Origin of the sequence: Nonomuraea sp. NPDC050328, assembly GCF_044459405.1 — a bacterium.
Taxonomy (GTDB): Bacteria; Actinomycetota; Actinomycetes; order Streptosporangiales; family Streptosporangiaceae; genus Nonomuraea.
This window is the reverse complement of the sequence record NZ_JBITIW010000007.1, coordinates 336969-393743: the sequence shown is the minus strand read 5'-3', so window position 1 is coordinate 393743 and position 56775 is coordinate 336969. Positions and strand designations below refer to the sequence as shown.

The following is a 56775-nucleotide window of genomic DNA, read 5'->3' as shown; positions in this document are numbered from 1 at the left end:
GTAGGAGTGCGGCGGTTAGTGCTGGACGCGCGAACGGAACCCATAGTCCGGTTCCGCTCACTATTCCAGCATTTGAGAAGTCCTTCCGAATCATCGGAAACCTCCGGAGGGTTGATAAATACACCTCCGAATTACCGTCGCACTACTCTAGCTACGCTCCGAAAAGAGAACGCGAATGATAAAACATCACCGCATGCATTTCCGTAGTGTGCGCACGATCAGCTGCTGTAGTGACCTGCTCCGCGTCCGTGCGTGCCGTGCACCGTCACTCCTAACAGGGTCTCGAACGTCCCGCCGTACAGCGCGTCCTCATGCGGCGGATAACCGTAGCTGGCTCGTCACCAGATCGACGTTCACCTTGGCCTCTCGAACAGGAAGGACACCTCCTGCGGCCACAGCCTGCCCGCTCGGTCGTGAACAGGATGATTTCTGGCGACACGGGGAACTGCGCGCGACGGACAGTCAATAACCATCGAAGCAATCCACGCCACCGAAACAGACTCGCGCGTGCGTCAGCCGCAACTCGTCCTTGGTCCCCGCCTCAAGCGTCGAGAGCCGCCAGCGCGGACGTGATCAACTCGCGAGCCCCCTTCCCGTACATAGCCAGCTCGGCCAGATCGGAGAACACCGCAGCGTACGCCCCGACCTCGTGCGCCTGGGTGAGGGTGAGATGCCCCGACACCAGTTCGACGGTGACCTCGCTGTCGTCGAACATCCAGAACCCTTCCATCGGCCAAGCCGACGTCCGGACCGCGCCCAGAGGGATGATCCCGAGCGACACGTTCGGCAGCACCCCCGTGGTCAGCAGATGGCCGAGCTGCCCAGCCATCGCCTCGGCCCCGCCGATCGGGTGACGCAGCACGTTCTCCTCCAGCAGGATCGCGAACCGGCGGTGAGGATCGTTGATCACGTGCTGCTTGCCCATCCGTACCCGGACTGCCTCATCGATGTCATCGGCCAGGCCGCGCCGGCGACGCAACGTCGTCAAGATCGCCTTCACGTAGGAGGCAGTCTGGAGCGGGCCGGGGATGAGCTTGCTGGAGTAGATCCGGAAATGGTTGGTCCGCTCCCAGCGCGGGATCACCGCCCGCTGGGACACCGCCAGCCCAGAGCGCTCCAGCTCGCGCCACGTCACGTAGGTGCCCTCGATCGCCTCCAGGGAGGACACGAGATCCGGCGCCTGGTCCGCCGCGCCGCACACCTCGCACCACACGCGGACGTCGTCCGCGCTGGGCGGCCGCCGCCCGCACTCGATCCGGGACACCTTGGACGCATCCCACCCGGCCCGCTCGGCGAGTTGCCTGCCGAGCAGGCCGGCGTCCTTACGGATGCTTCTCAACCGGCGCCCCAGGATCTGGAGCGCCTGCTGAGCGCTGGAGGACGAGGACGGCATGCCGCTGCTCACACCAGCCGGTAGTCCTGGTGGGGGACAGCGCGCTGCCACACGGCCTCGAACGCGTCCCGGTAGAAGGTGATCACCGAGTCGGTGTCGACGATCTCGGTGTCGACCTTGTCGCCGGCGCCGCTGAAGTGATGGACAAGAAGGAGCTGCCCGTCGAACAGCCAAAAGTCGTTCGCCGGGAGCGGCAGACTTGTCGCGTTCCGGCGAGAAAGCCACCGGACCTCCTCGCCGGCCCTGACGTTCGGAACCGTGCAGCCGTGCTCGAAACGGATGTAGTCACTCACCGGCTCGGACACAATCCGCGCCCGCCGTACCCGCACGCCTCGCGAGGTGGCGTCGACGATGTTCTGCAGCCAGGGGCGCCACCAGGAGCGGCGGTCGTTCAGGTCGATTCGGTGCCCGGCCTTCCATGCATGAAAGGCGGGGTCGTCCGCGGTGTAGCCGTCGCGCAGCTCAAGGTGGAGAGCGGATTCCTTGCAATCGGCGAGGAGTTGTTCAACGGGTGGGGGCGGCACCGTTGACCTCGGGGAAGAAGCTCATCAGGCGCTTAGGGAAGCGGATCACGTTCTCGCCGGGTGGCATTGGGTTCGCGCTGGCCAGTTCGGCGAGCTGCGTGAGGGCGGCGAGGTCGGAGACGGTGTAGCCCTGGATGAGGTAGTCGTCGCCGTCCTCCCACACCGTGGGGGAATCGCCGTCGTTGCTGTTGGGGTCTCTGCCGAGGAATCGAAGAGTCATGGCGGTCGGTCCCTTCTCACGATCGGACATGGCTCGCATGACAACCTTGCGTCCGCCAAGCATCGGCTGCAAGAGAAATGCCCGGACTTGCCAAACGATCACGGGCAGGGACTTCATGGCCGTCCCGCGGCGCCAAGTCCTGGCAAGACCGTTGAGCTCGCTCAACTCGCATTTCTACCGTCCGTAACAGAGCCCTTCCCGGCTGCTTCAAGCCTGGGCTGAGAAGCGAAGGCGGTGGATGGCATGTCCATAGGCTTCCGGGTCGAGCAGGAGTACCTGCGGCACAGGATGACGCCGGGCCAGCAAGGCAACGAGATCGCCCGTGCACGAGAGCAGGACCCGCCCCGGCAGATCCCGCCCCTCGTCCAGGAGCTCTTGCCGAAGCCGCCCGGTATGAAGCGCATGGCCGTGCGCCAGGACCGTCCGGCCGGGCACACCCCGCGCATCGACGCCACGGGCGGGGGCCAGTGACGTGGGCGGCCGGCCCCAGAACATGTTCCTGGAGACCGCGTTCGCGCGGGGGATCCGTGCCAAGGGTCTGGCCGAGCAGTTGTCGCTCCGGCAGATCGCCGACCAGATCTACCAGGGCGGACGTGAACGGTTCGGCACCACACAGATGAAGGCCGCCCGTCTGGCCCGCGGCATCAAGCTCCGGGATGTCGTGGAGCAGATCCGGGCGCACTTCGAGCTGGCGGGCCGCGATACGCCCGGCATCGGGGAGACGCTGCTGTCGGCGTACGAGTCGGGTCTGAAACGGCCCGGACCGGAGTACCTGCACTACCTGTGCACCGTGTACGAGGCCGATCCGGAACAGCTCGGATACTCCTCCGGCTGCGTGTGCGGCGCCCCCACGCACGCCCGCGTGGTCCGGCCCTCGGCCTTCGAGCCGCCTTCGGCCCGCCTGCTGCACGAGCCGCCGCCTGCGCCCTCCCTCCGCGGCGGCACCACGGCGGCCGGTAGCCGGTGGACGGCAGCGCTGCACGACATGCTGCTGCAGATCCTGTCTGGCGGGCACGCCGGGCCGGAGGAGGTGCAGCAGGTCGTTGCGGCCGCGGCAGGCATCCGGGACGAACTCGACGCCACACTCTCGGCCACCACCATCTCCTCGACGATGGTGGACCACTGGGAAGCCTCCCTCGGCTCCTATTCCCAGCAGTACCTGACCGAGCCGCCGCTGCGCGTGCTGCTGGACGCCGTCCTGGACTTCTCCCACCTCATCCCGCACCTGCGCAACCGGCAGCCGATCGACGTCCAGATACGGCTGTGCCGGGTCGCCGCTCACCTGGCCGGCCTGGTGGGGATGCTCTACATCAACGTCGGCGACCACCGCCAAGCCCGGACCTGGTTCCGGACGGCGCGGCTGGCCGCCGACGAAACCGGCGACCGGGCACTGCGCGGCTGGGTCCTGGCCCGCGAGGCGTTCCTGCCGCTGTACTACGGCACCCCACAGGAGGCGCTCTCGCTGGCCAAACAGGCGCTCAACGTCGCCGGCCAGACCGGGACCGCGAGCGTGCTGAGCGCTATCATCCAAGCCCGCGCCGGCGCTCTGCTGAGCACCGACCGGCAGACCGACCAGGCCGCAGCCGTCAGCCACGTCAAGCGGGCGATCACCCGCGCCCGCGCGGCCCTGGCCTGCCTAAGGGACAGCGAGCGCGGCGACCCAGTGTTCGGCTACAGCGAGGAGCAACTGCTGTGGCATCAGGGCGAGGCGATGGCACGCATGGGTCACGCGATGGAGGCCGAACTACTCCTCGAGAGAGCCCTGAAGCGGACCACCGGCCGCGTGCTTGATCTCGCGCTGACCAAGCTCAGCCTGGCCTGGTGCCGCATGCTGCAGGAGTCACCCGCTGACGCGCTGAGCCTGGTGATCAACGCGCTCAGCGACCTCCCCGAGCAGAACCGGCCCTATCTGGTGATGTTGCGCGGTCATGAACTGGAGCAGCAGCTCGTCCGGCGCGGCCATGGCGACCATCCCGACATGGCCACCCTGCGCCTCCTGCTGTGCTCGCCCGCCGAGACCCTCCACCACAGGAGGGACGACTGTTGGAGGCTGAGAATTGTGATTTAATAGACGCCAATTATTATGATAATAGCCATGCCGCCTGTAGTGGGCGCATGAATCGCTGCGCCTACTCAGAGTAATTCAGCCCCTGTTCTAGGATCAGCTCCCCAGGAGGGTGTAGGCGCTGATGAAGACTTCTCCGGTTCGGGCGGCGTGCTGCCGTTTGCGGCGGAGCAATTCCTGCAAGTCGATACGGCCGTCGATGACGGCGCTGAGGTCAGCGCCATCCATAAGGATCATTACTGGGCGCGCGTGCGAATAGACCTGGATAGCCGTGTCCTGGTACCCATTCATGGACAAGAAGAGTCCGAGGGTGTTGTCTAGCTTCCGGTCTATCTTGCCCTTGAAGGAGTCCAGCGCGGCGACTGCCGCCTTCTCCTCGTGCCACTTCGCTTCGAGCAGGAACTCGCTTTCAAAGGTGAAAGCACCATCGATCTGCTCGCCGCTGATCTTGAACGGCGCTTTCGCATCGATATCGAACAAGGCGAAGAGCCCGTTTAGGAATTTCTCCAAGGCGTACCCGCGGGGTTGCGGAGGTAGGCTGACGATCTCATGGAAGAGGTGCCTCAGCACGTCGAGCTTCTCCGCGAACGCCTGCTGCATTTCTGCCTGCGCTCGGTCCATGGTGCGTCGACGCTCCGCCTCTTCCTCTTCGCTGCGGAGCCGACGATACGGTCCTACTTGCTTTCGCAGCGTGTCCAACGCCTCCACGGCCTCGGCGTAGCGGACTTTGCCGTCCTCTAGTCGCTTGAGGTGCGCGGGATCTGTGATGTCGGCGGTAGCGAGGATGAGATTGAGCAGGTCGTCGAAGTGACGGTGCTGGTCGGCGGCCAGGCTATCTACGAGGCGGGCGACGATGGAACGCTTGTAATCGGTCCAGTCGAGGTGTGCGACCAGCTCACCTCGGTCGAGGCATGAGCTGAGAAATGCCCGAAGATCCTTCTTGTACCAGAATGCCAGCGCGAGCGCCTCCTTTAAGGGGTGGAGAATAGCAGGACTGACACGCTTCGTGCTCATACGGATCATTATAGCTAACTCTTGGCCCACTGCCAGGATCACAAGTGCCTGACAGGAGCAGGTTCTACGCAAATCGTCTCAAATGTGAGAGGAATTTCCCCTAATCTGTTTGGAACCGCCAGTTCCGGATGCCCACTATCTATGGCGAGACAGCAGGTCATCAAAGAACTGCCTCAACATAGCTTCGGCTCCCGACCGCTTGAGCTCATAGCCACCAAAGCGGTAGACCTCATAGCCCTTGAGTCTGAGCTTGCGATCCTCAGCCACCATCTCCGCGTAGAGGCGAGGCGACGCAATCTCCCCCTCGGCGTAGTGTTGCTGGCCGTCAAGCTCGATGACGATGCGCACGTCATGGGGAAGCAGGAGAAGAAAGTCCATACGCTCGCGCAGGAGTACGCCGGGCTGTCCCAGCCGCTCTCTGCGGGTGCGCGGGTCATAGTGCAGATATACCTGTGGCAGCAAGGGTGGCTGCTGGTGCCCAGCTTCACCGCCATAGCGTTCACAGTAGGCCCGGAAGATCATGCGCTCTGGCTTGAAGTCGGACGACTTGGGAAGGCCGGTGTCGAGTGATGCGGACAGGTGGTTGATGGCTCTCCACCAGTCCGTCAAGTCGGCCAGCGAAAGGCCGGTGTCGGACAACGGTCGATCATAGAACAGGCAGTGCTCAGCGTTCTTGGTGATCTCAACCAAGTTGTTTATCGCGTCTCGGAGCACGATCTCCGGCTTGGGGCCCTTGGAGGCGAAGATGATGTTCTTTAGCTCGCCGTCCACTCCGCAAATGGCTCCGTCGGCCTGGCGGTCTTCCAGCTCGCCAAGTTGACGAAAGATGGGCTCGAAGGCGCCTTGGAGATAGCCACGACGCGCCCCCCACCCTCCGGGGCCAGACATGTCATTGGCGCTCCAATAGCCGTGGAAGCCTTTGAAGTCTCGGAAGGGCAGATCGAGTGTAGTGCCGAGACGCCTCAGAACGGCGCGGAGCGAACGCAGGACCAGCGCGATGTCTTGGTCCTCCAAGTTTTGGTCACCGCTGGTGCCGAAGGCTACGAGCTCGTCATGAGCGAGGGTGGCCAGGCCAAAGGCGGCATCAAGGTCGCTCGTGCCATCAAGAGGCTTTTGCCGAAGCTGATCGACAAGGCGCGAATCGAGGAGGAGGCCCATACGCCGTTCTGGATCGAGCCCAATGAGATCCCAGGCGGGGTTCTCTTCGCTGACTAAGAAATCTCTGGGCTGCATGACCTGATTTTACGAGTGCATGGACAACATGTCTTGATCCACGGGACAAGATTGTCCCCGGCGATCCGCCTGTCACACATCCCGCTCACTGAGCACTAATTCTTAGCGGGGATCGAGCCCGCTGTCGGCCCGCCTAGGCCGGGTCGGCTATGTCAGGCGTTGAGCCATTTCTTGCACGAAGGCTGACGGCCCTCTCGATATCCAGTACCCGTTCTTTGTGTGGTACCCCTGGCCGGTGATCAGGTGCACGGTCGCTTCTGCACGGGTGAGAGCAACATAGAAGGCCCGTCGTTGTTCTGCGATTTCCGTCGCCGTTGGCCTGCGCCAACTACCCTGGTCAGCGATGTCGCGAGGGATGATGCCATTGAGCAATCCAGGCAGAATGACCGTGTTGAACTCCCGGCCCTTCGCTGCGTGATAGGTGGTGAGGAGGATCTTGCCGATCACCTGCTCACCTTGGGCAAGGTCTTGCAGCAGCAGGCTTCTTGAGCGACACAGGCCAGCGAGGACATCGAGGCCAGTGCTGTTGTCCTGGTCGGGATGCGCCGCCGCTACTGCGTCCAGGTCTAGGCTCTCGCGCAGTTGATTGAGCCATTCAATGGCGGACGCGTCGACTGGATAGGACGGCTGAGGGTCGAGACAAACTTGCAGCGCTCGCGGCAGTTGTAGTCGAGATGCAGGTGCGGGAAGGCCAGCCTCGGTACGCAAGGTGGCGAGGGTGCGAGCCAAAGCGGCGATCGTTGGTGCTTCCGACCGCCCGAGCATGTCGGCGCGGGCGGATTCGGGAGAGGCATGAATCTGGGAGTTGGCTACGGCACGGCTGGCGCAGCTTTGGACGAAGCGGGACAGACTCCCAGCGGGAAGCCGGTCGTCGCGCTCGTGGAGGAAGCTCAGATGACGCGCGGCCAGTTCGTCGAGGACGGCGTCAAGTACCGGACCTCGCTGCGGGTAGAGGATTGCTATCTGCTCAGCGGCAATATGCAGGTTCTGAGACTGCTGGACAAGGTCACACACAAGGTGCGCATGAGACTCAAGCCCTCCGTCGACCTGGGTCAGGTTGACTTCGCCGGGAGGAGCGTCGTCGCGTGCGCGGCGGCCCCGTTGCGCTCCTAGCGCGGCTTCGGCGGCCGTGATGATGTCTTGACCGCTGCGGAAATTGACGCTGAGCTCCAGGTTGCGGAAGTCATCCCGAGTGGCCAGCTCCATCAGGTATCGGGCATCGGCACCTGCGAATCCGTAGACAGACTGATCGGCGTCCCCCACGGCGAAGACAGTGATGCCAGCCAGATCGTGGAGAGCCACCACCAGGTCGTGGAGGACGCCCCCGAGGTCTTGGTACTCGTCGACGACGAGGTGCGGGAAGCGCGCGTGAAGCACGTCTCGAACGGGCTCGTAGGTACGCACGATGTGCACAGCTCGAATCACCATGGCTTCGAAGTCGACTACTCCCTGCGTGGCGAGTCGTTCTTCGTAGAGACGAGCCGCCTGCACCTCTCGCGCATCGAAGGAGTCCAGTGGTTCGGCGCAGGCCAACGCGCGGCGGATGCGGATGTTGTCGCTGGTGCGGTACTGGGCGAGCGTCTCGGCAATGCCGATCTCGTCGAAGCAGGACTGAAGCAACGTGGTGCCTGCTGTCGTACTCAGAACCTGTCCCGCTTGGGGGGCCGGTTGATTAGTGAGGGGGGCGAAGGCTCGCAAGATCTCGTTGAGGCAGAAGGCATGGACCGTGGAGCAGGTTAGCCGTCCCTCCGCGCGCACGCCCGCGCGGAGGACCCGGCGGCGGATCTCATCAGCGGCGGCGTTGGCGTAGGTGATGCAGGCTACGCCTCGGAACGGGGAGACCTGGGTCTGCAACAAGTAGCCGATGCGTGCGACAAGGGTGCGGGTCTTGCCACTGCCCGGCCCCGCCCGCAGGACGACATTGCCAGGCTGGAGGACCGCTGTGCGCTGCTCAGGGTGAAGGTCTTCGAGTTCCTTCAAGAGGGCGTTACTCAGCTGCATTGGTGTCCTGCTGCTTGCTGTCCAGGTGCCTCCGGGCTTTGGAAGAGCATGATTCCGCGGACTGTGGAAGAGACCTGGTTGAGGGCGAGGAAAAGGTAGGAGGCAGGGCCGAGCCGGCGCAGGGCCTTATCGTCCAGAGGTACGCAGTCATCGGTGATGCCTGCTGCCGCGCGGAGGCGAGCGGGTAGGTCGATCTGAGCGATGTGGGCGGCGAGCCGTTGCGCGAAGCGGCCCTTTCCTAGATCAGAGATGCGCTCGAGCATGGCCTTCCGAACGGCGTAGTCGATCGTGATGCTCTTTTCGTTAGCGACGCCGTTGCGGACGTCCGACCCCGCAGCTTTTCGGCCGTCCAGCTCTTCAAACGCTGTAATGATCTCGTTGCCGAAGAGGCCGCAAAGATCCGTTTCCAAGGTCTGGGCGCCTACGTAGACGCCGATGCCCTCCAGGTTGGCGGCGAGGGCGGCGCGGTCGTTGCGATAGGTGGCGGTGCCGAGTTCGGGCAGCTTGCCGATCTCGGTCACGAGCGTCTTGGTGCGGGTCTGGTCGGGGTGGAGGTTGGCGCCTCGCTTAAGCCCAGCTTCCCGCTGTCCATTCCTGGCTGGGGCGGCGTCGCCATCGGTGATGACCACATGCGGGGTGTTGAGGCCGTTAGGGCCGAGAAGGGCGCAGTAGGGTTTGAAGTCGGTTCCGTGGACGCTGGCAACGACGGCTCCGTAGGCGTCGAGATCCAATCCCGCAGCGATCGCAAGGGCGGGCAGGATGTAGAGCTCGGCCAGTCCCTCGGTCAGGATGACGGCGGAGGCGAACAGGACCTCAGCGCGACTGACGTCGAGGTAACGTTCCAAGTCGGCTGCTTGGTCAGCACTGACGGGCAGGGCGGCCGTGCTGGATCCAACGGTGCCGTTCTCGGTTGCGCGTAGGACGATGAACGAATGGATCGGGGTCACCGCAGCGATGTGTGGACTGTGGGTGGTGAGAATGAGAGACTGCCCGGTGCGCAGCAGGTAGCTAAAGAGATGGCGTTGCAGGCCGACGTGGAGATGTGCCTCGGGTTCCTCGACGGCTACCAGAGTGGCAACGAACTGCTCATCGAGGCGTTGTTGCGTGAGCGCTTCGAGTAGCAGGCCGAGGTAGATGACGTTGGCGCTGCCCAGGCTGGCATCGGAGATACCTCTTCGACCGGCCGCGTCGAAGAACAGCCGGATGGCGCGGATGAGCTCGTCCGGCTTGGAAGAGGCGAAGCCGAGCGTCGGTTGCACGGCCAGCCGGGGACCGAACATGTCCCCCAGCCGGTTAGTCAGATGCTGCTCCAGCTTCGCTACGTTGTCATCTGCGGTGAGCTGGTTGACTGCGGCCGTGACTGCGTCGGCCGTAGCTTTCAAGTTGGCTGGATCCAGAGGTAGACGCTCAAGGAGATCTCGTAGCGGACTGCGCCGCCAGTTATGGAGGTCGCCGGCGGCATCGCGCATAGCTGGTAGAACACGCAAGGCAACCTCGCGTCGAATGACGCGGATGTCTTTGGTCTCGTCGGTGCCTGGGAAAGTGACGAAGTCGTAGTCCTGCGGGGTCAGCGGCCGGACCGTGGGTTGCAGCGCAGCATTGATCTCAGCCTGAGGGGCGAAGCGGTAGGTCAGCCGGGCGGTGTATGGCGAGTAGCTCACCGCGGCGGCGGACAGAATGCTCTTGGCATCGTCGTCGGAGTCGAATCCCTGCAGCTCCACCACAACCGTTACTTCGGCTCCGCCGGACAGCCCCTTCGGATGTCCCTCCCAGATATCTTCCTCGCGGAGCATGCGTCGTGAGTCGGGTAGTGAAGGGTCGAGGACCAGGCGAATCGCTTCTAGCAGGTTGGACTTGCCGACACCGTTTTCGCCGACGATCACTGCGTGGGTGGGGACGTCCTCGATGACCAGGTGGTGGAAGTTCCGAAAATTGTGTACCTCAAGCCGGGAAATGTGAAGACCCATTCGCTCCTCGGTCCTCCTTCTCTTGCTGCTCTGACCCAATGAGCATTTCAGAACCCTCGGTGAACAGCTGTCCTGGAGCTCCGGGTTGCCCAGTGTGGCTGCGTAGCTCCGCTACCACCCAGATAAAGAAACCTCTCTCTCCGAGTGAAAGATGATCGTCTCGGAGGAAGGATCGACATCGAGGTGATGACAGAGAGCGATCCAGGCGCAGTAGGACTGACTCCAGCGAGCTTCGCCGCGAGCTGGTTAGTCGGGCTAGGCCGAGAAGATCGTGGTGTAGCCGGTGCGCACCAGCTCGTGGTCCTCGCAGATGAGCACCCGGATCGGCGTACTGGTCACGCAGCGCTCTTGGACGGGATGAGGGCCCGGACGGTGAACCCGCCCCCGGGCCGCGCACCGGCGGTCAGCTCGCCGTCCAGCAGGTCCAGGCGCCGGCGCAGCCCGTCCAGCCCCCGCCCTCCGGGCGGTACGGCGGGGCCTTCCGCGCGAGCGGACCCTTCGGTGGTCACCTCGATGTCGATGTGGCCGGCGCGGTGGTGGACCGTGACCCTGGTGGGCCGGCCCGGCGCGTGTTTGACGGCGTTCGTGAGGGCTTCCTGAACCACCCGGTAGGCCGCCAGCTCGACGTCGACGGCTCGGGGGAGCTGCTCGCCGTACTCGGTCAGTTCGACGGGCTGGCCGGACATGCGGGCCTGTTCGACCAGGCCGGCAACCCTGCCGAGGGTCGGCGGATGGTTCGTGAGCGCGGCGTCGCCGGTCGCCTCCAGCACACCGAGCAGGTGCCGGAGTTCCGTCAGCGCCTGCCGGCCGGTGTCGCCTATGGCGGACAGCCCCTGGCCCGCGCGTTCCGGCGCGGTGCCGACCAGGAACTGTGCCGCGTCGGCCTGCACGACCATGGCGGTCACGTGATGGGTGACCACGTCGTGCAGCTCGCGGGCGATGCGGGCCCGTTCGTCGGCGCCGGCCGCCAGCGCGGTGAGCCGCCGCCGTTCGGCCTCCTCGGCCCGCCGTCGGCGCATCGCCGCACCGGCCAGCCAGATCACCACCAGAACCAGAGAGAAGGCGAGGAAGTCGGTGATTCGGTTGGGGGATCCCAGCCGGCTCAGGACGATTGCCAGCGCGGCGTAGCCGGCGCTAATCGTCTCCGCGAGAGTACGACGATGCCTGCTCTGCTGGGCTCCGGCCGTGAGCAGGGCCACGTACAAGCCGATACTGGCGAACGTCTGCGGGTAGCCGAGCGCCTGATGAACGGCGAAAGCGGCACCGATGACGGCGAGACGGGCCGCCGGGTGACGGCTGCGAAACACCAGCGGCGCCGACTGCGCTACGGTCAGCACCACTGCCAAGGCGTCGGCCTGGCGCACCGGCAGGTCGCCGAGCTGCACCCCGATGACGGACAACGTCGGTACGAATGCCAGCGCCGTGAGCCCGCCGTCCTTGACCCAGGCCTGCCGGGCTCTCCACCAGACCGGCCATGAGCGGACGGCCAGGGGAAGCTCACGATCATCGATGTAGTCTAACGGCCCTCTCTGCGTGCACCTCGCGGGGCGCTCAGCCCTCGACGCGGGCGCCAGGAAGGATGACAGGGTTTAGAGTATTAGGTCGCCTTCGGGTCTTGGCGTGGGCTGTGGGCGTCGCGGGGCGGTAGGCTCACGCAGCACCGCGCCCTCGCCACTGTTCGGCGAGGGTCAGCGTGGATTAAGACCACCAATGACCCTTGGTGATCTTAATGCAGATCTCGCGGCCCTGCTGGTTGTCCTTGATGAACAGAGAAGCGCACACGAAGCTCGGCGTCGGGAAAGTCTCATCTACGGGGAATCTGAGCCAGGCGCGTCCCACGGAACAACTGGTGCCACCACTCTTTTCCCATCTTCTATATTGCTGGTCCCCGTTGGCGCTGACCCGGATGACCGCCCGATAGTCGCAGATAGTTGCTCTCCAGCTGGCGCCCCAACTGGCTTCGACCTCACGGACGTAGGCCTTTCTGCCCTTTACCCAGTTGCAGGCGTAGAAGACGTCCCTCCCGGCGACGCAGACTTGGCTCTCGGCCTTGGCGGGCGTTGAGATAGCCAGAAGGGGCAAGGCTACCGAAAAGGCGAGAGCTGATCGAACGATGGATCGGCGAGCGGAGTTGGTTTGCATGGCCCCTCCTGCGTGGGTTGAAACTCCATTTCAGAGTAGGGCTGAATGTGGTCGAGTCAATATTGTGAGCTATGAAATATCACCGCAGTCTTATTGTGGCGAGAATTGACTCTCGCAGTCAACAATAAAATAAGAGGGCTATGCATTTCATGGCGGGAAACGTCGCATTCTATACATGCGGGACAGAGGGTGATATGTCCGGTGATCTCACCCGCTAGGGGCGTCCGATATGCCTTCCGAAAAGTCGTCGCCGATGTTGCATGTGGCAGGAGCGAGTACCCGGTTGAGAAAGTCCTTGAGCGCGGCCTGCTCCAGGCCCTTCCGTCCGCTGAGTGCCTTGCGGATGGATCGTTCACTGACATGGCTGGGGACATCCGGTTGCCGCACGGCCCGGGCGGTGATGTCCCTGAGCAGCAACCAATCGGTCAATGGCGGGTAGCGGGCTGACGTCAGTGGGCCTACCGCCATCCCGCGAACAGATACTGGTGGCTGGGCTGCGAGCCCGGCCTACATGATGATCGCCGCGTCACGAACACGCCGCGGCGGGCGGCGGCGCGTTCGACAGCGCCGTGCTCGACTGCGGTGAGGGCGTCGGGCTCGCCCGGCTTGGGGACGGTGGCGCGTTTGACGTCGATGCGCAGCCCCATCTGGACGTACATGAGGGTGAGCGCGGCGACTCCCTGGTTGATGGTGTTGGGCGCGGCCCGGCCTTCGATCCGGCGGCGCCGCCAGGCGGTGACCGCGGCCTCGACGCCGACGACGCCGGCGAAGGCGTCGGCGGGCTCGACGCCGGAGCCGGTCAGCCACGTCACGTGGGCGGCGGCCTGCCGCTTGTATACCTTGACCGTGCTGGCCGACAGCTTGCACCGGTCGAGGTGGCGGTGCAGCGCAGTCAGCGCCCGGTAGGCGCCGGGACGACATCGCCGGCACCGGGGTGCAGCGCGGCAACCTCGGCGCTCAGCGGCCGCTCGCTTCCGGCCCGTGCCCTTCGTCATCGGGGGCGGTGTCGCCGCGGTCGACGTCGGCGTGCCCGTCGGCGAGGTAAGCCTCGCGGGCGGCCCAGTCATCGACTCCATCCACGAGCGGCGGCAACCCTTCGGCGATCCACTGCGCCGGGTAGGGCGGCGCGGGCTCATGGTCGATCGTCGCCGCCTGCAGGGGGCGCTCCGGAGAGCCTGACGGGCGGTGTCCTCGGCATGCCAGGCGGTGCGGATCTTCGCCAGCAGCTCGCCGGTACGCTCGAAGCCGGCTTCCGCCAGCCGCGCCATCTCCTCACGCTGCGCGTGGCTGACGCGATCGCAGGTGGCGCTCGCCTCGTCGCGAACATCGCGGGCCCTGGCCATGCGGACCTGGTCGCCGCTGGCGTTGCGGCGGCCAGCTCGGCTTCCGCCTGTTCGTAGCGCTCGTGCATCGTCTGGTGCTGGGCGAGGACGTCGACTCGCCGGGCGTGGGAGAAGATGCCCTCGGCGACGTTGACCGTCACGAGCTCGGCCACAGCGCGGCTCTCGGTATCGGCCCGGTCGAGCAGCCGATCGACCTCCGGTCGCCCGGTCCGGCCCACGGGGACTTCGTCGGAACCTGCCGTGGTCGACACCATCCTTGTTATCCGCTGAGTTCCGTCCCGGCTTCCGGTTCTCCAGCGACGTCGTTATCCACTGAGATCCTGCGCTAACTCAGCGGATATTTCTGGTTATCCGCTGAGCCTGATACCTCCCCCGGGAGTCCCAGCACCCTCGCTGTCCGGTCTCATCCGACCTAGGCACGTCGCACTGATCATGAGGTATTTGCTCGGATACCTCAGATGCGTGAGACGGCAGGCCCGTGGCCAGGTTCGGCCAGCGGGAGCCGGAAGCGAAACACCCCTCATGCCTCATGTCCAGCGGCAGGTCCGCATCACCGGTGCCGAGCGTCAGGCACTCGCCCAGCTCCTGCGTGAGCAGTACGAGGGCGGCGCGACCATCCGCGCCATCGCCACGGCGATCGGCCGCTCGGACGGGTTCGTCCACCAACTGCTGCGCGAGGCCGATGCCACCCTGCGCGCCCACGGCGGCTCCCGTGGCGAGGCTCAGGCCGCGTGAAGGTCCGGAAGAGGTCCGCCGAGGCCGACCCACCGGTGGAAGAGCGGCGACACCCGGACGATGGTCCTGCCGCCGTGGTCGGACCGAGGTAGATCAGCGAGCCTGTGTTCACGCAGCCCAACTGCCCAACGCGTACCCAACGCCGACCCAACACGGGCTCCTTAAGATCACGCAATGATCCGTAGATCGAAAGCCGCAATCGGCGCAGCCGTGCTCCTGGCCGGACTAACGTTCGCCATCACACCCCCCACTTCCGCAGCGTCCGTGAGCGGCCCCCACCGGTTCATCAACTACGTAGGCACGGGCGACTGCCTCGATGCCGGCGCCCTTTACGGCGACCCGAACGACGTCTACTCGGTCCGGTGCAACAGTTTCAGCGACCCGTACCTGTCGCATCAGCAATGGTTCATCGTGACCACGGCCACTCCCGGCCTGTACCTGATCAAGCACTCAGCTACAGGAAAGTGCCTGTACATGTCCGGAGGCGGCAAGAACGGGGTCTATCTCTCCAGCTGCAGCGAAAAGGTTGTTAACCAGAGATGGAAGATCGAGAACAACCACATCCGTAACGCTGCTTACGGGTACCTGCTCTATGACGAGGCCGGCACCACAGACATCCGCGGCGCCGCCAACCCCAACCCGTACAACAACTCGTACTGGAAGCAGACCGCACCAGGCCAGTAAGACCTCCTCGCCCGGCCGTGTGGGAGAGGGCTTCCAGCACGTACTCTGAGCCCGTGTATACCTCCCGCATCCGCTCAATTCACCCGATCGGGTGCGGCTGCACGACGTGCAGCTCCAGCGACGGCAGCAGCACGCCGCTCGAACAGGCCACCCCCGAGCAGGTGCTCAGCATGCTGATCGACGGGTTGCCCCAGGACCGCACGCGCGAGTCGTGGGACATCGCGGTGCACTGGGAGCTCGAGCCCGAACAGGGCATGTCGGAGGTACGGCCCCGCCGCGTCACCGCGACCAGCGGGAGCGGCCAATCCCGGACGCTGCCCGACATCGGCGCGCACGGCTGGGGCTGGGCCGTCCGATACCGGTAAGCACGACGCCCCGCCATCCAGGCGGGGCATCGTTGCGGGCGATGAGGTCTGAGAGGTCGTCGTCGGGGGCGGGCCCCTTGACGATGGCCCAGCCGTGGAGTTCGAGGACACTCGCACGGTGAGTGCTTGCGACGAGAGTGGGAAATGGCAGATCCCATAGTCGATTTCAGGCTCGCGGTGATCGAGGCGGGGCGCACCCCGCCCAAGCCGTCGTCTACCTGACCGACCGCACCCGTCTGGACGACCCAGCCGTCGTCTACTGAAGGTCATACACTCCCAGAACCGCAGCTGCTGGCGGCTTCGCGGACGGCGATCTCCCGGCCAAGAACGGCGAGCGAGGCGCGGATCTGCCCGGGGGTTCCGACGTCGACCCACCAGATCAGGTCCGTAGGCGCGCCGCGGCGGGCACCGGCGTAGTGCAAGACTCGCTAACGTCACTGGCCGTTCGGCTGCTGCTAAACCCCATGCACGGGCCGCCGCCCATCTCGCGTCAGAGCTGGGCGAGCGGTGGGCAATGCACGACCTGCTGCGTGCCTGCAGGCAAGAGAGCAGGTCATCGCGTACGCCGTCGGTATGACCGAGATCGGGCGCTAGCGCCCGGCACTTAGAGCGCCTAACAGAATGATCTTTGTTGTGCTTTGATCTCTCGCTGTAGCCGGGTGAGAGGAGCACGGGTGGCCAAGCTGAAGCCGTGGGAGGTCAGTGACGAGTTGTGGGCGGTGATCGAGCCGCTGTTGCCGCATCGTCAGCGCCGGTTCCGGCATCCGGGACGTAAGCGGCTGGATGACCGGCTGGCGCTGCAGGGCATCCTGTTCGTGCTGCACACGGGGATCGCCTGGGAGCACCTGCCGCAAGAGCTTGGCTACGGCTCGGGCATGACCTGCTGGCGGCGGCTGGCCGAGTGGAACTAGGCCGGCGTGTGGCAGCGGCTGCACGAGGTCCTGCTCGATCGGCTGCGGGCCGCCGACGCGCTCGACTTCTCCCGCGCCGTGGTGGACTCCTCACAGATCAGAGCGTTAAAAGGGGGCCGCAGACCGGCCCGTCCCCGGTCGATCGAGGGCGGGCCGGCAGCAAGCATCACCTGATCACCGAAGCCACCGGCATCCCTCTGGCCATCATCTTGACTGGTGCCAACCGCAACGACGTCACCCAGCTGCGCCCGCTGCTGGATGCCATTCCCCAGGTGCGTGGTAAGCGCGGCCGGCCCCGCCAGCGCCCCGACGTGGTACTCGCCGACCGCGGCTACGACCACGACAAGTACCGCAGCCTGGTCCGGGAACTGCGGGTCCGCCCGCTGATCGCCCGCCGCGGCACCGAACACGGCTCCGGCCTGGGCAAACAACGCTGGGTCGTCGAGCAGACCTTCGCCCTGTTGCATGCCTTCAGACGCCTGCGCATCCGCTGGGAAGTCCGCGCCGACATCCACGAGGCCTTCCTAAAGCTGGCGTGCGCGCTCATCTGCTGGCGGCGCCTCACTTCATTGCGTTAGCAGCTCTTAGACCACTACTGCCTGAGACCTGACGTTGCACAGTGTCCGTGCCTGTGACCGGGAATCCGGCAGGACGCTGGTCTCTTGTCAGGGTTCTTCGCTGGACCTCATACGATCAGCGCAAAGCAGCCGTGAGAGCCGGTGCGTGGCGGTAGGTAACACCTTGGTCACCCGCGTTCCGGGCGGGCCGCTGACCGGTCAGGCTTGACGGCATGCCAAGAGAGCGGGACGTGGCGGCGCGGGCGGGCAGCCGGTGGTGGTGGCGGGGGCTCGCGGTGGCAGCGGTAGTGGTGCTGGCGGGTTCGGTGAGGCTCGGGCTGGTGTGGCTGTTCTCCGATCCACAGCCCGACTCGCGCGAGTGGCTGGAGACGTTGAGCTGGCGGGCCGGCGTGGTGGGCATGTTCACCGGCGTCCTGATCGGCGTTGCGGCCCTGCTGGTCTCGGTGCTCGCATTGCGCTCCCAGAGACGAGCTGTAGGACCGTGGGCGGTGCCCGCCCGGACCAGCGGCGCGCCGGCACGGACGCCGGCGGCTGGAGCGACTGAGGGACCGTTGCACACCTCACAGCCGCAGCCGCCGAGTTCGGCGCAGCGCGCGACAGCTACGGCCGCAGACGAGCCGGGCGGGCAAGCCGGTGGCTCCCACCGCTCCTACGGCGGTGACCATGTCGAGTTCCGTGGCGGCACCTTCCATGGCCCGGTCGTCGGCAAGCAGGTCAATCCGCCCGAGCCGAAGAACCCGACCGCCGGCACCGGCGGGCAGCAGCCGTGAGCGACGACCGACCGCCCGAGCGGGACGGTGATGGTCCCCGGCGTTACGCCGGGGACCATGTCGAGTTCCGCGGCGGCGTCTTCCATGGCCCGGTCGTAGGCAAGCAGGAACACCACCATCACTATCCGCCAGCGACTCCGCTGGGGCAGATCGTCGAGGGACCCATCCCTCAGCGGCCGCGTGGATTCCAGCCGCGACCACAGTTGGTCGAACGGCTGGCCACAGCACTCGGTGATCCCGTCCCTGGGTCCGCACAAGCCGTCCCAGGCGCGCCTGGCAGTGGGGGCGGGGCGGCGGTGATCTCAGCGGTGACCGGCACCCCCGGGGTGGGCAAGACACTGCTGGCCGCCTCCTACGCCTGGGCCTGCCAGCAGGCGGGCTGGCCGATCGTGGCGTGGGTAGCCGCCGAGAGCTCAGATCAGATTGTGGCGGGGCTGGCCGCGCTGGCGGCCCGAGTGGGCCTGTACAGCGCCGAGGACGAGGCCGAGGGCGCGGCGGCCAAGGCCAAGAACTGGTTGTCAGCCCGCTCGGCGGCCGGGATGCCGGGCCTGCTGGTGTTCGACAACGCCACCCACGTGGCCGACATCGCTACCTGGTGCCCGGCCACCGGCGCGCTGCGGGTGCTGATCACCACCCGCAACCGGGCCTTTCACCAGCCGTACGCGGCGGTCGAGGTCGACACCTTCACCACCGCCCAAGCCGTCGCCTACTTGACCGAACGCACCGGCCTAGACGATGGGGCTGGAGCGGCGGAGCTGGCGGCCGAGCTGGGGTGCCTGCCGCTGGCTCTGGCGCAGGCCGGCGCCTACATCGCCCACAAGCGCCTGACTTACGCCACCTACCGGCGGCTGCTGTCCACCTTCCCAATGGAGGAATACCTGCCCGCGGGCGCCTACGACGCCTACCCGCATAGCACCGCCAAGGCGATCTTGCTGTCGGTCGTGGCCGCTGAGGAAGCCAGCCCTGAGGCCGCCGGGCTGCTGGCCCTGCTGGCGGTCTTGTCCCCAGCCGGCGTCCCGCTCACGTTGCTGACCGGCGGCGCCGACCTCGACGATCCCGACCTGCCGGCGGACGTGCTGGCCGCGCTGGCCGCGTTTCAGGGGGTGCTGGCCGGGCTGGCCGACACCTCGCTGATCACCTTCAGCGAGGACGGTGCGACTATCGTGATGCACCGGCTCATCCAGCGCGTCATCCGTGAACGCGCCACTCGCGACGGCGACCTGCCCCTGCTCATCCAACAGGCGCTGGAGGTGCTGGAGGCCTACGACGCCCAGATTCCCGGCGGCGTGCACACCTGGGCAGCGCGCGCTGCGGTCGAGGTGCTGCTGGAGCAGACTGACGCCTTGCACAACCTCAACACCCCAGATCTGCCCGCTGGCTTGCTCTATCTGCGCATCACGTGCGGCTGGTATCTGGTCGCCCTGGCCGAGTTGGCCCGCGCCATCCCCCTGTTGGAGCAGACATCCGCCGACTGCGAGCGGGTGCTCAGGGCAGACCACCCCCATACCCTGGCCTCCCGCGACGGCCTAGCCTACGCCTACCAGGAGGCGGGGGACCTAGCCCGCGCCATCCCTTTGTTCGAGCAGACTATGGCCGGTCGGGAGCGGGTGCTCGAGGCAGACCATCCCCGCACCCTGGCCTCCCGCAACACCCTGGCCTACGCCTACCAGAAGGTGGGGGACCTGCGCCGCGCTGTCCCTCTGTTCGAGCAGACACTCGCCGACAGCGAGCGGGTGCTCGGTGCAGACCACCCCGACACCCTGGTCTCCCGCAACCTCCTGGCCGGCGCCTACCAGGCGGCGGGGGACCTGCGCCGCGCCATCCCTTTGTTCGAGCAGACGCTGGCCGACCGGGAGCGGGTGCTCGGGGCAGACCACCCCGAGACCCTGGTCTCCCGCAACGACGTCGCCGGCGCCTACTGGGCGGCGGGGGACCCGGGCCGCGCCATCCCTTTGTTCGAGCAGACGCTGGCCGACCGGGAGCGGAAACTCGGGGCAGACCACCCCCACACCCTGATCTCCCGCAACAACCTGGCCGGCGCCTACCAGGCGGTGGGCGACTTGGGCCGCGCCATCCCCGTGTTCGAGCACACGCTGGCCGAGCGTGAGCGGCTACTGGGCGGCAACCACCCCGACACCCTGTTCTCCCGCCACGCCCTGGCCGGCGCTTACAAGGCGGCGGGGGACTTAGGCCGCGCTGTCCCCCTATTGGAGCAGACGCTGGCCGACCGGGAACGGGTACTCGGGGCAGACCACCCCCACACCCTGGCCTCCCGCAGCGCCCTGGCCAGCGCGAGGGCTTCGGGGCAGACGCCGGCGTAGCGGGCCAGGGAGACGACGGAGGGTGGCCGGAGGCGGCCAGCAGGGTGGAGATGTTCGCCCCGTCATCGGCCGCGTGGGTCAGGCGGAACGGCGGAGCTGATGGAGCGTCTTCGGCCCGCCGAGCAAGCCGGTGGTGGTGGTTTCGAAGAGTTCGGCGGCGCGCCGGTAGGACAGCCGGACTTGGCCGGTGGCGGGGTCGAGGTCGCCGGGCGGCAGCTCGAGGCGGGCGCGGCGGCCGGTCAGGAACAGCGGCCCGGTGCGGCGGCCGTCCAGCAGGGGGTGCCGTTAACGAACGTGTCGCCAGCCCCAAACGAGCGGCATCTCCCCAGGTCATAGCCTTTGCATTGCAGGTCTCCCGGCTGCTTCGTCGTGGTCGCGGAGCCTGCGCAGCACGGTGGCCGGTGAGGGGTGCTGCCCTTCTTCCTTCTTGCCCCGGATGATGACCAGGCGGGCAGCGATGTCGCGCAGGCTGAGGCTCCGGTCGCGCAGGTGCAGCAGCGCCATGGACAGCATGATTTCGTCGGTAACGGTGGCGCCGCCGATGTGCTTGCCCCGGGTGCGGGCCGACTCGTGGCCTTCCAGCGTGCGGTCACGGATGTACCGGCCCGCGAGGAGTCTGAGTGCAGAAATTTGCGTCGAGACGATCATGAGTGTTATCGCAGATAATGATTCATTATCTGCGATAGCTTGGTTGCCGTCCTGGGGAAACACCCCGCCGCAGGGGCGGCGACTCCGGGCGCTTATCTGCGATAGAGCCTCGAAGGGGTCGCCATGGCGAACGTGCACCGCCTCCGCCCGGCCGCCGGCGCTCCCGCGCTCGGCGCCGCCGCGGCCGCCTTCCTGGAGACCATCGCCGCCGCCAACACCGCCAAGGCCTACGCCATCGCGCTTCGCGCCCTGGCCGACCACCTCGGGGAGCACGCCCCGCTGACCGACCTGGAAGGCGAGAGCGGCGCCGACCGGCTCGCGGCCTGGTTCACCGGCCGGTGGGGCGACGCGGCCGCCGCGACGTTCAACGCCCGCCTGGACGCGCTCGGCTCGGCGTGCGGATGGTGGCGCGATCAAGACTGGCTGACCGCCGACCCCCTGCGCCGCATCCGCCGGCGCCCGCGCACCCCCGACCGCACCCGCGCCCTGGCCCGCGCCGAGGTCGAGGCCCTGCTCACCAGCCCGCGCCTGGCACTACGGGAGCGGACGCTGTTCCGGCTGCTGTATGAGAGCGCCGCCCGCGCCCAGGAGGTGCTCGCCCTCGACGCCTGCGACCTCGACCTGCGCAACCGCCGCGCCCGGGTACGGCGCAAGGGCGGCGCCGTCGACGTCATCGTCTGGCGCACCGCCACCGCCCGCCTGCTGCCCCGCCTGCTGGACGGCCGCCGCACCGGGCCGCTATTCCTGACCGGCCGCCGCGCCCGCCTCGAGCTGCCGCCCGGCGACCTCGACCCGGCCACCGGAGCGGCCCGGCTGTCCTACCGGCGCGCCGCCGAACTCTTCGAGGCCGCCACCACCGGCCTGCCCGGCGGGCCGTGGACGCTCCACCAGCTCCGCCACTCCGCGCTCACCCACGCCGCCGAAGACGGTGCGAACACCTCCACCCTGCTGGCCTACTCCGGCCACACCTCCGTGGCCTCTCTGGCCCGCTACGCCCGCGTCTCACCCGAAGCCCTGGCCCGCTGGCAGGAAGGCCGCGACCCGGCCGGCCGCCGCCCCTGACGGAACGAACGCCGAGCACCGCCAGCAGGCGACCGCCAGCAGGCGACGACAGCGCGGCAGGCCGCCCGCCGCACCTCAACCGGCGGACGGCGCGCCGTGACAGCGCTTGAACTTCTTGCCCGACCCGCACCCGCACACCCTGTTCCGTTCCACATCCCCAGGCACAACCCCGCCCCGCGCAGCGCTACCTGACGACGGGAGAGCAGGTCCATCGCCTCTCCGGACCCTCGACAGGTTGCCGCTCACGATCTGGGTCAGCGGGTGGTCTGGCCCAAGTACCCGCAGGCAGTCGGTCAGGGTCTGCTCGTACAGCGGGATGGCCCGGCGCAGGTCCCCCGCCGTCTGGTAGGCGTAGGCGAGGTTGTTGCGGGAGGTCAGGGTGTCGGGGTGGTCGCCGCCCAGCACCCGTTCCCGCTCGGCCAAGGTCTGCTCGTACAGCGGGATGGCCCGGCCCAGATCCCCCGCCGTATCGTAGGCGCCGGCGAGGTTGTTGCGGGAGCTCAGGGTGTCGGGGTGGTCGCTGCCCAGCACCCGTTCCCGCTCGGCCAGCGTCTGCTCGTACAGCGGGATGGCCCGGCCCAGGTCCCCCGCCGCTTGGTAGGCGCCGGAGAGGTTGTTGCGGGAGTTCAGTGTGGAAGGGTGGTCGCTGCCCAGCACCCGCTCCCGCTCGGCCAAGGTCTGCTCGAACCGGGGGATGGCCCGGCCCAGGTCCCCCGCCGTCTGGTAGGCGTAGGCGAGGTTGTTGCGGGAGGCCAGGGTGTCGGGGTGGTCGCCGCCCAGCACCCGTTCCCGCTCGGCCAGCGTCTGCTCGTGCAACGGGATGGCCCGGCCCAGGTCCCCCGCCGTCTGGTAGGCGGCGGCGAGGTTGTTGCGCGAGGCCAGGGTGTCGGGGTGGTCGTCGCCCAGCACCCGCTTCCGGTCGGCCAAGGTGGCCTCGTGCAGCGGGATGGCCCGGCCCAGGTCTCCCGCCGTCTCGTAGGCGGCGGCGAGGTTGTTGCGGGAGGTCAGGGTGTCGGGGTGGTCGTCGCCCAGCACCCGCTTCCGGTCGGCCAAGGTGGCCTCGTGCAGCGGGATGGCCCGGCCCAGGTCCCCCGCCGTCTCGTAGGCGTGGGCGAGGTTGTTGCGGGAGGTCAGGGTGTCGGGGTGGTCGCTGCCCAGCACCCGCTTCCGGTCGGCCAAGGTGGCCTCGTGCAGCGGGATGGCCCGGCCCAGGTCCCCCGCCGTCTGGTAGGCGGCGGCGAGGTTGTTGCGGGAGTTCAGGGTGAAAGGGTGGTCGCCGCCCAGTACCCGCACGCTGTCGAGCAAGGTCTGCTCGAACAGCGCGATGGCCCGGCCCAGATCCCCCGCCGCCTGGTAGGCGTGGGCGAGGTTGTTGCGGGAGGCCAGGGTGTCGGGGTGGTCGTCGCCCAGCACCCGCTTCCGGTCGGCCAAGGTCTGCTCGTACAGCGCGATGGCCCGGCCCAGGTCGGCCAGGTCGGTCAGATACCGGCCGCACCACAGACGCAGCGTGAGCAGGCGGGTCGGCGGGCCGGCGGGAGCGGTGAGGGCGCGCAGGGCCTCGGTCTGCTCCAGCAGGGTCTCCACCGCGGTGCGGGCGGCCCAGGTGGCCGCGCCGTCCGGGATACGCTCGTTGAAGGCTTCCAGCACGGTCAGCGCGTCGTCGACGGCGGTGCCCAGCAAGCCGTCGTGGACGGCGCGTTCGCGGATGGCCCGCTGCACCAGCCGGTGCATCACCACCGTGGCCCGGTCTTCGGTGAAGGTGATCAGTGAGGTGTCGGCCAGCCCGGCCAGCACCCCCTGGAACGCGGCCAGCGCGGCCAGCACGTCCGCCGGCAGGCCGGGGTCGTCCGGGTCGGCGCCGCCGGTCAGCAGCGTGAGCGGGACACCGGCGGGCGACAGCACCGCCAGCAAGCCCAGCAGCCCGGCAGCCTCCGAGCCGGCGTCCTCGGCGGCCACGACCGACAGCAGAATCGCCTTCGCGGTGCCATGCGGGTAGGCGTCGTGGGCGCCCGCGGGCAGGTAGTCCCGCAGGGGGAAGGCGGCCAGCAACCGCCGGTAGGCGGTATACGTCAGGCGCCGGTGGGCGATGTAGGAGCCGGCCTGCGCCAGAGCCAGCGGCAGGCACCCCAGCTCGGCCGCCAAGGCTTCGGCCCCCGCCTGGTCGTCCAGGCCGGTGCGTTCGCTCAGGTAGGCGACGGCCTGGCCGGTGGTGAAGGTGTCGACCTCGACCGCCGCGTAGCGCTGGTGGAAGGCGCGGTTGCGGGAGGTGATCAGCACCCGGATCGCGCCGGTCGCCGGCCGCCAGGCGGCGATGTCGGCCACGTGGGCGGCGTTGTCGAAGACCAGCAGTCCGGGAAGCCCGGCCGTCGAGCAGGTCGACAGCCACGCCTTGGCCTTGCCGGCCGCGCTCAGCGCGTCCTCATCCTGCCGGCGTAGCCCCAGATGCTGAGCCAGGGCGGCCAGGCCGGTCACGATCTGGTCGCCGCTCTCGGCCGTGATCCAGACGATCACCGGCCAGTTCGCGTGCTGGCAGGCCCAGGCGTAGGAGGCGGCCAGTAGCGTCTTGCCCACCCCTGGGGTGCCGGTCACCGCGGTCAGCACCGCCGCCCCGTCCGCCCCCGCCCGCGCGTGCAGCCGCGCCAGCAACTCCTCACGAACCAGGAAGCCCAGCGGCTGCTCCGGGATGTCACCCACCACGACCGGGCCACGCTCGGGCTGAGGGAGCAGGGTGAGGGTGACGTTCCCGCTCACGTTCGCGATCTGCACCAGGTCGCCGAACACGACGCTGTTCAGGACCGACTGCGACCACGGGCCGGACACCAGGTCGCCTCCGGCGGGTTGCCCCGCCTCGCCGGGCGGCTCGCCTGCCGAGGGGGAGGTCATGACCGCTCGATGTTCACATCGCCGCCCACACCCGTGATCTGGGTGATGGACCCGCTCGCGTGAGAACCGCCGACGTGCTGCCCGCCGCCCGGCGCAGCCCCGGCACCCTCATCGTCGTCATCTTCGCCCTGGCCGGCGCCTGGCGGATGTGGCGTGGCCGGGCCAGAGGGGGCGATCGCCGACGTCGTGGGCGGTACGGGTACGGCGGGAGCACCCAGATGGACGCTGCCGCGAACGCCGCTCACCTGGTTGATGGACCCGCCGGCCGTACTACCGGTCACCTTCTGAGCCGAGGGCAGCGGCCGCGCCCCCGGGACGGCCGATGGCTTGCGCGTCAACCGGTCGGTCACCCACAGACCGGCCGCGGCCAACGCCACCGCCGGAACCGACCACCACCACTTCCACCCCGCATCGGTCAGGATCTGGTTGGCCGCCACCGCAGCACCCACCGGCACCACCGCCGCCAAGGCCAGCAGGACCCACCGCACCCAGCGCACACCCTGAGCTGCCATAGCGACATCATCCGCGCGCAATCCACCAGCGGCCAGCCGAATCCCCAACCCGTTACCCGCAGCCGCCTGAGGGGCGAACACCGTCGTCAGACGCGATGTCCGCGACGTCAGCTTGACGCTGCGATCGCATCAACACTCTGACCAGCAAGCAAGCGCTCAATCCATGATCAACCACCAGATAACTTGGGATCTGCCGGGTATGGAAACGCGCTGACCTGCACAAACGCGGAACGACCGATCTGATGCATGATGGGGGCGAGGATTGATGCCCTAGTGTCCGTTTTTTTAGGGCGGTTCTGCATGATCATGCATCGCCGGAGCGTCCCCGCCTCGCGGCGCGAAATGACTATCCAGAACCGAATGGTTACCGTTTGCTCCTCATCTGTCGGCGCGGTCAGGAAGGCGATGGCCGCACCGCTCCGTGGAGGAGGGGGGCCCGGGCCCGGTCGACGGCTCTCGCCCCTACGCCCGTGACACTCCATGGCTCTCCCTTGACCAGCCGCAGCCGGAACTCGCCGTCGTGACGCCCAATCGCCCGGATTCGGTCACAAGGCAGCGCGTTGCCGCAAGACAGCGGATGCCTTCCGATATCTGTGCGGGCATGGACTACGGCAAGGCACTACCGTTCACCGGGCTGGGAATTCCGATCTTCGGCGTCGTCATGGGCGAGGCCTGGCTGGTCGCCATCGTGGTGGCGCTGCTGCTCGGCGGCGCCGTCGCCGTACGGTTGACGTGGCGGCGGGGCAAGGACGTCTCGTCGCGATGACCGGCCACGCGGCGGTCAGGGCGCGTGGCCGTACGGTGCTGGCGGTGTCCTGCACGGTGGTGGTGCTGATCGCCTGGGTGGTGCACCACCTGATCACGCCGTACTCCGGAGAGCTGGCCGCGCTGTGGATGGCCTCGCTGCTGGCGCTGGTGTGGGGGCTCGGTCTCGCGCTGTTCGACCGGCCCAAGACCGGGGACCCGGGGGATCTCGAGGTGGCGGTGGCGGTGCCGGTCTTCAACGAGGATCCGGCGCTGCTCGCGGCCTGCCTGGACTCGCTGCTCGTCCAGACCCGGCCGCCGGCCGTCGTCCACGTGGTGGATGACGGCTCGACGAGCGGGACCTACGACGAGGTACGCGCCCATTTCCTGCGTACGGCCGCAGCGCGGGGGGTCCGCGCCCACTGGACACGCACGGCGAACGGCGGCAAGCGCCACGCTCAAGCGGTCGCGTTCCGGGCGGCGCCGGAAGCCGACATCTACCTGACCGTGGACTCCGACACGGTCCTCGACCGGCACGCGATAGCGGAGGGACTGGCGCCGTTCGCCTCGCCACGAGTGATGTCGGTGGCGGGGGTCTGCCTGGTCGCCAACAATCGCCGGGGGCTGTCGTCACGCATCTACGACCTGTGGTTCGTGTCGTTCCAGCTCGTGGACCGATCGGGGCAGTCGGCGATGGGCGCGGTCATCGTGAACTCCGGCATCCTGGCCTTCTATCGGGCCGCGGTCGTGCGCGACAACCTCGACGGCTATCTCAACGAGACGTTCTTCGGCCGTCCCGTCGCCTTCTCCGACGACTCGATGCTCACGCTGTATGCGCTGCTACGCGGCCGTACGGTGCAGCAGCCGACGTGCGTGGCCTTCACCCACGCGCCGGAGCGGATGTCGCACCGGCTGCGGCAGTACATCCGGTGGACCAGGGGCTCGACGATCCGTACCTGGTGGCGGCTCCGCTACCTGCCGCTCGACTCCTACGCCTACTGGGCTCACCTGATCCACACGCTCTACTTCCCGCTGGCCACGGTCACTGCCGTCTTCCTGCTGCTCATTCATCCCGTGGTGAGCCGTGCCCTGGTCGTGGACGCCGTTGTGATCACGGTTCTGCTTTCCTATCTGCAGAACCTGCGCTACCTCACCTATCGGCGCTCCGACCAGCGCTTCACTTCCCAGCTCCTTACCTATGCCCTGAGTCCCGTCAGCACGCTGTGGGTAACCCTCTTCCTGCGGCCGCTTCGCTGGTACGCCGCCGCCACCTGCTTCCGCACCGGCTGGGGAACCCGCACCGCCGGCGTGGAGGTCACCCTCACCTGACGCCTCTTGATGTACGCCCCGCCGGCCGCCGCCTAGGCAGCGGGGCGCCGCGGCCGATCGCACCGGAAAAAGGGGGCCGCCGTGAGCGGTTTCCAGCAGGCGGTCGATCAAGCGCGTTGAAGGCCCGGCTCAGCGTCTGCGGTGACGGTGAGCAGCTCGCCGACGCGGTGACCACGCTCGCGCGGGTGGCGAAAGGGCGGATCCAGGTGAACCTGGTAGCAGTTGCGGCGCCCTTCCCGTACGACGCTCACGTAGCCGGCCTTGACCAGGTCGGCCAGAATGCGCTGCACCGCCCGCTCGGTGATCCCCACCTTGGCGGCCAGGTCCCGAAGGCGCGCGGTCGGATCACGCGCGACGCAGAGAAGGACACGGGCATGGTTGGTCAGAAACGTCCAGCCGGTCACACACCCAGCATAAAAGACGTCATCTCAATCATGAATTGCAAGGCGTGCTTCCCAGTGAGGCGCCTCGCCTATCGGCGCGGTCGCAGAACGCCGCTCGTGGGGAAGGCGAGGGGGCGCCGCCCGGCGGTGGAGGATTCCCGGGGTCCGGTCGACGGCTCTCGCCCGCCCGCGTCTCCACGTCGCGCCACCCGACCACTGTCCGTAACTGTGCACGCAAGAGATATCACTCTCTGTATCGTTCGCTCGTGATCACACCGTTCCGTCGCGCGGCCGCTCTGTTCGCCGCCCCCGCTGTCTTCACCGCCGTCTTCGCCGCGGCCGCCTACCCCGCCGCCGCCCGTCCCGCCGCGCCGCCGTCGCAGAACCCTCCCCGCGGCTGCGCCAGCAAGACCGTCACCCACGGCGACTACTCCGCCCGGGTCACGATCTGCCTGACCGAGTCCAGCAAGCCGGGCCTGTACGGCGGGTCCACCCTGGAGCCGACCGACACCATCGCGCTGCGGTGCTGGTACCGAGGCTTCCTGTGGAACAACGCCAACTGCTCGATGAACTCCCGGCTGTCCCTGTTCAAGGACGGCGTCCACGCCTGGACCGAGAGGCGGGGGAACAAGGTCGACATCGCCTTGACCGGCCTGACCGACACCACCACCGACCACTACGCCTGCCGCGGCAACGGCGAGTACGAGCTGCGCTTCGAGGAAGGCAAGGCCGCGGTCACCGGCGGGTCAGCCGGCGGCGCCCAGCTCGACATCCCGACGTTCTCGGTGAAGGCACGCGGCTGCGTGTGACCGGCCCGCGCCCCGGCCTGAGCTCGCCTGAAACGGCTGGCTGCCGGCCGTGAGCCACGAAGGCGCGCTCTGCCCAGACGAGAGCCCGCTCCGCTTCCACGTTCGGAAGCGGAGCGGGCTCGCTCATGCCGGCCAGAAGCCTCCGGTGGAGCCCCGGCCGGCCCCGCGGTCCCAACCGTCGGATCCGATCCGCGGCGCCCAGCCGCCCGTGGCGGCCCTCCGCTCCCGAGATGTCCCCAGCCGCCGCTCCGGCGCGCCGCCACGCCTGCTCGGTCCTCGCGGAGCCCTGCTCTACCGATGGTTAACGTGCGGGAACAACGCGATCCCGCAAGCAGTCAGCGATAACGGAAAGTAGTAGACCGTTACTGTGTGTGACTGTTTGGGGGCGGGAAATGATCACCGGTGACCTGTCACCGCAACCGCCCCTGGCGGCATGCCCTATGACATCCCGGACCCGGCGGCGCCTCGCCGCCCTCACGTTCACCCTGCTCGCCCTGCCCCCCGCCGCCCTCAGCCTCACCACCCCCGCGCACGCCGACGCCCAGCAGTGCATCGACTTCCTGAGGGCCAACGATTATCCGAACAGCCCCGCCAGGGTCGCCGCCGCGTGCACGGCCGGCCAAGAAGGCGACTTTGATCGCTGCGCGTTCACTCTCGATGAGGACGGCGTCGACGAGAACATTGTCGACGCGGCGTGCTCGATAGCCCGGATCCGCAGGTCGTAGCTCGGCCGGATCAGTCACCGCACCCGCCGCCCGGGACAGTCCTGCGACGCCCGGCGCTGCGGCAAGGCCCCGTCACCGAAGCAGGTGACGGGGCCTTTGTACTCGGCGTGTACGCCACAGCGCTACTTGAACGCACCACCATTGCGCTGACCTGCGGCTAAGCCATCCCAGGAACCACACAGAATCGAGGCTCTGAGTGGTCAAGGGCTACCTGGCGGCTGGGGCCACGCTCGGGAGGAGGACGCCGTGTCCAGCCCGTCAGCACTTCGGCGCGCCTGCGAAGTTCGCCGATGACCAGCACGAACGGGCGGCGGTTTGAGATCTTCTGCATGCCTCTCGCCCGCAGATGACCAGCCATGAAGCTGGCCGGGCACGGGGCAGAAGGAGCCGCCGCTCATGCGCCCAGCGCACCTCGCCCTCTCCACCGCTGCCGTGCTCGTCGTCCCGCTCGGCGCGGGCCCGGCCGCCGCAGCAGCCGGGCCGCCGGGCATCCCGACCGTGGTCACGGCCAGCGCGCAGCTCGCCGGCCTGACCGTGGCGCCGGAAAGCAGCGCCGGCTCCTACGACCGGGACCTGTTCCCGCACTGGGCCGCCGTGGCCGGCACCTGCAACGTGCGCGAGACCGTCCTGCAGCGCGACGGCCAGGACGTCACCACCAACGCCGCCTGCGCCGCGATCTCCGGCACGTGGCACAGCCCCTACGACGGCGCCGTCTGGCACCAAGCCAGCGACATCGACATCGATCACATGGTGCCGCTGGCCGAAGCCTGGCGATCAGGGGCCTCGCAGTGGACGCCGGCCAAACGCCGCCAGTTCGCCAACTCCCTGGCCGACTCGCAACTGTGGGCCGTCACCGACGACGTCAACCAGCACAAAGGCGACCGCGACCCCAGCGCCTGGAAACCGCCGCTGACCAGCTTCTGGTGCACCTACGCGCTGAGCTGGGTGAACGTGAAACACAACTGGCAGCTCACCCTCCAGTCGAGCGAGAAGACGGCCCTGCAGGAGATGCTCACCACCTGCTCAACCCGCTGAACCTGCCGGGGCCAGGTCACTGTTTGACGAACGGGCCTGCCCGTGCGTGATTGGGGATCGCTTACTGGGGTCTTACTTGTCGGCCGGCACGTATAGGCCTCCACTCTTGCGGCATGAGCGCTGCCAGGAGGGTACGAAACTAGTAGACAAGAGGGGCGGGTGCCCGCCTATGCCGACTTCGGCGGGCACCTCCTGGTGGCTTGGTGAGCCGAGAGGCGCACACTCACGACGACGGCTGCGTGTGACTTCGGCGGGCCATGCCGACGTTTTCGCGGGGCCGTGGAAGGCGGGTGACCGTCATGACCACGCTGACGACGGATGTCCACACCGAAGCCGGCGATGTCCTGCTGCACCTGGCCGGCGAACTGGACTCCACTACCGCACCGCTGTTTCGCGCGGTGTTCCTGCAGGCCGTGGCCAGCAGACCGCGTCACATTGAAGTCGACATGAGATCACTCACCTTCTGCGACTCCGCCGGCTTGCAGGCGCTCCTCGCTACTCGCGACGCCGCGGCGGCCGCTGGCGTCGGCTTCCACCTCGCCCACGTGCAGGGAGCGCTGCAGCGAGTGCTGAGCGTAACCGGCCTGGACGCCGCCTTCTCTGTGCTGACCCGCGAGGATCCTGTGGGCAGAAACTAGCCATGTCCTCGACAGCGTCCTCCTCCCGAGCGTGCGCGGCGCGGCCCGAAATCGTCTGGTCGGACCATGACGCCTCCCCTCAGCGCGAAGGAGCATCGCAAGCTGGCGCGCCAGCGTCAGGCGCGAAGCACCGGCGCGTGGCTGGAGATGCCTCGGCGCGATCGGCACATGCAACTTCGTCGAGCGGACCTGCTCCGGCGACACCCGCTTACCCCCAGAACCAGCGGGTCGCCCGCTGGTGCCGGCGGCCGGGGTGTGCTGTCCAGTGCAGGAGGTCAGGCTGTCGGTTCCATGAGGATGCGCATGCGCGTGAGGTCGAGGGTGAGAGCGTACGGCTTGAAGAACTGGTGCGTGGGCAGGCCGCCGATGCGGAAGCCGAAGTCGCTTTCGAACCACTGGGGGAATGCGCCGGCCAGGCCGGCCACGTCGTGGCGGACGGCCGAGCCCAGCCTCACCTCAGGCACCGTCACCGTATGGAGGCCCTCGCCTGCCGGGGTCTCGATGCCGGCGGCGGTGAAGGTGGAGCGGGGAGCGGTGAAGCCGATGTCGCCGCCCCCGGTGTCGACGAAGAACACCATCGGGTCCAGGTCGTTCACGGTGCCGTGGGAGAGCAGGTAGTGGTCGCCGGCGAACCAGAGGGATGCGCTGTGCCGCGCCTGCACCGATGCGCGCCTGTCGCGGCGCAGGATGAGCGCCTGGCCGGGGTAGTCGAGGGTGGGCAGGAAGCGTGCCAAGATGCTGGTGCCGATCGCGCCGCGGGTGACCCTGCCGTCGGGGGCGGCCAGGCGAATGGCGTCCGGGATGGTGTGGACCGGGACGTTGTCGATGCGCAGGCCGCCGTCGAAGGCGAGGCGGTCCACGCGTGCCTGGTAGGCCTTGTGCTCGCCGTACATCGTCTTGCCGAGGGTGTAGCCGTAGGTGGGGATGCCGAGGTGCTCGGCGTAGTCGTCATTCAGTGCGAACAGCGCGCCGGTGTCGAGGAAGAACAGCTCGGGCGGGGCGCCGTTCAGCGACGCCTCGATCATGGGCAGAGGATCGGCCGCCGCGAAGGGGATCCTGGCGGTCGCGGGGCCGGAGATGTCGTACGGCTTGCGCCCGGCGAGGTTTCTCAGCTGCTCCACCGTTGCCGTGGGGCCGTCCTTGGTCACCAGGGGCAGGGTCTCGGCCAGTTCGGCGAAGCGGTCGGCCCGCCACAGCGCGTCGGCCAGGTTGCTGATGGAGCGGGTGTGTCGGGGGTCGAGCCGTAGTACCTGCTTCAGCAGCCGGGTCGCCGCGGGCAGCCGGTTGGCCAGAAGCGTGATGTAGGCGTGCCGGGCGAGGGCGTGCACGTGGTCGGGGTCGCCGCTGAGCACTTTCTGGTAGAGCGTGTCCGCCGCGGCGAATTCGCCTGTGAGGAACAGTTGGTCGGCTTTCTCCAGGGTCTTGCGTGGTGTCGGGGTCTGGGCGGGTGTGCCAGGGAGCATGAGACCTCCTGTGAGGATGGCGGATTTCAGGAGTGTTCGTCGAGTGGTCATCGCGTCGTTTACATACTGATCGGTATTGGGATACCGATCAGTATTCATATACTCTTGGGGATGTCAATGGCAGGAAGGGGAGCGGCGCGTGACAGAACGGCTCACCCGGCAGGAGCAACGCGAGCGGAACCGCCTCAAGTTGCTGGCGGCCGCGGAGAAGGTGTTCGCCGAACGCGGTATCCAGGGCGCCTCCCTGGACGAGGTCGCCGCCGCGGCGGGCCTCACGAAGGGCGCCGTCTACTCCAACTTCGACGGCAAGGAGGACCTGCTGCTTGCCGTCATGCGCCACCGCCTCGGCCAGGAGGCGCGGGCCCAGGCAGACCGCACGCTGCACGCAGAGCGGGATGCCGGCGAGCTGGTGGAGGAGTTCGCGGGCTACTGGGCCGATCAGGTGCGTGCAGGTGATCAGGACACGTTCGCCCAGATGACCGTCGAGCTCATGATCCACGCCACTCGCGATCCCGCGCTACGCGAGCACCTTGTCGCCTTGGTGTTCCCGCCCGCCGACGTTCCGCATCGTCATCCGCTGGCGCCTTCTGGCAGCGGGCTGGGCGAGCTGCCGTACGAGCAGGCCGACGCCATCCTCAAAGCCCTCGACCTCGGCATGCGCCTGCTCACCCTGCTGGCCCCGGAGCGCTGCCCGCCCGAGCTGTTCGCGACGGCCCTTCGTCTCCTCACCGCCCCCAGAGCCTGACCAGGGGCGCTGAGACACTGCCTCTTTCTCTCGTACTTGGTGCCTCCCCCAAGGCGGGACGTCACACTTCGCTCAAGATCATTCTCAGCGCCAACGGCTGTTCCTGGGTTCCTCATCCCCGTGCTCGGGCCGTGTCACGCCCTGCACCGCCTCGGCGAACAAGGCGTCGAACTCGGCCACGCGCAGCGGCTGCTCGGCGGTGGGCAGCGTGCAGGCGGAGGGGACTCATCCCAGGTCAGAGGCAATGTTGTGTGTCATACCTCGACGGTAAACCTGTACCTAGGTACCGAATGCAACCCCTTGACGGGTACGCCAAAAATCCGGTTCGAGCCTCCCGGCACGTCGCCGGGCGGGACTCATGACGGGTCGGCCGGTCGCTGCCCGGGATCGTCCCGCAGCGCCCAGAACTGTGGCAAGGGCCCGTCACTGAAGCAGGTGGCGGGCCCTTGCGCTTGGCGTGGACGCCACGCGTGGTTGTGTGGCAGCTACTTCGCGCGCCGCTCGTGGATAAGGCGAGGGCCGCCCGCTCGGTGGGTGGAGGGGTTCCCCGGGCCCGGTCGGCGGCTCTCGTCCGCCCGCGCCTTCGTCGCCTTGCCCCCGTGTCAACGTCGACCAGGACGACGGACGCCCTGACCGCGCTGGCCCGCCCAGGCGTGGCCCGCGTGCTGACCGACCCCGGACATCCCGCCGCCGCCGACACCGCCGACGCCCCCGGCCCTTCGCGAGGGCCGGGGGCTGCAGGTTGCACGCGAAGGTGTCGCTACCCGGTACTAACCGCCGTGGCCGGGGTAGTAGTCCTCCTTCATCGGGGCCACCGTGCCGCCGCCGGGGTAGAAGTCGTCCTTCATCGGGGCCACCCCGCCGGAGCTTGGGAAAAGGTTGTCCTTGGCGGCTGCCGGGCCGGCGGCCAGGGCGAGCCCGGCCGCGGCCAGCAGCCCGATCGCGGCCAGCCTGAGCGTCGTGGTGGTCATCGCTGTCGCCTCTCCTCATCTTCGTGCGCAGGGGCCTCTTGCGCCTGCGCGGGCGTGGGATGCGGTGGTCTCGGGGCGCCGCCGCTTGTCGGCGTGTTCCGGTCTGATCAGGAACACGCCAGAGCTCATAGGGCCTCGCCCAGGCGTCGCTGTGCCGCTGGCGGACCTCATGCGCGGTCGGCCACACCGGGTCGTACCGCCCCCCGTGCTGACACTTCGTGGAAAGTAGCATAAGGCGCTCTTCGTCCGCTATTGATCTTCGATCACGGCCTGGCGGCGCCCTGGTGGCCGCGCACAGAAGGACGCCTCACCCCCTCTACGGCTTACCTGACGGCTGGGGCCACGCTCGGGAGGAGGACGCTGTCCGGGTCCGTCCGGGTCCGTCCGCAGCTCTGTTGGACATCTCTGCCGCACAGCTTTGCTGATGCGCGAGGTCGTGACACCGGATGCAGCAGCCGGTGCACCAGGAAGAAGGAGTCATTCATGAACATCCGCCGGCGACTCATCACCGCCACCATCGCCGCAAGCATCTTGTCCTGCACAGCGGCTGCCGCACCGCCCTCCGCCCAAGCGTCCGCTTCTCATGCCCTGGGCTCACCCGTCGAGTGCCATCTCCGGGGCTGGGAAACCGTCCGGTGGTCCCGCTATCTGACTGGCTGGCTCTGCCTGCTCAAGTTGCCGGAGGGCTCGGACGTCTACACCGGATGGGTGTTTGGGGTTCCCGTGGGTACCGAGGTGTACCTCGCATGGCCTCACACTGGTGAGCGGGGAGCACCTGCCTGGGTCGAGCCAGGAAGAACCGCCGTTCAAACCCTTTCCGAGGTGCGCAGAGGCAGGCGTATGTGGGCGTGCGCCGAGACAATAGAGCCCTTCGGCAGACTCTGCACAGACTTGGTTTGAGTTAGGAGCCCCAAAGGCCGATCACGCGGCGGCCGCCTGTCGCGCCATGGCGGCAAGCTGCAGGTGCACGCGGGCGGCACGGTGGTCGGCTCGGCCGTGGTGGTTGCGGGGGTAGCGCGGTCGGTTGGCGTGGGACGGCGCGCCGGGCGGGATGAGCCGGCCCAGTCCTGGTACGGCAGGGCCGCTGCGGTGCGCCCGCTGCGGCCGGATCCTCATCGACGGCGGCCGCCGCCGTCGATGCCCAGCCCCAACCCGTTCCGGCTGGCGGAAGCGGGCGGGGCTCGCCGTGTCGGTCAGAAACCGCCGGTGGATCCCCGGCCGGAGTGGCTTTCTGCGGTGATCTGCCCATCGCGGTGAGTGCAAGGCGCCGTCAAGCGGGCCGCGTTACGCTCACCGCGCTCACCGCGAAACGCGAAACAGGGCAGAGGGGGCCGGATGCGGCGTCCGTCGCGGGTCACGATGGTGGCCACTCCGATCCTTGTCATGGTGCTGCTGCCTGCGACGATCAACCTGGCCACCGGCGCGATACCGGAATCGTGGAAGCCCTACCTGCCATGGACGTGGCTTTTGGTGCCGATCCTCGCGCTGCCCGCCCTCATCGTCGAAATCCGCCACCAAAAGCAGCTCAGCGCGCCATCCCGCCACGCCGGCCGCGCCCCGGCCGCCCCGGCCGTCCTGGTGGAGGCGGGCGTGCGTCCCGGTGCTCAGACCGAGGGGCTGGTGTGGAACATCCCGGCGCCCTCGCGTACCTTCACCGGCCGCCACAGCGACCTGAACGCCATCCGGAAGGCCGTCACCGCCGAGCGGGCCGCCAGCGGATGCGCGCGGCTGGCCCTGTGGGGAATGGCCGGGGTGGGCAAGACTCAGCTGGCGCTGAAGTACGCCGAACGCGCCCGCAAAGCCGCCGAGACCAAACTCGCCCGCCGGAGCGCGGACGCCGGCGCCAACACCGGTAGCGAGACGAAGCCGAAGCTGTCGGTGGGCTGGCTGATGCCGGCCAGCGACCGGCTGGTGGCGGTGGCGGAACTGGCCGAGCTCGCCGACCGGCTGGGCGTCGGGGATGAGGATCAGGAGCGGGCGTGCCGGCGAGCGGTCGACGCGCTGGCCGGCCGGGCCGACTGGCTGCTGATCTTCGACGCGGCGCCCGGGCCCGCGGTGCTGGAAGGGCTGATCCCGGCCGGGCGCGGCCGGGTGCTCATCACCTCCACCAACCCGGCGTGGGAGAGCACCGCGCGGCCGTGCCCGATAGCCGAGTTCGACGTGAAGCAGAGCATCGCCTTCTTGCGCGCGCGCCGCCACCCGGAGAGCACCGCAGCCGCCGAAGCCGAGTTGCCGCCGGCTGAGCAGAAGGCGCTGGAAGAGGTCGCGGCGGAGCTGAACGGGCTGCCGCTGGCGTTGGAGCAGGCCGGAGCCTACTGTGCCGTCAACGGTCTGAGCTGGCGATCGTTTCTTGAGCGCTACCGGGCCGATCTGGCCGGCATCCTGGGGGCTCGCGGCCCCTCCGGCCATCCGCTGCCGTTGACGGTGACGTGGCGGATGACCTTGCGCGAGATCGACCGGCGCAACCCCGCCGCCGGCCAGTTGCTGCGGCTGATGGCCTTCCTGGGGCCCGCACCGATCCCCCGCGAGCTTGTCACCCGTGCGGTGTCCTCGCTGCCTCGGGCGTTGCGCCGGGCGAACGCCGGAACGAACCTGCAGACCGCGGACGAGATGATCGCCGCGGTGACCACGCGCTCGCTCGCGCGCTGGAGCACCGACCCCAGCGATCACGACGAGCCCCGGCTGGTCATGCACCAACTTCTGCAGGCCGTCATCCGCGAGGAGATACGCCTGCCCAGCACCGCCCCACCGAACGCTGCCACGGCCCTGGCCACGCTGCTGCCCCGGCGGGGCGGGCGATGGCCGAGCGCACGCTGGATCAGCTGCGCCGTCGACCTTCTGCGAGCGGCCACCCCGGACGACGCTCGCGATCATCGCGCCCAGGGGCGCTTCCTGACGTTGCTGCCCCACGCGCTGACGGTCCTGGCCCACGCGGAGCGCTTGGAGATCCTCTCCAGTCCTCTGGCAGACCTGCAGCACGCCTACGGCGACTATCTGGACCTCCGGCGCCAGGACGCGACCGCCCGAGCCTTGCTGGAGGGTGCCTTCGCCTACCGAAGCCGTCGTCTCGGCACCTCTCATCCCGACACACTGGCCACGATGACCGTCCTGGCTTTCGCCCTGCACCGCGATCCGAGCCAGCATCCCCGTGCCCGCCAGCTCGCGCAGCAAGCAGTGACGGGCTACCGCAACCTGTATGGCGACGACCACCGCGCCACCCTCAAGGCCAAGACGGCGCTGGCTGCGGTGATGTTTTCGCAGGGCCAGCTGGGGGAGGCGTGTGAGCTGGGTGAGCAGGTGTTGGCGGGGCAGCGGCGGGTGTTGGGTGAGGACGGCCCTCACACCTTGGCCTCGATGGCCAACCTCGCCGCCGTCTACCACGCTCTGGGCCGGCTGGCGGAGGCTTGTGAGCTGGGTGAGCAGGCGCTGGCGGGGCGGCGGCGGGTGCTGGGTGAGGACCATCCCAACACCCTGATGTCGATGAACAACATCGCCGCCGTCTACCGCAATCTGGGCCGGCTGGCGGAGGCGTGTGAGCTGGGTGAGCAGGCGCTGGCGGGGCGGCGGCGGGTGCTGGGTGAGGACCACCCCCACACCCTGATGTCGATGTACAACCTGGCCATCGCCTACCACGCTCTGGGCCGGCTGGCGGAGGCGTGTGAGCTGGGTGAGCAGGCGCTGGCGGGGCGGCGGCGGGTGCTGGGTGAGGACCATCCCAACACCCTGATGTCGATGAACAACCTGGCCATCGCCTACCGCGACCTAGGCCGGCTGGCGGAGGCGCGTGAGCTGGGTGAGCAGGCGCTGGCGGGGCGGCGGCGGGTGCTGGGTGAGGACCACCGCCACACCCTGAAGTCGATGAACAATCTCGCGGACATCGAGCGCCTGATCAGCGAAAGAACAGAAGACGAGTAAGGCGAGGAAGAACCGAGCCCGCGCTGCTCCCGCAGCGAGTCCGGTCGACGGCTCTCGCCCGCCCGCGCCTTCCCCGTCTTGTGCCCGCGTCGCCGACGCCGCCCTGCTCACCAACCACTAGACGTCGTCAGGATTTCCTGTCATGTTGAATGTAAGGAAATCCTGACGATCGAGGAGGGTGGGGTATGGGGTGGACGAACGAGGACGGCCGGTGTGAGGGCTGGGCCGCCGTGGTGTTCCCCGACGGCCGGGTGTCGGTCGGTTCCACGAACGGCGGCGCGCTGGTGGCCACCGTGGGACCCGACGGCGCGGTCCAGACCCGGACCGTGGCCACGGTCGGCGAGCAGGCCGACGTGTTGGACGGCCGGACCGCGACCGGCTGGCGCGGGCACTGCGAGTGCGGCTGGCAGGGCCCGACCTGGACCCGCGTCCTGGACTCGGTCCAGGAGGAGTTCGACAACCGGCGCGCCTACGACCCGGACCCGCGCGAGTGGGGTCACGTCCCCGACCGGGTCGAGCAGGCCATCCACCAGGAGTGGAAGAGCCACCTGGAGCCGGTCACCGTCACCACCGTCCGCACCGCGGCCGCCGCCCTCCGGCTCGCCCAGGCCGAGCTCGACCAGGCCGTGCACGCCGCCCGCGCCGACGGCCAGTCCTGGGCGCGGATCGGGGACGCCGCCGGCATGACCCGCCAGTCCGCACACGAACGCTGGGGCCGCTGACATGGACGCCACGACCTGGACCCGGATCAGTGCCGGCCTGCTCCACCGCATGTCCGCGGCCGACCAGCAGAACTTCCTCGCGTCCCCGGGCTTCCAGGAGTAGCCGGCCGCCGCCCGCCGCGCCCTTCTCAACGCTCTTGCTGAACTCGTCGCTGTGAAGGAGCGCGATAGCCGCTCCGGCTCCGCCACTTCCTTACCCCACCCCTCGAAAGGTCGCGCCATGAGCATCCCCGCCGAGCAGCCCGCCGCCCTCACCCCCGCGCTCACCGACGAGCTCAACGCCGCCCTGGCGGAGGTGGCCGCCGTCGACCCCGACGGCGCCGAAGCGGATTTCCTGCCGCTGGAAATTCTGCACAACGCCAGCGACGGCAGCCACACCGTCCAGTTCCCGCTCGGGCGCCGCCGCCAGTTCCTCACTCCCGAGGAGATGCTCAAGGCCGCCGCCCAGCTCATCGCCGCCGCCCAGAACGCCCGGCAGAGCACCCACCCGTAGCCTGCCGCCTCCGCCAGAGAGCACCGCCGCCGAGCCCCGCCGCCGTGCTCGCCGCCTTGGGGCGAACGCGACCGGCGCCCCCGGGTGAGCTGTGGGCGGTCGAGGACTGGCTCGACACCCTGGCCCGCTGGGAGGCGGCCGACCCGGCCGCCGACGCCGAGCGCGGCCTGGCCCCGCTCGACCTGCCCGTCCCGCTCGCCGGCGGGCGCGCCCTGGCCGCCTGGCAGCGGGTGCGCGACCCAGATCCAGGCCTGCGGCGGCGGCGCGCTCGACATGCTCGCCGCTGGCGCGTTCGAGGAGACCCCGCCGATGAGGCGAAAATGTCGGACCGGCCGCCTACAGTGGCTCTTAGTGGCAGAGCGCCTGCCCGACTCCGAGCCCGGCACCGACGCCCACGCCGTCACCCGCCAGGCGACCGAGGACAAGCCGTCCGTGAACAGATCGTTCCTGCACGCAGCGCACGCTGGACCCGACGCGAGCCATGGCTGTGACCTCGCGGAGGGCGTGGGCCTCCGCTTGGAGAGGACCGCCATGAGCGCCACCACCCCCAGATCCGCAGGATCCGGTAAGGGCCGCGCCCGCCATCGCCGCATCCGCGCCTACATGGACCAGCACGGCGTGCCGTACAGCGTCGCCGCCCGCGTGGTTGACACCGCCACCGAGGCGGCCCGTGACGGCCACCGCCACCCCGCCCCCGACCTGGGCTTCCTGGCCGGCCTGCCGTACGCGGCCGGGCAGCCGGTCGACGTGCTGCTGGCCACCGCCGCGGTGGCCGCCTGCCGCGCCGGATGCGGACCCTGCCAGCTGACTCTCACCCCGACGCTGCGCCGCTCGGTGCCCACCGTGGCCGCCCTGGCCGGCGGCGTCTACGGGATGCTCCCCACGCCCGGCAGGCTGGCCCACCCGGCGACCCGGGCCTGGCACCCCCTGGCCCGCCAGGCCGGCACCAGCGGCGAGCGCGCCGACGCCGAGACCGCGTTGGCCGCCCTGGCCGCGCTGCCCGAGCAGGACCTGGCCGCGATCCTGGAGGACGCGCTGGACCTGTGGGCCGCCGCCGCGGCTCAGGTGAGCGCCCACCTGGTCGACGTGGACCCCGGCCACTCCCGAGACGACGAGAACGAAGACGAGAACGAGAACGGCGAGAAGGGGGACGAGGACGGCGTCGACGGGTACGGGCGTGGCCCGATCTACGCCCTGTACCCGGCCACGGCCCGAAGCGAGAGCGGCGAGGTGCCGGTCCTCGTCCTGTCGCCCGAGCGCGGCGCGGCCGGCGTCGAGGACCTGACCGCGCGGGCCGCCTGGCCGTCCTGGGACCTGACAGCCATGCCCGCGCTGGACCCGCGCTGGCAGGTCCAGGCCGACATCGCCGGCCGCGCTCTGACCGCGATCGTCCGCCTCGACGACGACGGCTTCGACGACCTCATCCTGTGGCGCGCGCCCGAGCCCGCCCCTTTGCCGCCGCACTGGTGGGATCTGCTGGACCGCACCGGCGCCGTGCTGGTGTGCGGCCCGGTCGACCCGCCGTCCAGCGCCTCCGATCTGAGCGTGCTGCAGGAGGCCGCAGCAGCAGGCAGCCTGCTGGCCGCGATCACGAAGGTGAGCTTCCGGTGACCCAGACCCCCCACACCCCGACGCCCTCGCAGACCCCCGCGGTCCCGATCAGCCCGATGGCCGCGCGTCCGCGCCGCACCAGCGTCCGCACCCTCGCACACACCAGCCGCCAGCTGCGCGAAGCTCTCGGCTGGGAGGAGGGCCTGTTCAACCGAGCCCTCGCGGCCGGGGTCGTACCGCCGCCAGACATGCAGACCCCGCGCTGGTCCGGGCGCGTGGTCGACGACCTCCTGGCCCGCCGCGACCAACTGACCGCCGCCGTCCCCGACCTCCTGGACGCCTTCCAGGCCCGCGAGCGCGCCGGCCTCAGCTACAGCGAGTGGCGCCGCGCCGAGGACGCCGGGCTGCTGCCGGCAGCGCAGATGCCGCCGTACTGGCCGCCCGGACAGGTCGACGAGCTCGCCGCCCGCGCCGAGGCCCTGCGCGAGCAGATTCCGCCGCAGCCGCTGGGCGCGCGCCGGTGCGCGGAGCTGCTGGCCGAGCTGACCGGCCTGCAGGCCGTCGGCGCCGACATCGAGGAGGCGTGCAGGCGCGGCCTGATCGCCGAGGCCGGCGACTACAAGGGCTGGCCGCTCTACGACGTCGCCGCGGTGAAGGAGCTGGCCGAGCCCGGCCATCCGCGCCACGGCGAGCTCATCGAGGTCATCGCCACCCGGCTGGCGTGGCTGGCCGGCTCCCTGCCGCCCGGCGAGGCCGCCGCCCGCCTCGGCTGGCGTGAGGAGGACCTGGCCCGCGTCGCCGCTGAGCGAGGTCTCATCCCCGCCGCCGACGGCCGCTATGCCGGCGCGGACGTGGCCGCCCTGGCTGATGACGAAGACCTGGTCGAGCAGGTCCGCCGCCAGCAGCTCCTCGGTCCCGAGCAGGCCGCCCAGCACGCCGAGATGCGCCGCCGCGACTTCGACTACTGCGTGGCCGCCGGGTGGGTCCGGCCGCTCACCTACGTGGCCAAGGGCGTCGGCCGGTACAAGGTGGTCGACGTCCCCCTGTACGCGGTCGGCGACATCGAGGACATGCTGACCATCGCCGGCGTCGACTGGGAGGCCGTCCGCGCGGTCAAGCCCGGCGAGGTCTCTCCGCTGCGTGAGCACACCCGCCTGCCGATCAGCCGCGCCCAGATCGTGCGCGCCTTCTGCGACCGTATCCGCGAGCGCTGGTCGGTGGAAGTGTGGCCGCGCTGGCACAACGCCGCCGACCAGTGGGAGATCGACTGGGAGGTGCGCGCCGACGGCCACCCCACCCGCGACCACGTCGCCGAACTGCTGGAGAGCGACACGGGCGCACGCGAGCACCGCGACCGGATCACCCTGTCGACAGCGGTTGGTGAGGTGATCAGGTGGGCCCGCGCCAGCCTGGAACCCGGCACGGCCGTCATCGTCGACACCGAGACGACCGGCTTGGACGGGGTGGTGATCGAGATCGCCGTGATCTGTGCGGCGACCGGGCAGACGCTGCTGGACACCCTGGTCAACCCGGGTATCCCGGTGGAGGCGGGCGCGCGAGCCGTTCACGGCATCACCGACGGCGAGCTGGCCGATGCGCCGTCCTGGGCGAAGGTCGCCCCGGCCTTCCTCAAGGCCGTAGCCGGCCGCGAGGTCTTGGCCTACAACGCGCCCTTCGACCAGGGCCGGATCCGAGCCACGCACCGGCATGCCGGGCTGGAGGTCGCCGCCCTGCCCTCGGCTGACCGGTGGCACTGCCTGATGGAGGCCCGATCGGTGTGGGCGCGGGTCGGCTACTGGATGCCGCTCGGCGGAGGCCACCGGGCGCTCGGAGATGCGAAGGAGGCGCTGGGCGTGCTGCACGCGATCGCGACTCCGACCAGCCGCTGACCCCTGCCGCTCTCGCGGGCCCGAAGGACCGAAGCTGCGAGGGAGCCCGCTGTCCGTCAGGAGAGCGGGCTCCTTGGCCGAGGTGTTCGTCACACTACGCCGATCATGGCGCGGATCCCGTACGGCACGCGCTGGGCTCGCTGGTCCTTCCAGAACAGCTCACCTGCCTCGGCGTTGCTGAGGGTCTGCAGTTGGCGTGTATCAGACCGCTGGATGGCGGTAGGCCCGCTGGCGTCGGCCCGCTACCGCCACTGGCCGATTGTTGCTGCTCAGGGGCCTCGTGCTGCAGGGCCAGAGGCCGAGCTCCGACCAACCGAGCAATCCGGACGGCTCAGCAGGAGCAGCCGGTCCAACCGGATTCCCATCGCGTTCCAAGTCCGCGCCCGCAGGATCGCTTCGTCTACCCTTTGTGAAAGGACGAGAGATGCGTGTATGGAGTGCGCTGGTGGCGGCGACGGGGCTGCTGATGGCCTGCGCGGTCCCGGCCCAGGCGCACGCGGCGGCCGATGGCCCGGCGGTATCGGTGGCACCGATCGGGGTGGTGCCGCCGGTGTTCAACGGTGTGTGCTCGCCCGGCGTGGAGTTCACCGCCAGCGTCACGATCACCGCGGACGGGCCGGGCACTGTGACCTACCAGTGGGATTCGCTCTGGCAGGGTCAGGGAGGGCGGCTGACCTTCACCGAAGCCGGCACCAAGACGGTCAGCGGCATCACCCGCCAGTACTCCGGCTGGGGTCTGCGGCACCAGACCATCACGGTGACCGGCACCAACCAAGTGAAGACGTCCGTCCCGTACACGCTGGGCTGTATCGATCCGGTTCCGGGCGGACCGCAGATCCAGCCCGCGGCAGACTACGTCGGACGGTGCGGCAGCGATGTGGTGCACACGGTCAGCGCGCAGATCACCTCACCGATCGCGCAGACCGTGCGCTACCGCTGGGTCAACTACGACGGCAACCCCATCCCCGGTGCGGAGGGCGAACGGGAAGTCGTGTTCACCGAGCCTGGTGCCAAGTCGGTCACGGCGCCCTTCCAGCGCGTTCCCATCCCCGGTACCAACATGGGCCATGGGGTCAAGGTGCAGATCGTCAGCCCGGGCACCGCGCAAAGCGCCAACGGGCAGTACTACCGCACGGTGTGCGTGAGCGCGGAGTTCACCGAGATGACCCGCACCGCTGGCAACTGCCGGACCGGCACGCCGTACAAGTACGTGATGAACGGCTATGTGGAGAGCAACGCCATCGGTCGGATGTCCTACGCCTGGGCCCGCTACGACAGCCTGGAGGGTGCGTGGGTCCGCGACGCGTGGACGCCGATGTCCTTCGTGAGCTACAACAGCCCCGGACGGCAGAACGTCAGCAGAACCTGGCTCTCGGCCGACGGCGGGTCCGGCGTGTGGCGGCTGGAGGTCCTGGGCACCGACGGCACCGTCGTATCGCAAAGCCGCCCCTACAGCATCCCGTGCGTTGCCTGACCGACTGGACCTTCAGCCCGGCTGAAGCCACTGCGGACGTGTCGTGAACGGCTGTGTCAGCCGCACCAGCCGAGGCGCATCGGAGCCACGCTCGTCGGCGGTCAGCGCGAGCACTGCCCGGTGATGGCGGCGGTCCGGTCGCAGCGCTACAGCCGCTCGAGCACTATCCGGTAGACCTCGTGCGGCCCGGCCGGCGCGTGCGGCGGCCGATGAGACTCTCTGCCGCCCGCCTCGGCTCGGAGCCCATACGCGCGCGCTACCGGGCCATGATGATCACCTGATCCGGCCCGTTCGCCAGCCCACGCCGTCAGCGCGGTGCGCCGGACCACCTCTCTGACTCCCCGGCTCTCTTGCCGGCGTGTGCGGAGTCAGGCTCGGGCGATGTCTGACGATCAGCTCCTACGAGATCTCACACATCGTCATCAAATGTCACTCTATGTTGCGCAATCTGCGATGATCACCGGCTGGGGAGAGCGGTTCGTCATGAGAGGAATGCTGTGAAGTTCGCAAGCAGAGCGAGGCGCGGCTTCGGTGGGCTCGTGCTCTCCGTCGCCGCGCTCCTTGCCGCCGGGGGCCTCGCCGTCCCGGCGCACGCCGCGCCGAAGCCGGCACCAGTGGTGTTCGGCGCGGCTGCGGCATCGCCGAAGACGCAGACGGTCACCTGCCCCGCCACCGTACGGCTCGCCACCAAGGCCAAGGTGAAGGCGCCCGTCACCCTGAAGTACCGCTGGATCTTCAGCAACGGCGACAAGGGCCCGGTGAAGACCTACCGCGTCGGCGGCAAGGGCCTCAAGAACGTCCGCCTGACCACCACCGTCAAGATCGGTTCGGACGCTGCCGGCTGGGGCCGGGTCTACCTGGCCAGCCCGGTGAAGAAGCTGTCCAAGAAGGCCTACTTCAAGGTCACCTGCACCGGCGGCGGCTCGGGCAGCGGCGGCGGCACCGGCCAGGTGGCGACCGGAGGCTGGGTGCACCTCGACTACGGCCACTCCGAGGACAAGCCCACGCAGGGAGGCGGAGACCCGGGCACGCCCCCGCCGCCCGCTGCGACCAGCCACGTCAAGGGCGTGACGCTGAGCGTCGCTCCCGAGCCGGACAAGGCCGTCCAGAAGTGCCCCAAGGCTTTCGAGCTCAAGGCCGTCTTCGACATCACCGGCGCCCCGGCGACCGCGTTCACGATCAGCTACCGGGTCCTGGCCTCCGACGGCACACCCGGCCCGTGGCTGAGCACGGACGTCCCGGCCAACCACGGCACTACCCACGAGGTCAAGCCGCCCACCTTCGAGACCAGCGCCAGCGGCTGGCGGCAGATCGAGGTCAACCAGCCCGCCACCGTCAAGTCCAACCAGGCCGAGTACAAGGTCGAGTGCACCGCCCCCGGCATCACGCTCGGCAAGAGCAGCGGCCTTCCGGGCGAGACGATCAGCGTCACCGTGGTCAACGGCAAGTCGACCGTCAAGACCATCGTCTCGGAAGCCTTCGACCCTGCCGCGCACACCCCGAGCCGGCCCCAGCACGAGTACGCCTTCAACGCCGTCGTCTCCGGCAAGGCCGGCGTCCACGAGGTCAAGGCGGTCTTCGCCGACGGCACCGAGGTGAAGACCACCTTCACCGTCGAAGAGAACAAGAACCCGGTCAAGGGTGCGGTCCTGACGCTCGAGGCGAGTGACAAGGACGTCCAGGTCTGCCCGAAGACCTTCGCGGAGTCGGTGACCTTCGACATCACCGGCGCGCCGGCAAAGGCGTTCGAGATCAAGTTCCGGACGCTGGCCTCCAACGGCGCCATCGGCCCATGGCAGACCGCGTCCGTCGCCGCCAACCACGGCAACACCCACACGACCGACCTCGGCAAGATCAGCGTGAGCCAGAGCGGCTGGCACCAGATCGAGGTCCAGCAGCCGGACGGCCTGAAGTCCAACCAGGCGGCCTACAACGTCGAGTGCACCAGGCCGGCCATCACGCTCAGCGCGGCCACCGGCAAGCCGGGTGACAAGGTGAAGGTGACCGTCGTCAACGGCAGCTCCGACATCAAGACCATCACTTCCAACGCCTTCTCGCCCGCCACGCACACGGTGGGCACGGCCACGCGGCAGTACTCCTTCGACGCCACCGTCGCCGGCAAGGCCGGCGCCCACGAGGTCAAGGCAGTCTTCGCCGACGGCACCGACGTCAAGGCGACCTTTACCGTCGAGCAGGACCAGAACCCGGTCAAGCAGATCAGCATCACGCTCGACCCTGCCACGCACAACGGCCGCTGCCCCAAGGTCCTCAACGTCAAGGCTAGCCTCACCGTCCAGAACCTGCCCTCCGGGGAGCAGGTGATCCAGTACCGCTACGTCGGCGAGGACTCGTGGCGCTCGCTGAAGGTCCCGGCGAACCACCCGCCCCGGCTCGATGTAACGCTGGACCCGGTGACCGTCGCGACCACCACCAACGCCAGTGTCACGGTCGAGATCAACCAGCCGAGCGGAACGAAGTCGAACACCGCCTACTACCGCTTCACCTGCGCCAACCCGGCCATCGTGGTGGACGAGCCCAACATCAGGACGGACGAGAACACGCGCACGGTCACCGTCGACGGCATCGACAGCGAGGTGCGGACGATCGAATCGTCGATCTTCAAGCAGACCGTGACGCAGTTCTCCGGAAAGACCAAGGTCGTCCACGAGGCCGCGTTGAAGAGCGGCCTGAGCGTGGGATCCTTCCGGGTCTTCGCCAAGCTCGCCGACGGCACAGTGCTCCAGACGTCGGTGTATGTCTACAAGGATCCTGTCGTCAAGATCAGCTTCTGGCGATACCCCCCGCCGCCCGACAAGGTGGACTGCCCGTACACGCTCACCTACCGTGCCCAGGTCGACGCATTCGCCGATGACGCGCCGCTCGGCCGCTTCAAGATCCTCTACCGGATCCACAGGCGGCCCGGAGACGCCGGAGAGCTGCGGGAGGCGACCGTGCACCGCTACAACAAGGACTCCCTTGTTGTCTTCAATTTCACGGAGACCTTCACCTCGACCGCGCAGGCTCAGACGCGGCACTTGTCGGTCGGATCAGGTTCGAGATACAGGCTCAGCAATCCGATGGTCTTCAACATCAACTGCAGGTAGGCGAAACTTTCCGGGCTTGTTCCTTCAGTGAGCAGTCGTCTGCCGACGGCGGCCGCCGGGAGACGAGGTTGTCTCCCAGCGGCCGTTGTGTCTCCCAGGGACGAGCACCCGTGGCGGCGCCGTGGACACCCCCTGTACAGCGGGAGCTTCCACGCTCAACGGCGCTCATCGCAGACTGCTTCGATCGCCGCCACCTCGTTCATCGAGTCCGGCGTGTGGCTCACGGGAGTCCGGCTCTGCGCCGGCGTCATCCTGCACGATCACTACGGAGGCCAGCTCGCGCGGATCGACGGAGGCTGCTGGGGCGTCAACGGAACGTACTCCAGCTACTCATCCGAACCGAGAACTGGAGCGGCTCAGTCTCGCCCGACATCATCGCGAAGACCTATGACGTGCAAATCGTCTACTGGAACGACGGCATCAACTGGAACCAGGTCTTCACCTTCGCCATGAAGGTCTCGGAGATCTACCAGGGCATCGCCGGAGCCGTGGGCGACGGAGCGGACGCAACCGACATCGTCCTACCCACCGGCAAGGTCTACAGCTACTCCGCCTACGTGCAGACCGGCAGCGGAGGCGGCGACCGCGGCGGCACGGACTGCATCTACCCCAAGGAATAGGCCCCAAGAACAACTCGATGCCCCCACCCGAAAGTGGGGGCATCGACGCTTCGAGGCGACCTACGCGACGGTACGCCGCGACAGATCACTGATCCAGGGTTCTACCTCAGCGGGTACGGCCCGGCGTTGAGAGCGGCCGAGTGGGTGGTGAACCCGGAGGTCGTCGGGTAGCTCGTGGTGCCCGCGATCAGCGACAGTAGCAGGGAGACCGCCGTGGCGCCGGCAGCGACGGAGCCGACGGTGGGCGAGATGATGATCTCGTACGGCGGCTGCGGGTCGATCGTCGGGCTCACCGGGTGACCTCGGGGTCGACGGTGACGGTGCTCTTGAGGAGCCGTTCGACGTCGCCGTTGGGCCAGGTGAGCTCCAGGTCGTAGAAGCCGACCCACCAAGTCATCGCCGCGGTCTGGGCGGCGGTGATGACGATGTCGATCACGCCGGGCGGGCCAAGCGTGATGGTGATCCCGGCCGCGGGCGAGCTCGTCAGCTCCAGCAGCACCGCCGGCGAGGCAACGCTCGCGCGCACCTGCATGCGGGCGGTGTAGCCGGTCAGGTCGCGGCCGGTGAGGGTGAGTGTGGTGCGGTAGGTCGCGCCCTGCTCGATCGAGATATCGTACGGCGGGAGGGGCTGGAGGCGGACTGAGCCGGCCGAGCGCGATCCTCCCCCGATCACCCGAGGCGTGGCTGCACATTCAAAGGCTGGTGTGGCTGTAGGCACGCTCTCGACCACTTGGAGGCTGCGACACGGATCTGTTGGGGGGATGCGGTCGGCTGTGCCGGCCGCATCGTGGGCATCTCGGTGCGGACGCTCTTCCCGGAGAATGCAAATGCCACGATGGCTGAGCGGTCGATCGCTTCTAGGCGGGTTCGTGCCGACCGAAAGACGTCTCCCCGCGGGGCAGGCCCGGGCACTCGTTCGGGAGGAGCACGCCATCCTGCGGCACGGTCGCCGCCCAATAGATCGCCCCGCTGTGCGGCACCGGCAGCGCCTCGATGTGGACGTCGCAGTGCCGGCACTTCCCCTTGTCGTGCGGCTCAGGAGGCGGCAGGAAGCCGTCGTTGGTGGGCGAATCGAACACCATTCGGTGATCTTACGTTACCGCCCGAACAGCCCCACATCGGGCACGGCGGCCCGATCACCCTGATGGTGCGGGCCTGCTCTCAAGCCGCACACAAGCGGCGTCCAAGACGCGCTCCATACCGTGCCCGGCATGAAGAAGATCGCATTCCTCACGGCCGTGGCCCTCGCCAGCATCGCCATCACCGGATCAGCCGCAGCCAACGACACGCCCGCGGTGACGCCGGGCGAGGTGTTCTACGACGAGGGGTCAGCCACCCACCATCCGAACACACCCGGTGTCGTCGTCGCCTCGGTGTCGCTCCCTGCGGCAGGCTCCTACCTCATTCATGCCGACACCGACTTCTATCGCAGGGACAGATACACCGAGGAAAGCGGAGCCCGCTGCGACATCCTGCTGCCCAACGAGTTCAATTCCAACGGGGGCATGCAAGTGGCCAGCCATGGTCCGAACGGCTATGGCACCGTCTCGTTCACCGTTGCCCTCACGACCACGCAGCCTGGGCCGGTGAATCTGCGCTGCTACCAGATCTCCTCCGGAGGGCCGACGCTGTTCTTCAACCACGGGCGGATCACGGCTCAAGCCGTCCCGAAGATCACCCGCTTCTGACCGCAGGAGCATCCCCGTCACGCGGCCTGGCAGTCGTGTACGGACGCTCACCGTTGCGGGGCGCGCCGACAGCGCGCGCGGCTCATGGCCGCCGCCCAGTAGCGGCACGCGCACCGTCCTGTCCGGCGGTTCCGGCCCTGTGCGCCGCGCGTGCCTGCCCCACCGTGACCTGGCAGGCCTGGGCGATGTCCGCCCAGGAACTGCCGTCCGATCGCAGCGCCTGAACCGCCCGGCGCAGCGCCGCCTCGAAGCCCCGCCGCGCCTTGGCCAGCGCCTGCAGGTCGGCCGAGTCCACCCGCACGCACACGGCCGGCCCCGCCCCGTCGCCGGCGCGCAAGGCGAGCGCGGCCTCGGCGCTGGCGCCCAGCTCGCGCAGGCTGCGGCCGTGCACGACGAGGCCGTGCTGGTCCGCGCGTGTGATCCACCAGCCGCCGCGCCGGACCGCGACCACGACGATGTCACGACCGCCGGCCGCGCTCACCGGTCGGCCTCCAGCAGGGCGATGACCTCGTCGGCGACGACAGGGGGCAGGCCGCCGCGCGGCACTACGATCTGCCGATCACCGGCGAGGAACATCGTGTGCGTCTCGTTCTCCCGCACCGGCAGCAGCGCGATCCCGCGCTCGGCGGCGGCCGCGTGCACGCGGTCCCACCCGGTCGACCTGCTCGCCCGCAGCTGGGCCGACACCAGCTGCGTCTGGTGCCACTCCTCGACGGTGACGATGGCCGGGTGCGCCGGCCGGCGCGACCACACCCACGCGGAGATCGGGGTGGGCCGCTCCCGTCCTTGGCGGCCGGCCCGCCGGCCGTAGACCTGGTAGCCGGTGTATTTCGGCTGGGCGAGCATGCGGCGCACCTGCCGGCCGCACCACATCGCCTGCCCGTCGGCCAGCGGATGCCGATCTAGGTCGCGCGCCAGCCTCCGGGCGATCTCCTGCTCGCCGAGCCGCTCCAGCCGGCGCATCCTGAACACCTGCGCCACGGTGTCGGCCCGGCGCCCGTCCGGGTGCAGGGCCAGGCGCATCTTGGGCCGCCGCTCGCCGAACCGCCCGGCCGGCGGCGGCGCGTCCGGGTCGAGCTCCGCGATGTAGCCGTAGCAGGGCGGGCCGTGCCGGTAGCCGTTGGCGGCGTGCTGGCGCTGCCCGCGCATCGACATCTCCATCAGCTCGTGCCGGCCGATCTCGGCCTGCATCTGCGCCGAGCGCCGCGTCGTGAGCCTCCCGGTGGTCATCCCGCCCTGAGGTTCGTTGGCGCAGTCGATGGGCACGCCACGCGACAGCAGGTGCCGCTCGATCTGGAGGCTGGGCAGCATGTCGCGGGCGACGCGGCCGATCCGCTCGCACGCCACGCGGTCCACCTCGCCGCGCTCGACGGCCTCCAGCAGCTCGCCCAGTCCGCCGTCCCGCGGTACCGGGACGCCGAGGCGGGCGTAGTCCTCGGCGCAGATCTGGCTGCGCTCGTCCAGGCCGAGCATCCCGGACTCCACGTCCCAGAAGTGGGCGACGAACGCCTCACCCGGGCCCAGGAGCCGGCTGGCCTCGGCGAGCTGACCGGCGAGCGAGGAGCGCGGGTCCTGGTTGTCCTTGGTGGAGCAGCGGCCGAGGAACGCCGTCCTGGGCCGCGAGGCGGCGGCCGGCTGGTATCCGGGCAGGTCGCTCAGGTCGATCGGGGCATCGAACACGGGGGTGGGCCGTCCTAGCGGGAGAAGAGGAGAAGCCAACGAGAGCCTGCTCGAGATCAAGCAGCTCCACCCCCACGTGCGTGGGGAGCATCCCGCGGCGGCGGGATCGAGGGCCGCGCCGATGCGCGCCCGTACGCAGGATCGGCCCGCCCGCCCGGCGCGTTACGCGCACCGGCCGGAGCGCCGGCGCAAGTACCGGCGGATGCGAAGGAGCCCGCTCTCCGCGAGAAGAGCGGGCTCCCCGCCCGAGGCATTCGCCACGCTACGCCCTAGCAAGGCGAGACCGCGCGACCCTACGGCGCCGGCAGCGGCGGGGCACGCGCGTGCCGATCGTGGCTGTCCTGCTGGACGGCAGCATCAGCCCGCGCGTGTACAACAACGCTTCACGCTTCCTAAGCGTGATCGCCCCCGCCGTCGAGACGTCCCTCGGCACGAATGGCGACTCGCTCCACAGCGAGCGTTTGCCAGCGTCACACCTTCAAGAGGTGACCGGTCACAACAAGCTGGATCAGCTGCCTTGCGAGGGCATGCTGCTGCCCTTGTCGTGGCCGACGATGCGCTGGCTTGTCCACACCTCCTGGATGATGGGCGGAGGCGGCGGCGGGGTGGGCTGGCCAGGGGCGGGGCTCGGTGGCGGAACCGGGACCTCCCGATAGATTTTCACCTCGCTGATCTCGCAGCGCGGGGGTTGGTAGGTCCAGACCTGGCCGGGGCTGATCTCACCGATCCGTTGCAGCTTGTTGCCGTCCCTGTCGTGCAGGACGGCGAACTGGTTGTAGCCGCCCATATTGGTGTAGACGATCTTGTTGACCAGGGCGTAGTTCGAGCCGAGCCTGATGTAGAAGGACGCGGTGGACGTCTGCCCGGCGGGGCTGTAGGCGACGAGGGTGTAGGTGTCGTCACCTTCGCTGCTGCCGGCCTGGAGGGTGCCCTCCCACCATTCGTCCGCGCCTTCCGGCATGAGGGTGTTGATCTTCGCGCCGTCCTTCAGGATGTCCAACTTCGCCGCTCCGCGGACCTTCCAGGTGAGCGTGATGTCCTTGGAGTCGCAGATGCCGATCTGTTCCCAGTTCGCCTTGAAGACGTCGATCACAGGCTTGCCGGTGGTCATACCACGGGTATCGGTCACCACGGTGTAGTAGTGCAGTACGTTCCACGGCGCCACGGTGACGTAGTAGTCGGTGACAGGTTTCAGCCCTTGGATGGTGAAGGTCATCGTGCCGGTGCCGGCCCTGGCGGGCACCTGAATCACTGTCGCCCTGGTGCCTGGCGGCGCGTAGGTGACCCGGTAGAACTCCTCGACGTCGGCGTTGTCGGTCCACTGCAAGGTCAGCGACGTGTCCGAGGTGCCGATCACCTTCAGGTCGGTCGCCATCGGTAGCGATGGCCGGTAGGTCTTTTCGCACCACTCGGACGGCGCCTCGCTCGGCCGGTCGTTGAAGGCCACCAGGCGCAGGCAGTACATCGTGCCGGGTTCCAGCCCGCCAAACGTACGGTACTGAGCGAGTGGCGAGGCGGTCCCCCGTCCGTAGTACGTCCACTCGGTGTCGTCCTTCTTCTTCCAGTACCGCGCCCAGCCGTCGGCGTTGGCGTCGCCCGCCCAGTGGAAGGTGATGGTGGTGTCGGTGCGCTCAGAGTCGACGTATTGCGGAGGTGTGACCGGCGGCTTGACGGTGTAGTTCTTGCAGCCGATCTCCTTGTCGGCGCCGACGCCCGCGGCCAGGTTGCGGCCCTTGACGCAGACGGCGTGCTGGCCGGTCTCGATGGTGGCGGCGTTCGGGATGGTGAGCTCGAAGCCGTGGGCGTCGCCGTACTCGGGTTGGGTGGGCCGGTGCTGGTTGGCCACCGCGGTGTGCACGAGGACGCCGTCGTTGTAGACGTCGACGGTGACCGGTGAGGTCTTGGCGTCGTCGTCAACTGCCCAGCCGGTGACCTTGAGATCTTTGCCGGTGCGCTCGACCTTGTCCACCGCGCCCCAGGGCAGGTGCTTGACCGGGTAGGCGTAGCAGCCCCAGTCGCCGAACGTGCCCGGTCCCTTGTTGATCACGACGAGGCAGACGTGGTTCTCTCCGTCTGTTTCGTTCTCCGGCATGAGAGCGTCGAAGCCGTGCAGGGTGCCGTATTCGGGATAGGCCGCCATGGCGTCCGGGCGCGACTTGTTGGCCATGAACGAGCCGAGGAAGCCCTTTCGGTCGTAGACGTCGACCTGCACGGGGTCGGTGCTGTCGGGGTCGAGGACCCAGCCCTTGACCCGGATCTTGCCGTTCTCGCGGGTGGAGGACTCCCAAGCGCCGAACGGGTCGACCTTGATGGTCTTGTTGACGCAGCCGATGCTCTTGCTGGCTCCGGCGCCGATGTTGCGCACCTGCGCACAGACTTTGCTGCCGGCGAGCGCCGGCACCACGCCGGCGAAGCGCTGCGACTGGCTCTGGTTGCCGATGACGCTGCCGGCGGCGGCGCCGTCGACGGTGATGTCGACGGTGACCTGCTTGGTCGGATCGCTGGGGTCGTGGGCGGTTCCGGTGACGTGGAGACCGGAGGGCTTGCGTTCGACTGCTGTCAGCGACCCTTCGGGGTCGTGTGAACCGGGTGGCTCAGGATAGGGGTCGCAGATGGGGCGCGGATCGCCCTCCTTGCATCCGGGGTCGGCGGCGGCGGGTGTGCCGCCTGTCACCGTCAGGGATGTGAGCAACAGGGCGAGGAACATGATCGTCCTCGATAACCGTCGCATGGGAGTTCTCCAAGGGTTGTGATCACGGGCGGAGCCGAGTGTGCTCCGCCGAGGGCCGGTGGAAGCCGGCCTGCTGTTTCCGCTGTCGCGTGCCAGAGCAAGACGAGTGATGCATGACCCACCGACCTGTGTTGACGTGCCGGGATGGTCGTCATCGCCGGTGGCGGACAGCCGCAGTCAGTGGCGCATGACTGGCCGCCCTCACGTAGCGACAGCAGAGGCGTTGCGAAGATCGTCTTAATCGGGGCGGGGCGGGAGGTTGGTCCACCGCCAGTCGTCGGCTGCGGCCGCGCAGTGATGTGGCGAGCTAGCCGGCGTTCTTCACTGAGCGTCCTGTGCGGCCTGCCGAGTTTTCGGGATGTTAAGCATGAAGCTTCGATCAGTATCTATTTCACATTCAAGCCCCCCGTGACAGGAATCCGGTTGTCATGCCGGCGAGATGATTTGGTAATGCCGAGATTTTCTGGCGCTCCTTGTGGATCACTTGGAAATGACTTGATCGCTGACGTCTTCCCAGTTTGGCGGTACTTTTGCGCGAAATAGTCACGCGAAACACAAAGTGATCAACACCATACGGGAGGTGAGGCGGGCAGAAATTACCGCCAATATCGCATCAATTCTATTTCTCTTGAAGGACCGGATAGCGAATTGGCTGCGAGGCTGCAATGGAGTGTGTCCTCTCCCGCACAAACCCGTGGGGTCCTCGACGTTGGGGCCGGTGGGCCCTGGCTGGGTAGGGCATGGCGACCAGCTCGCGTCACCGGGCGCGGTGCTGGCGCCCCGTCGCCGTACTCGCTGAGCGATGGAGCGGCAGCTTGGCGGGCATCGAAAACCAGTTGCCGGAGTGAGTGCTCACTCCGTACTTTGGCTGCATGACTGAAACCACCCCCCGCCGGCGAGCACCGGCGATGAGCGTCGAACAGCGCCGCGCGATGATCGTGGCCGCCGCCCTCCCCTTGGTCGCCGAGCACGGCGCCGCCGTCACCACCGGCCAGATCGCGCGCGCCGCCGGCGTCGGCGAGGGCACCATCTTCCGAGTCTTCGCCGACAAGGACGAGGTGCTGCAGGCGTGCATGGCCGCAGCTATGAACCCCGATCACGCCTTGCGGGAGCTGGCCTCGATTTCCCTTGATGAACCCTTGGCCGCCCGCCTCATCCAGGCGGCCGAAGCGCTGCGTGCTCATCTGGGGCGCCTGGGCACCGTGGCCGCCGCCCTGTACACCTCCTCCGGTCACCGCCACGACCGCGCCGCCGCGGGCCGTCCGGCGCCGAGTGGCCGGGAAGCTTCGATGCAGGCCACCTTGGAGGCCGTGACCGAGCTGGTCGAACCTGACCGCGCGGCCCTGCGTCTGGACCCCCAGCAGGTCGCCGCGGCCTTCCTCGGCCTGCTGTTCGTCCGGCCGCTGCCCGCGGGTGCGGAGCTTACCCCTGCCGACCTCGTCGACGTCCTGCTGCACGGCAGCTGCCACCCCGAGGAGGTCACCCGATGACCATCACGCTCAACCACACCATCGTGCCCGCGCTCGACAACCGCCAGGCCGCTCGCTTCTTCACCACGATCATGGGCCTGCCGGAGCTGCCGCCGGCGGGCCGCGCCGGGCACTACGCCTCCGTTCGGGTGAACTCGTCCTGAAGCGGCGGCAGGTGAGGCTCGCGTCAGCGGCCGTCCCTACTCACCGCGGTGGTCGACGGCCGCGTCGATCACCGCGGTGATCTGGTCCGCGGGATAGTGGCCTGGCCGCTCCATCACGACGGAGCGCCCCCGGCGGCCTGAAGGGGTGAGGATCTTGGCAGGGTCGGGCAGGTGCGTCCCGTGCTCGAAGAACAGCGAGACCGTGCGCGCGCGGGGAAAGATGCCGCAGATGTAGCCCATCTGCGGATGGTGGTAGCCGAACCCGTGCCAGCCGGGCCAGACCTTTTCACGGGCGTCGGGCATCGCGGCCAGCACCACCGCCCGCAGCCAGCGAGCGGTGTCGACCACCTCTGAGTGGTGGTCGCGCAGAAGGTCGTCAACCGACACGTTCTTCTGCTGTGTCACGACCCCGCCTCCTCTACTACGTTGGTCAGTCCGTGTCGGTCCCCGGAGGGGAGAAGACACCGAACAGGTTGCCGGCGGGGTCTCTAAGGTAGGCGTTGGCCGGTCCGGTGTCGGAGGCCTGGTGCACGACGGTCAGGTTTCCGCCGAGCCGTTCTGCCTCGGCGCAGGTCTGGGCAACGTCCTGGACAGCGATGGAGAACACGGCGTGGCCTGGCGTGGCAGTGGTTGTCCCGCGCAGGCCGCCCGCGGGAGCCTCGCCGCCCGGTGTGGTGATCAGCCGGTACTCCGGCCCGGCTGCGACGCCGTGCTCGTCCTTGGAGATCTGCCAGCCGAACATCTGCTCGTAGAAGTGCTGAGCGTCGTCCAGGTTGTCAGCGGCGATCTCGAACCAGGCGACGGTTCCGTACATGGTTATGGTCATCTCCCGACGTTGTGCATCCGGTACCGGATGGGGTGTCCCACTATCGCCACCTGGGGCGACAGCCCTATGTCGGTGTTTACGGCCGTCCTGCTCAGGCGCAGCCGGATGGTCTGCCGTTCGTATGCTGCCCAACCCCCGAAACGACCCAGCGCTGAAAGCGCTTCAGCGCCTTGGGCCTCTCTTCACCGGTTCCCGGCTTTGCCGACGTGATGTGCGGGGGATTGCCGGGCCATGCC

At 68.6% G+C, this 56775-nt stretch carries 51 protein-coding genes and 2 pseudogenes (1 of these 53 cut by a window edge); 28 read left to right on the top strand and 25 right to left on the bottom strand.

All coding sequences use genetic code 11. The features are described 5' to 3' along the window. Nucleotides 1–541: 541 nt before the first annotated feature. From ACIBG7_RS27145 to ACIBG7_RS27135, 3 genes are all read right to left on the bottom strand, one after another. Nucleotides 542–1339 (bottom strand): helix-turn-helix domain-containing protein, encoded by a 798-nt coding sequence (locus ACIBG7_RS27145; RefSeq protein WP_397338059.1) that lies wholly within the window; start codon nt 1337–1339, stop codon nt 542–544. Between the two features lie 62 nt (nt 1340–1401). Next, nucleotides 1402–1917, bottom strand: a complete 516-nt coding sequence (locus tag ACIBG7_RS27140) for a DUF6879 family protein (RefSeq protein ID WP_397338058.1) — start codon at nt 1915–1917, stop codon at nt 1402–1404. Then, nucleotides 1898–2137: a hypothetical protein gene (locus ACIBG7_RS27135; RefSeq protein ID WP_397338057.1), complete on the bottom strand. Its 240-nt coding sequence runs from the start codon at nt 2135–2137 to the stop codon at nt 1898–1900. The genes ACIBG7_RS27140 and ACIBG7_RS27135 overlap by 20 nt, the downstream gene beginning before the upstream one ends. 243 nt (nt 2138–2380) lie before the next feature. Between ACIBG7_RS27135 and ACIBG7_RS27130 the strand changes: the two genes are divergently transcribed. After that, a complete protein-coding gene (locus ACIBG7_RS27130; protein WP_397338056.1) occupies nt 2381–2608 on the top strand; it encodes a hypothetical protein in 228 nt (75 codons plus the stop codon). Nucleotide 2609: 1 nt separating this feature from the next. Further along, nucleotides 2610–4205 (top strand): XRE family transcriptional regulator, encoded by a 1596-nt coding sequence (locus ACIBG7_RS27125; protein WP_397338055.1) that lies wholly within the window; start codon nt 2610–2612, stop codon nt 4203–4205. 93 nt (nt 4206–4298) lie between these two features. Here the strand turns inward: ACIBG7_RS27125 and ACIBG7_RS27120 are convergent, their stop codons facing one another. From ACIBG7_RS27120 to ACIBG7_RS27090, 7 genes are all read right to left on the bottom strand, one after another. After that, a complete protein-coding gene (locus tag ACIBG7_RS27120) occupies nt 4299–5216 on the bottom strand; it encodes a hypothetical protein (RefSeq protein WP_397338054.1) in 918 nt (305 codons plus the stop codon). A 135-nt stretch (nt 5217–5351) separates the two neighbouring features. Beyond that, nucleotides 5352–6449 (bottom strand): hypothetical protein, encoded by a 1098-nt coding sequence (locus ACIBG7_RS27115; protein WP_397338053.1) that lies wholly within the window; start codon nt 6447–6449, stop codon nt 5352–5354. 147 nt (nt 6450–6596) lie between these two features. Beyond that, the gene (locus ACIBG7_RS27110; RefSeq protein WP_397338052.1) at nt 6597–8429 is read right to left on the bottom strand and encodes an ATP-dependent helicase; all 1833 of its coding nucleotides are present in this window, start codon (nt 8427–8429) and stop codon (nt 6597–6599) included. A gap of 11 nt (nt 8430–8440) precedes the next feature. Continuing rightward, nucleotides 8441–10417 carry an ATP-dependent nuclease gene (locus tag ACIBG7_RS27105; protein ID WP_397338051.1) on the bottom strand — a complete coding sequence of 659 codons (1977 nt, stop codon included), beginning with the start codon at nt 10415–10417 and terminating at the stop codon, nt 8441–8443. A 335-nt stretch (nt 10418–10752) separates the two neighbouring features. Further along, nucleotides 10753–11817, bottom strand: a complete 1065-nt coding sequence (locus ACIBG7_RS27100; RefSeq protein WP_397338050.1) for a sensor histidine kinase — start codon at nt 11815–11817, stop codon at nt 10753–10755. Nucleotides 11818–13017: 1200 nt separating this feature from the next. Then, the gene (locus ACIBG7_RS27095) at nt 13018–13371 is read right to left on the bottom strand and encodes a hypothetical protein (RefSeq protein WP_397338049.1); all 354 of its coding nucleotides are present in this window, start codon (nt 13369–13371) and stop codon (nt 13018–13020) included. Between the two features lie 145 nt (nt 13372–13516). Then, nucleotides 13517–13639, bottom strand: a complete 123-nt coding sequence (locus ACIBG7_RS27090) for a hypothetical protein (protein ID WP_397338048.1) — start codon at nt 13637–13639, stop codon at nt 13517–13519. A 785-nt stretch (nt 13640–14424) separates the two neighbouring features. Between ACIBG7_RS27090 and ACIBG7_RS27085 the strand changes: the two genes are divergently transcribed. From ACIBG7_RS27085 to ACIBG7_RS27060, 6 genes and pseudogenes are all read left to right on the top strand, one after another. Further along, on the top strand, nt 14425–14637 hold the full coding sequence (locus ACIBG7_RS27085) for a helix-turn-helix domain-containing protein (RefSeq protein WP_397338047.1): 213 nt from the start codon (nt 14425–14427) through the stop codon (nt 14635–14637). A 174-nt stretch (nt 14638–14811) separates the two neighbouring features. Further along, nucleotides 14812–15321 (top strand): RICIN domain-containing protein, encoded by a 510-nt coding sequence (locus tag ACIBG7_RS27080; RefSeq protein WP_397338046.1) that lies wholly within the window; start codon nt 14812–14814, stop codon nt 15319–15321. A gap of 53 nt (nt 15322–15374) precedes the next feature. Continuing rightward, nucleotides 15375–15686, top strand: a complete 312-nt coding sequence (locus ACIBG7_RS27075) for a hypothetical protein (protein ID WP_397338045.1) — start codon at nt 15375–15377, stop codon at nt 15684–15686. A gap of 683 nt (nt 15687–16369) precedes the next feature. Further along, nucleotides 16370–17175 (top strand): annotated as a pseudogene (locus ACIBG7_RS27070) (IS5 family transposase). Nucleotides 17176–17387: 212 nt separating this feature from the next. Further along, on the top strand, nt 17388–17945 hold the full coding sequence (locus ACIBG7_RS27065; RefSeq protein WP_397338044.1) for a hypothetical protein: 558 nt from the start codon (nt 17388–17390) through the stop codon (nt 17943–17945). 296 nt (nt 17946–18241) lie between these two features. Further along, nucleotides 18242–20266: a tetratricopeptide repeat protein gene (locus ACIBG7_RS27060; protein WP_397338043.1), complete on the top strand. Its 2025-nt coding sequence runs from the start codon at nt 18242–18244 to the stop codon at nt 20264–20266. A gap of 330 nt (nt 20267–20596) precedes the next feature. On the opposite strand, the gene ACIBG7_RS27055 is transcribed toward ACIBG7_RS27060, so the two are convergent. Next, nucleotides 20597–20914, bottom strand: a complete 318-nt coding sequence (locus ACIBG7_RS27055) for a hypothetical protein (protein ID WP_397338042.1) — start codon at nt 20912–20914, stop codon at nt 20597–20599. A gap of 123 nt (nt 20915–21037) precedes the next feature. Here ACIBG7_RS27055 and ACIBG7_RS27050 point away from each other — a divergent pair, with 123 nt between their 5' ends. Next, nucleotides 21038–21976 carry a tyrosine-type recombinase/integrase gene (locus ACIBG7_RS27050; RefSeq protein WP_397338041.1) on the top strand — a complete coding sequence of 313 codons (939 nt, stop codon included), beginning with the start codon at nt 21038–21040 and terminating at the stop codon, nt 21974–21976. Between the two features lie 75 nt (nt 21977–22051). Here ACIBG7_RS27050 and ACIBG7_RS27045 read toward each other — a convergent pair whose 3' ends face one another. Both ACIBG7_RS27045 and ACIBG7_RS27040 read right to left on the bottom strand, forming a co-directional pair. Then, a complete protein-coding gene (locus tag ACIBG7_RS27045; protein ID WP_397338040.1) occupies nt 22052–24859 on the bottom strand; it encodes a tetratricopeptide repeat protein in 2808 nt (935 codons plus the stop codon). Next, the gene (locus ACIBG7_RS27040; RefSeq protein WP_397338039.1) at nt 24856–25371 is read right to left on the bottom strand and encodes a hypothetical protein; all 516 of its coding nucleotides are present in this window, start codon (nt 25369–25371) and stop codon (nt 24856–24858) included. Before ACIBG7_RS27040 ends, ACIBG7_RS27045 begins: the two co-directional genes overlap by 4 nt. A gap of 601 nt (nt 25372–25972) precedes the next feature. Here ACIBG7_RS27040 and ACIBG7_RS27035 point away from each other — a divergent pair. Together ACIBG7_RS27035 and ACIBG7_RS27030 are read left to right on the top strand one after the other, a co-directional pair. Further along, entirely contained in the window at nt 25973–26137 is a 165-nt protein-coding gene (locus ACIBG7_RS27035; RefSeq protein WP_397338038.1) for a hypothetical protein, read from the top strand. Beyond that, nucleotides 26134–27444 (top strand): glycosyltransferase, encoded by a 1311-nt coding sequence (locus ACIBG7_RS27030; RefSeq protein WP_397338037.1) that lies wholly within the window; start codon nt 26134–26136, stop codon nt 27442–27444. Before ACIBG7_RS27035 ends, ACIBG7_RS27030 begins: the two co-directional genes overlap by 4 nt. A gap of 107 nt (nt 27445–27551) precedes the next feature. Here ACIBG7_RS27030 and ACIBG7_RS27025 read toward each other — a convergent pair whose 3' ends face one another. Beyond that, complete coding sequence (locus tag ACIBG7_RS27025) at nt 27552–27848, bottom strand: helix-turn-helix transcriptional regulator (RefSeq protein WP_397338036.1); 297 nt, start codon at nt 27846–27848, stop codon at nt 27552–27554. A 245-nt stretch (nt 27849–28093) separates the two neighbouring features. Between ACIBG7_RS27025 and ACIBG7_RS27020 the strand changes: the two genes are divergently transcribed. The 4 genes from ACIBG7_RS27020 to ACIBG7_RS27005 all read left to right on the top strand — a co-directional run bounded on the left by ACIBG7_RS27020 (nt 28094) and on the right by ACIBG7_RS27005 (nt 31034). Next, the gene (locus ACIBG7_RS27020) at nt 28094–28636 is read left to right on the top strand and encodes a hypothetical protein (protein ID WP_397338035.1); all 543 of its coding nucleotides are present in this window, start codon (nt 28094–28096) and stop codon (nt 28634–28636) included. A 392-nt stretch (nt 28637–29028) separates the two neighbouring features. Continuing rightward, nucleotides 29029–29361 (top strand): hypothetical protein, encoded by a 333-nt coding sequence (locus ACIBG7_RS27015; protein ID WP_397338034.1) that lies wholly within the window; start codon nt 29029–29031, stop codon nt 29359–29361. 396 nt (nt 29362–29757) lie between these two features. Next, nucleotides 29758–30396 (top strand): HNH endonuclease family protein, encoded by a 639-nt coding sequence (locus tag ACIBG7_RS27010; protein ID WP_397338033.1) that lies wholly within the window; start codon nt 29758–29760, stop codon nt 30394–30396. Nucleotides 30397–30695: 299 nt separating this feature from the next. Further along, entirely contained in the window at nt 30696–31034 is a 339-nt protein-coding gene (locus ACIBG7_RS27005) for an STAS domain-containing protein (protein ID WP_397338032.1), read from the top strand. 275 nt (nt 31035–31309) lie between these two features. Here ACIBG7_RS27005 and ACIBG7_RS27000 read toward each other — a convergent pair whose 3' ends face one another. Continuing rightward, complete coding sequence (locus ACIBG7_RS27000) at nt 31310–32497, bottom strand: aspartyl protease family protein (RefSeq protein WP_397338031.1); 1188 nt, start codon at nt 32495–32497, stop codon at nt 31310–31312. Between the two features lie 139 nt (nt 32498–32636). Between ACIBG7_RS27000 and ACIBG7_RS26995 the strand changes: the two genes are divergently transcribed. Beyond that, the gene (locus ACIBG7_RS26995; protein ID WP_397338030.1) at nt 32637–33242 is read left to right on the top strand and encodes a TetR/AcrR family transcriptional regulator; all 606 of its coding nucleotides are present in this window, start codon (nt 32637–32639) and stop codon (nt 33240–33242) included. Nucleotides 33243–34012: 770 nt separating this feature from the next. On the opposite strand, the gene ACIBG7_RS26990 is transcribed toward ACIBG7_RS26995, so the two are convergent. Together ACIBG7_RS26990 and ACIBG7_RS26985 are read right to left on the bottom strand one after the other, a co-directional pair. Beyond that, entirely contained in the window at nt 34013–34213 is a 201-nt protein-coding gene (locus ACIBG7_RS26990; RefSeq protein WP_397338028.1) for a hypothetical protein, read from the bottom strand. Nucleotides 34214–35134: 921 nt separating this feature from the next. Then, the gene (locus tag ACIBG7_RS26985; RefSeq protein ID WP_397338027.1) at nt 35135–35329 is read right to left on the bottom strand and encodes a hypothetical protein; all 195 of its coding nucleotides are present in this window, start codon (nt 35327–35329) and stop codon (nt 35135–35137) included. Between the two features lie 267 nt (nt 35330–35596). Between ACIBG7_RS26985 and fxsT the strand changes: the two genes are divergently transcribed. The 8 genes from fxsT (at nt 35597) to ACIBG7_RS26945 (ending at nt 47981) form a co-directional block, all read left to right on the top strand. Continuing rightward, the gene (gene fxsT, locus ACIBG7_RS26980) at nt 35597–38128 is read left to right on the top strand and encodes an FxSxx-COOH system tetratricopeptide repeat protein (protein WP_397338026.1); all 2532 of its coding nucleotides are present in this window, start codon (nt 35597–35599) and stop codon (nt 38126–38128) included. Nucleotides 38129–38313: 185 nt separating this feature from the next. After that, nucleotides 38314–38850, top strand: a complete 537-nt coding sequence (locus ACIBG7_RS26975; protein ID WP_397338025.1) for a hypothetical protein — start codon at nt 38314–38316, stop codon at nt 38848–38850. A gap of 220 nt (nt 38851–39070) precedes the next feature. Further along, nucleotides 39071–39343 carry a hypothetical protein gene (locus ACIBG7_RS26970; RefSeq protein WP_397338024.1) on the top strand — a complete coding sequence of 91 codons (273 nt, stop codon included), beginning with the start codon at nt 39071–39073 and terminating at the stop codon, nt 39341–39343. 351 nt (nt 39344–39694) lie between these two features. Beyond that, nucleotides 39695–40954, top strand: a complete 1260-nt coding sequence (locus ACIBG7_RS26965) for a hypothetical protein (RefSeq protein WP_397338023.1) — start codon at nt 39695–39697, stop codon at nt 40952–40954. Then, nucleotides 40951–42783 (top strand): 3'-5' exonuclease, encoded by a 1833-nt coding sequence (locus ACIBG7_RS26960; protein WP_397338022.1) that lies wholly within the window; start codon nt 40951–40953, stop codon nt 42781–42783. The genes ACIBG7_RS26965 and ACIBG7_RS26960 overlap by 4 nt, the downstream gene beginning before the upstream one ends. Before the next feature lie 424 nt (nt 42784–43207). Then, entirely contained in the window at nt 43208–44257 is a 1050-nt protein-coding gene (locus tag ACIBG7_RS26955; RefSeq protein ID WP_397338021.1) for a hypothetical protein, read from the top strand. A gap of 539 nt (nt 44258–44796) precedes the next feature. Next, on the top strand, nt 44797–47361 hold the full coding sequence (locus ACIBG7_RS26950; protein ID WP_397338020.1) for a hypothetical protein: 2565 nt from the start codon (nt 44797–44799) through the stop codon (nt 47359–47361). Between the two features lie 392 nt (nt 47362–47753). After that, nucleotides 47754–47981 carry a hypothetical protein gene (locus tag ACIBG7_RS26945; protein ID WP_397338019.1) on the top strand — a complete coding sequence of 76 codons (228 nt, stop codon included), beginning with the start codon at nt 47754–47756 and terminating at the stop codon, nt 47979–47981. 101 nt (nt 47982–48082) lie between these two features. Here the strand turns inward: ACIBG7_RS26945 and ACIBG7_RS26940 are convergent, their stop codons facing one another. The 3 genes from ACIBG7_RS26940 to ACIBG7_RS26930 all read right to left on the bottom strand — a co-directional run bounded on the left by ACIBG7_RS26940 (nt 48083) and on the right by ACIBG7_RS26930 (nt 49063). Continuing rightward, nucleotides 48083–48274 carry a hypothetical protein gene (locus tag ACIBG7_RS26940; RefSeq protein ID WP_397338018.1) on the bottom strand — a complete coding sequence of 64 codons (192 nt, stop codon included), beginning with the start codon at nt 48272–48274 and terminating at the stop codon, nt 48083–48085. After that, complete coding sequence (locus ACIBG7_RS26935; RefSeq protein ID WP_397338017.1) at nt 48271–48654, bottom strand: hypothetical protein; 384 nt, start codon at nt 48652–48654, stop codon at nt 48271–48273. The genes ACIBG7_RS26940 and ACIBG7_RS26935 overlap by 4 nt, the downstream gene beginning before the upstream one ends. Before the next feature lie 184 nt (nt 48655–48838). Beyond that, entirely contained in the window at nt 48839–49063 is a 225-nt protein-coding gene (locus ACIBG7_RS26930) for a hypothetical protein (protein ID WP_397338016.1), read from the bottom strand. A gap of 129 nt (nt 49064–49192) precedes the next feature. Between ACIBG7_RS26930 and ACIBG7_RS26925 the strand changes: the two genes are divergently transcribed. Next, nucleotides 49193–49669, top strand: a complete 477-nt coding sequence (locus ACIBG7_RS26925; RefSeq protein ID WP_397338015.1) for a hypothetical protein — start codon at nt 49193–49195, stop codon at nt 49667–49669. A gap of 82 nt (nt 49670–49751) precedes the next feature. Here the strand turns inward: ACIBG7_RS26925 and ACIBG7_RS26920 are convergent, their stop codons facing one another. The 3 genes from ACIBG7_RS26920 to ACIBG7_RS26910 form a co-directional block, all read right to left on the bottom strand. Beyond that, on the bottom strand, nt 49752–50150 hold the full coding sequence (locus ACIBG7_RS26920; RefSeq protein WP_397338014.1) for a hypothetical protein: 399 nt from the start codon (nt 50148–50150) through the stop codon (nt 49752–49754). Next, complete coding sequence (locus ACIBG7_RS26915) at nt 50147–51349, bottom strand: recombinase family protein (protein WP_397338013.1); 1203 nt, start codon at nt 51347–51349, stop codon at nt 50147–50149. The genes ACIBG7_RS26920 and ACIBG7_RS26915 overlap by 4 nt, the downstream gene beginning before the upstream one ends. A gap of 508 nt (nt 51350–51857) precedes the next feature. After that, nucleotides 51858–54056 (bottom strand): fibronectin type III domain-containing protein, encoded by a 2199-nt coding sequence (locus ACIBG7_RS26910; protein ID WP_397338012.1) that lies wholly within the window; start codon nt 54054–54056, stop codon nt 51858–51860. 896 nt (nt 54057–54952) lie between these two features. On the opposite strand from ACIBG7_RS26910, the gene ACIBG7_RS26905 reads away from it, so the two are divergent. Both ACIBG7_RS26905 and ACIBG7_RS26900 read left to right on the top strand, forming a co-directional pair. Further along, the gene (locus tag ACIBG7_RS26905) at nt 54953–55570 is read left to right on the top strand and encodes a TetR/AcrR family transcriptional regulator (protein WP_397338011.1); all 618 of its coding nucleotides are present in this window, start codon (nt 54953–54955) and stop codon (nt 55568–55570) included. Continuing rightward, the gene (locus ACIBG7_RS26900) at nt 55567–55713 is read left to right on the top strand and encodes a hypothetical protein (protein ID WP_397338010.1); all 147 of its coding nucleotides are present in this window, start codon (nt 55567–55569) and stop codon (nt 55711–55713) included. The genes ACIBG7_RS26905 and ACIBG7_RS26900 overlap by 4 nt, the downstream gene beginning before the upstream one ends. Before the next feature lie 36 nt (nt 55714–55749). On the opposite strand, the gene ACIBG7_RS26895 is transcribed toward ACIBG7_RS26900, so the two are convergent. Then, nucleotides 55750–56118 (bottom strand): DUF1801 domain-containing protein, encoded by a 369-nt coding sequence (locus tag ACIBG7_RS26895; protein WP_397338009.1) that lies wholly within the window; start codon nt 56116–56118, stop codon nt 55750–55752. Between the two features lie 25 nt (nt 56119–56143). Beyond that, entirely contained in the window at nt 56144–56539 is a 396-nt protein-coding gene (locus tag ACIBG7_RS26890; RefSeq protein WP_397338008.1) for a VOC family protein, read from the bottom strand. Between the two features lie 231 nt (nt 56540–56770). Here ACIBG7_RS26890 and ACIBG7_RS26885 point away from each other — a divergent pair. Continuing rightward, nucleotides 56771–56775: pseudogene (locus ACIBG7_RS26885) on the top strand (hypothetical protein); its annotated part runs 169 nt beyond the window's last position; the annotation flags it as partial.

Excerpts from the sequence above, each read along its gene's own strand:
- ACIBG7_RS27135 (WP_397338057.1), bottom strand. The coding sequence starts at position 2,137 with ATGACTCTTCGATTCCTCGGCAGAGACCCCAACAGCAACGACGGCGAT.
- ACIBG7_RS27130 (WP_397338056.1), top strand. The coding sequence starts at position 2,381 with ATGTCCATAGGCTTCCGGGTCGAGCAGGAGTACCTGCGGCACAGGATG.
- ACIBG7_RS27120 (WP_397338054.1), bottom strand. The coding sequence starts at position 5,216 with ATGAGCACGAAGCGTGTCAGTCCTGCTATTCTCCACCCCTTAAAGGAG.
- ACIBG7_RS27115 (WP_397338053.1), bottom strand. The coding sequence starts at position 6,449 with ATGCAGCCCAGAGATTTCTTAGTCAGCGAAGAGAACCCCGCCTGGGAT.
- ACIBG7_RS27105 (WP_397338051.1), bottom strand. The coding sequence starts at position 10,417 with ATGGGTCTTCACATTTCCCGGCTTGAGGTACACAATTTTCGGAACTTC.
- ACIBG7_RS27085 (WP_397338047.1), top strand. The coding sequence starts at position 14,425 with ATGCCTCATGTCCAGCGGCAGGTCCGCATCACCGGTGCCGAGCGTCAG.
- ACIBG7_RS27080 (WP_397338046.1), top strand. The coding sequence starts at position 14,812 with ATGATCCGTAGATCGAAAGCCGCAATCGGCGCAGCCGTGCTCCTGGCC.
- ACIBG7_RS27065 (WP_397338044.1), top strand. The coding sequence starts at position 17,388 with ATGCCAAGAGAGCGGGACGTGGCGGCGCGGGCGGGCAGCCGGTGGTGG.
- ACIBG7_RS27055 (WP_397338042.1), bottom strand. The coding sequence starts at position 20,914 with ATGATCGTCTCGACGCAAATTTCTGCACTCAGACTCCTCGCGGGCCGG.
- ACIBG7_RS27050 (WP_397338041.1), top strand. The coding sequence starts at position 21,038 with ATGGCGAACGTGCACCGCCTCCGCCCGGCCGCCGGCGCTCCCGCGCTC.
- ACIBG7_RS27045 (WP_397338040.1), bottom strand. The coding sequence starts at position 24,859 with ATGACCTCCCCCTCGGCAGGCGAGCCGCCCGGCGAGGCGGGGCAACCC.
- ACIBG7_RS27040 (WP_397338039.1), bottom strand. The coding sequence starts at position 25,371 with ATGGCAGCTCAGGGTGTGCGCTGGGTGCGGTGGGTCCTGCTGGCCTTG.
- ACIBG7_RS27035 (WP_397338038.1), top strand. The coding sequence starts at position 25,973 with ATGGACTACGGCAAGGCACTACCGTTCACCGGGCTGGGAATTCCGATC.
- ACIBG7_RS27030 (WP_397338037.1), top strand. The coding sequence starts at position 26,134 with ATGACCGGCCACGCGGCGGTCAGGGCGCGTGGCCGTACGGTGCTGGCG.
- ACIBG7_RS27015 (WP_397338034.1), top strand. The coding sequence starts at position 29,029 with ATGATCACCGGTGACCTGTCACCGCAACCGCCCCTGGCGGCATGCCCT.
- ACIBG7_RS27010 (WP_397338033.1), top strand. The coding sequence starts at position 29,758 with ATGCGCCCAGCGCACCTCGCCCTCTCCACCGCTGCCGTGCTCGTCGTC.
- ACIBG7_RS27005 (WP_397338032.1), top strand. The coding sequence starts at position 30,696 with ATGACCACGCTGACGACGGATGTCCACACCGAAGCCGGCGATGTCCTG.
- ACIBG7_RS27000 (WP_397338031.1), bottom strand. The coding sequence starts at position 32,497 with ATGCTCCCTGGCACACCCGCCCAGACCCCGACACCACGCAAGACCCTG.
- ACIBG7_RS26990 (WP_397338028.1), bottom strand. The coding sequence starts at position 34,213 with ATGACCACCACGACGCTCAGGCTGGCCGCGATCGGGCTGCTGGCCGCG.
- ACIBG7_RS26985 (WP_397338027.1), bottom strand. The coding sequence starts at position 35,329 with ATGAGGATCCGGCCGCAGCGGGCGCACCGCAGCGGCCCTGCCGTACCA.
- fxsT (WP_397338026.1), top strand. The coding sequence starts at position 35,597 with ATGGTGCTGCTGCCTGCGACGATCAACCTGGCCACCGGCGCGATACCG.
- ACIBG7_RS26975 (WP_397338025.1), top strand. The coding sequence starts at position 38,314 with ATGGGGTGGACGAACGAGGACGGCCGGTGTGAGGGCTGGGCCGCCGTG.
- ACIBG7_RS26970 (WP_397338024.1), top strand. The coding sequence starts at position 39,071 with ATGAGCATCCCCGCCGAGCAGCCCGCCGCCCTCACCCCCGCGCTCACC.
- ACIBG7_RS26955 (WP_397338021.1), top strand. The coding sequence starts at position 43,208 with ATGCGTGTATGGAGTGCGCTGGTGGCGGCGACGGGGCTGCTGATGGCC.
- ACIBG7_RS26930 (WP_397338016.1), bottom strand. The coding sequence starts at position 49,063 with ATGGTGTTCGATTCGCCCACCAACGACGGCTTCCTGCCGCCTCCTGAG.
- ACIBG7_RS26925 (WP_397338015.1), top strand. The coding sequence starts at position 49,193 with ATGAAGAAGATCGCATTCCTCACGGCCGTGGCCCTCGCCAGCATCGCC.
- ACIBG7_RS26910 (WP_397338012.1), bottom strand. The coding sequence starts at position 54,056 with ATGTTCCTCGCCCTGTTGCTCACATCCCTGACGGTGACAGGCGGCACA.
- ACIBG7_RS26905 (WP_397338011.1), top strand. The coding sequence starts at position 54,953 with ATGACTGAAACCACCCCCCGCCGGCGAGCACCGGCGATGAGCGTCGAA.
- ACIBG7_RS26900 (WP_397338010.1), top strand. The coding sequence starts at position 55,567 with ATGACCATCACGCTCAACCACACCATCGTGCCCGCGCTCGACAACCGC.
- ACIBG7_RS26890 (WP_397338008.1), bottom strand. The coding sequence starts at position 56,539 with ATGACCATAACCATGTACGGAACCGTCGCCTGGTTCGAGATCGCCGCT.